50 protein-coding genes (2 of these 50 running past the window's edge) are annotated in these 56,059 nt (G+C 72.9%); 32 read left to right on the top strand and 18 right to left on the bottom strand.

The annotated features are described in order from the left end of the window. A protein-coding gene (locus AC0ZLC_RS12095; protein WP_476751915.1) for a carbohydrate kinase family protein crosses the window boundary here: on the bottom strand, positions 1-645 show its 5' portion. Its footprint begins 330 nt before the window's first position; 645 of the gene's 975 nt are visible here — the first part of the coding sequence; its start codon is at positions 643-645; its stop codon lies beyond the left edge, outside the window. A gap of 132 nt (positions 646-777) precedes the next feature. Between AC0ZLC_RS12095 and AC0ZLC_RS12090 the strand changes: the two genes are divergently transcribed. Together AC0ZLC_RS12090 and AC0ZLC_RS12085 are read left to right on the top strand one after the other, a co-directional pair. Further along, positions 778-987, top strand: coding sequence for a hypothetical protein (locus tag AC0ZLC_RS12090; protein ID WP_476751914.1), 210 nt, complete (start codon positions 778-780; stop codon positions 985-987). A 179-nt stretch (positions 988-1,166) separates the two neighbouring features. Then, positions 1,167-2,705: a hypothetical protein gene (locus tag AC0ZLC_RS12085; RefSeq protein WP_476751913.1), complete on the top strand. Its 1,539-nt coding sequence runs from the start codon at positions 1,167-1,169 to the stop codon at positions 2,703-2,705. Positions 2,706-2,885: 180 nt separating this feature from the next. On the opposite strand, the gene AC0ZLC_RS12080 is transcribed toward AC0ZLC_RS12085, so the two are convergent. Then, positions 2,886-3,242, bottom strand: coding sequence for a HesB/IscA family protein (locus AC0ZLC_RS12080; RefSeq protein WP_476751912.1), 357 nt, complete (start codon positions 3,240-3,242; stop codon positions 2,886-2,888). Between the two features lie 311 nt (positions 3,243-3,553). On the opposite strand from AC0ZLC_RS12080, the gene nadA reads away from it, so the two are divergent. Beyond that, positions 3,554-4,738 carry a quinolinate synthase NadA gene (nadA, locus tag AC0ZLC_RS12075; RefSeq protein WP_476751911.1) on the top strand — a complete coding sequence of 395 codons (1,185 nt, stop codon included), beginning with the start codon at positions 3,554-3,556 and terminating at the stop codon, positions 4,736-4,738. A gap of 249 nt (positions 4,739-4,987) precedes the next feature. Here nadA and AC0ZLC_RS12070 read toward each other — a convergent pair whose 3' ends face one another. The 4 genes from AC0ZLC_RS12070 to AC0ZLC_RS12055 form a co-directional block, all read right to left on the bottom strand. Further along, positions 4,988-5,671 (bottom strand): response regulator, encoded by a 684-nt coding sequence (locus AC0ZLC_RS12070; protein ID WP_476751910.1) that lies wholly within the window; start codon positions 5,669-5,671, stop codon positions 4,988-4,990. After that, on the bottom strand, positions 5,668-6,888 hold the full coding sequence (locus tag AC0ZLC_RS12065; RefSeq protein WP_476751909.1) for a sensor histidine kinase: 1,221 nt from the start codon (positions 6,886-6,888) through the stop codon (positions 5,668-5,670). Before AC0ZLC_RS12065 ends, AC0ZLC_RS12070 begins: the two co-directional genes overlap by 4 nt. Positions 6,889-7,153: 265 nt before the next feature. Then, complete coding sequence (gene pspAA, locus AC0ZLC_RS12060; RefSeq protein ID WP_476751908.1) at positions 7,154-7,432, bottom strand: PspA-associated protein PspAA; 279 nt, start codon at positions 7,430-7,432, stop codon at positions 7,154-7,156. Between the two features lie 44 nt (positions 7,433-7,476). Further along, the gene (locus tag AC0ZLC_RS12055) at positions 7,477-8,268 is read right to left on the bottom strand and encodes a PspA/IM30 family protein (protein WP_476751907.1); all 792 of its coding nucleotides are present in this window, start codon (positions 8,266-8,268) and stop codon (positions 7,477-7,479) included. 276 nt (positions 8,269-8,544) lie between these two features. Between AC0ZLC_RS12055 and AC0ZLC_RS12050 the strand changes: the two genes are divergently transcribed. From AC0ZLC_RS12050 to AC0ZLC_RS12040, 3 genes are all read left to right on the top strand, one after another. Beyond that, entirely contained in the window at positions 8,545-9,171 is a 627-nt protein-coding gene (locus AC0ZLC_RS12050; protein WP_476751906.1) for a DUF3043 domain-containing protein, read from the top strand. Positions 9,172-9,251: 80 nt separating this feature from the next. Beyond that, on the top strand, positions 9,252-9,956 hold the full coding sequence (locus tag AC0ZLC_RS12045; protein ID WP_476751935.1) for a class I SAM-dependent methyltransferase: 705 nt from the start codon (positions 9,252-9,254) through the stop codon (positions 9,954-9,956). A 131-nt stretch (positions 9,957-10,087) separates the two neighbouring features. Then, positions 10,088-11,161, top strand: a complete 1,074-nt coding sequence (locus AC0ZLC_RS12040; RefSeq protein ID WP_476751905.1) for a S1C family serine protease — start codon at positions 10,088-10,090, stop codon at positions 11,159-11,161. A gap of 77 nt (positions 11,162-11,238) precedes the next feature. Here the strand turns inward: AC0ZLC_RS12040 and AC0ZLC_RS12035 are convergent, their stop codons facing one another. Then, on the bottom strand, positions 11,239-11,451 hold the full coding sequence (locus AC0ZLC_RS12035; protein WP_358855860.1) for a hypothetical protein: 213 nt from the start codon (positions 11,449-11,451) through the stop codon (positions 11,239-11,241). 113 nt (positions 11,452-11,564) lie between these two features. On the opposite strand from AC0ZLC_RS12035, the gene AC0ZLC_RS12030 reads away from it, so the two are divergent. Further along, positions 11,565-12,764: a bifunctional adenosylcobinamide kinase/adenosylcobinamide-phosphate guanylyltransferase gene (locus tag AC0ZLC_RS12030; protein ID WP_476751904.1), complete on the top strand. Its 1,200-nt coding sequence runs from the start codon at positions 11,565-11,567 to the stop codon at positions 12,762-12,764. A 7-nt stretch (positions 12,765-12,771) separates the two neighbouring features. Here AC0ZLC_RS12030 and AC0ZLC_RS12025 read toward each other — a convergent pair whose 3' ends face one another. Continuing rightward, positions 12,772-13,836 (bottom strand): class I SAM-dependent methyltransferase, encoded by a 1,065-nt coding sequence (locus tag AC0ZLC_RS12025; RefSeq protein WP_476751903.1) that lies wholly within the window; start codon positions 13,834-13,836, stop codon positions 12,772-12,774. A gap of 116 nt (positions 13,837-13,952) precedes the next feature. Here AC0ZLC_RS12025 and cobT point away from each other — a divergent pair, with 116 nt between their 5' ends. After that, complete coding sequence (cobT, locus tag AC0ZLC_RS12020) at positions 13,953-15,119, top strand: nicotinate-nucleotide--dimethylbenzimidazole phosphoribosyltransferase (protein WP_476751902.1); 1,167 nt, start codon at positions 13,953-13,955, stop codon at positions 15,117-15,119. A 454-nt stretch (positions 15,120-15,573) separates the two neighbouring features. Further along, on the top strand, positions 15,574-17,370 hold the full coding sequence (locus tag AC0ZLC_RS12015; protein WP_476751901.1) for a phosphatidylglycerol lysyltransferase domain-containing protein: 1,797 nt from the start codon (positions 15,574-15,576) through the stop codon (positions 17,368-17,370). Positions 17,371-17,416: 46 nt separating this feature from the next. On the opposite strand, the gene AC0ZLC_RS12010 is transcribed toward AC0ZLC_RS12015, so the two are convergent. After that, the gene (locus AC0ZLC_RS12010) at positions 17,417-18,184 is read right to left on the bottom strand and encodes a hypothetical protein (protein WP_476751900.1); all 768 of its coding nucleotides are present in this window, start codon (positions 18,182-18,184) and stop codon (positions 17,417-17,419) included. A gap of 60 nt (positions 18,185-18,244) precedes the next feature. Between AC0ZLC_RS12010 and AC0ZLC_RS12005 the strand changes: the two genes are divergently transcribed. Continuing rightward, positions 18,245-19,027, top strand: coding sequence for an adenosylcobinamide-GDP ribazoletransferase (locus tag AC0ZLC_RS12005; RefSeq protein WP_476751899.1), 783 nt, complete (start codon positions 18,245-18,247; stop codon positions 19,025-19,027). A gap of 113 nt (positions 19,028-19,140) precedes the next feature. Here AC0ZLC_RS12005 and AC0ZLC_RS12000 read toward each other — a convergent pair whose 3' ends face one another. Further along, a complete protein-coding gene (locus AC0ZLC_RS12000) occupies positions 19,141-21,177 on the bottom strand; it encodes a hypothetical protein (RefSeq protein ID WP_476751898.1) in 2,037 nt (678 codons plus the stop codon). Between the two features lie 329 nt (positions 21,178-21,506). Here AC0ZLC_RS12000 and AC0ZLC_RS11995 point away from each other — a divergent pair, with 329 nt between their 5' ends. The 7 genes from AC0ZLC_RS11995 to AC0ZLC_RS11965 all read left to right on the top strand — a co-directional run bounded on the left by AC0ZLC_RS11995 (position 21,507) and on the right by AC0ZLC_RS11965 (position 32,165). Beyond that, positions 21,507-23,027 (top strand): leucyl aminopeptidase, encoded by a 1,521-nt coding sequence (locus AC0ZLC_RS11995; protein WP_476751897.1) that lies wholly within the window; start codon positions 21,507-21,509, stop codon positions 23,025-23,027. Positions 23,028-23,327: 300 nt separating this feature from the next. Then, complete coding sequence (lpdA, locus tag AC0ZLC_RS11990) at positions 23,328-24,716, top strand: dihydrolipoyl dehydrogenase (RefSeq protein WP_476751896.1); 1,389 nt, start codon at positions 23,328-23,330, stop codon at positions 24,714-24,716. A gap of 85 nt (positions 24,717-24,801) precedes the next feature. Next, positions 24,802-26,628 carry a 2-oxoglutarate dehydrogenase, E2 component, dihydrolipoamide succinyltransferase gene (gene sucB, locus AC0ZLC_RS11985; RefSeq protein WP_476751895.1) on the top strand — a complete coding sequence of 609 codons (1,827 nt, stop codon included), beginning with the start codon at positions 24,802-24,804 and terminating at the stop codon, positions 26,626-26,628. 225 nt (positions 26,629-26,853) lie between these two features. Then, positions 26,854-27,477 (top strand): GntR family transcriptional regulator, encoded by a 624-nt coding sequence (locus AC0ZLC_RS11980; RefSeq protein WP_476751894.1) that lies wholly within the window; start codon positions 26,854-26,856, stop codon positions 27,475-27,477. 269 nt (positions 27,478-27,746) lie between these two features. Beyond that, on the top strand, positions 27,747-30,449 hold the full coding sequence (aceE, locus tag AC0ZLC_RS11975) for a pyruvate dehydrogenase (acetyl-transferring), homodimeric type (RefSeq protein WP_476751893.1): 2,703 nt from the start codon (positions 27,747-27,749) through the stop codon (positions 30,447-30,449). An 86-nt stretch (positions 30,450-30,535) separates the two neighbouring features. Further along, a complete protein-coding gene (locus AC0ZLC_RS11970; RefSeq protein ID WP_476751892.1) occupies positions 30,536-31,507 on the top strand; it encodes a helix-turn-helix transcriptional regulator in 972 nt (323 codons plus the stop codon). Between the two features lie 139 nt (positions 31,508-31,646). Next, a complete protein-coding gene (locus AC0ZLC_RS11965) occupies positions 31,647-32,165 on the top strand; it encodes a DUF4240 domain-containing protein (RefSeq protein WP_476751934.1) in 519 nt (172 codons plus the stop codon). 28 nt (positions 32,166-32,193) lie between these two features. Here AC0ZLC_RS11965 and AC0ZLC_RS11960 read toward each other — a convergent pair whose 3' ends face one another. Both AC0ZLC_RS11960 and AC0ZLC_RS11955 read right to left on the bottom strand, forming a co-directional pair. Then, positions 32,194-32,400, bottom strand: a complete 207-nt coding sequence (locus AC0ZLC_RS11960) for a hypothetical protein (RefSeq protein WP_476751891.1) — start codon at positions 32,398-32,400, stop codon at positions 32,194-32,196. Positions 32,401-32,495: 95 nt separating this feature from the next. Further along, a complete protein-coding gene (locus AC0ZLC_RS11955) occupies positions 32,496-33,245 on the bottom strand; it encodes a peptidoglycan recognition protein family protein (RefSeq protein ID WP_476751933.1) in 750 nt (249 codons plus the stop codon). Positions 33,246-34,434: 1,189 nt separating this feature from the next. Here AC0ZLC_RS11955 and AC0ZLC_RS11950 point away from each other — a divergent pair. Continuing rightward, positions 34,435-35,619 (top strand): MarP family serine protease, encoded by a 1,185-nt coding sequence (locus AC0ZLC_RS11950; protein WP_476751890.1) that lies wholly within the window; start codon positions 34,435-34,437, stop codon positions 35,617-35,619. A 70-nt stretch (positions 35,620-35,689) separates the two neighbouring features. Here the strand turns inward: AC0ZLC_RS11950 and AC0ZLC_RS11945 are convergent, their stop codons facing one another. After that, entirely contained in the window at positions 35,690-36,178 is a 489-nt protein-coding gene (locus AC0ZLC_RS11945; protein WP_476751889.1) for an N-acetyltransferase family protein, read from the bottom strand. 71 nt (positions 36,179-36,249) lie between these two features. Here AC0ZLC_RS11945 and AC0ZLC_RS11940 point away from each other — a divergent pair, with 71 nt between their 5' ends. Further along, complete coding sequence (locus AC0ZLC_RS11940; RefSeq protein ID WP_476751888.1) at positions 36,250-37,164, top strand: TIGR01777 family oxidoreductase; 915 nt, start codon at positions 36,250-36,252, stop codon at positions 37,162-37,164. Positions 37,165-37,346: 182 nt separating this feature from the next. Continuing rightward, complete coding sequence (locus tag AC0ZLC_RS11935; protein ID WP_476751887.1) at positions 37,347-38,780, top strand: FAD-dependent oxidoreductase; 1,434 nt, start codon at positions 37,347-37,349, stop codon at positions 38,778-38,780. 7 nt (positions 38,781-38,787) lie between these two features. Here AC0ZLC_RS11935 and AC0ZLC_RS11930 read toward each other — a convergent pair whose 3' ends face one another. Further along, on the bottom strand, positions 38,788-40,227 hold the full coding sequence (locus tag AC0ZLC_RS11930; RefSeq protein WP_476751886.1) for a regulator: 1,440 nt from the start codon (positions 40,225-40,227) through the stop codon (positions 38,788-38,790). 306 nt (positions 40,228-40,533) lie between these two features. Here AC0ZLC_RS11930 and lipB point away from each other — a divergent pair, with 306 nt between their 5' ends. From lipB to AC0ZLC_RS11910, 4 genes are all read left to right on the top strand, one after another. Then, positions 40,534-41,331, top strand: coding sequence for a lipoyl(octanoyl) transferase LipB (gene lipB / locus AC0ZLC_RS11925; RefSeq protein WP_476751885.1), 798 nt, complete (start codon positions 40,534-40,536; stop codon positions 41,329-41,331). A 114-nt stretch (positions 41,332-41,445) separates the two neighbouring features. Beyond that, on the top strand, positions 41,446-42,411 hold the full coding sequence (gene lipA / locus AC0ZLC_RS11920) for a lipoyl synthase (RefSeq protein WP_476751884.1): 966 nt from the start codon (positions 41,446-41,448) through the stop codon (positions 42,409-42,411). Positions 42,412-42,689: 278 nt separating this feature from the next. Continuing rightward, complete coding sequence (locus AC0ZLC_RS11915) at positions 42,690-42,893, top strand: SCO2195 family GlnR-regulated protein (RefSeq protein ID WP_476751883.1); 204 nt, start codon at positions 42,690-42,692, stop codon at positions 42,891-42,893. 49 nt (positions 42,894-42,942) lie between these two features. Then, on the top strand, positions 42,943-43,641 hold the full coding sequence (locus tag AC0ZLC_RS11910; protein ID WP_476751882.1) for a DUF4191 domain-containing protein: 699 nt from the start codon (positions 42,943-42,945) through the stop codon (positions 43,639-43,641). A 106-nt stretch (positions 43,642-43,747) separates the two neighbouring features. Here AC0ZLC_RS11910 and AC0ZLC_RS11905 read toward each other — a convergent pair whose 3' ends face one another. Next, on the bottom strand, positions 43,748-44,215 hold the full coding sequence (locus AC0ZLC_RS11905; protein WP_476751881.1) for an RDD family protein: 468 nt from the start codon (positions 44,213-44,215) through the stop codon (positions 43,748-43,750). A gap of 210 nt (positions 44,216-44,425) precedes the next feature. Here AC0ZLC_RS11905 and glnA point away from each other — a divergent pair, with 210 nt between their 5' ends. Further along, positions 44,426-45,835 (top strand): type I glutamate--ammonia ligase, encoded by a 1,410-nt coding sequence (gene glnA, locus AC0ZLC_RS11900; protein ID WP_358851653.1) that lies wholly within the window; start codon positions 44,426-44,428, stop codon positions 45,833-45,835. A 93-nt stretch (positions 45,836-45,928) separates the two neighbouring features. Here the strand turns inward: glnA and AC0ZLC_RS11895 are convergent, their stop codons facing one another. Together AC0ZLC_RS11895 and AC0ZLC_RS11890 are read right to left on the bottom strand one after the other, a co-directional pair. Further along, entirely contained in the window at positions 45,929-46,243 is a 315-nt protein-coding gene (locus AC0ZLC_RS11895; RefSeq protein WP_476751880.1) for a hypothetical protein, read from the bottom strand. A 326-nt stretch (positions 46,244-46,569) separates the two neighbouring features. Beyond that, positions 46,570-47,910, bottom strand: a complete 1,341-nt coding sequence (locus tag AC0ZLC_RS11890) for a DUF2252 domain-containing protein (RefSeq protein WP_476751879.1) — start codon at positions 47,908-47,910, stop codon at positions 46,570-46,572. A 298-nt stretch (positions 47,911-48,208) separates the two neighbouring features. Between AC0ZLC_RS11890 and AC0ZLC_RS11885 the strand changes: the two genes are divergently transcribed. Then, a complete protein-coding gene (locus AC0ZLC_RS11885; protein WP_476751878.1) occupies positions 48,209-49,402 on the top strand; it encodes a winged helix DNA-binding domain-containing protein in 1,194 nt (397 codons plus the stop codon). A gap of 67 nt (positions 49,403-49,469) precedes the next feature. Here AC0ZLC_RS11885 and AC0ZLC_RS11880 read toward each other — a convergent pair whose 3' ends face one another. Beyond that, positions 49,470-49,778, bottom strand: a complete 309-nt coding sequence (locus AC0ZLC_RS11880; RefSeq protein ID WP_476751877.1) for a hypothetical protein — start codon at positions 49,776-49,778, stop codon at positions 49,470-49,472. Positions 49,779-49,940: 162 nt separating this feature from the next. Between AC0ZLC_RS11880 and AC0ZLC_RS11875 the strand changes: the two genes are divergently transcribed. From AC0ZLC_RS11875 to AC0ZLC_RS11850, 6 genes are all read left to right on the top strand, one after another. Then, the gene (locus AC0ZLC_RS11875) at positions 49,941-50,300 is read left to right on the top strand and encodes an ArsC/Spx/MgsR family protein (RefSeq protein WP_476751876.1); all 360 of its coding nucleotides are present in this window, start codon (positions 49,941-49,943) and stop codon (positions 50,298-50,300) included. Positions 50,301-50,422: 122 nt separating this feature from the next. After that, positions 50,423-51,112 (top strand): RlpA-like double-psi beta-barrel domain-containing protein, encoded by a 690-nt coding sequence (locus tag AC0ZLC_RS11870; protein WP_476751875.1) that lies wholly within the window; start codon positions 50,423-50,425, stop codon positions 51,110-51,112. A gap of 368 nt (positions 51,113-51,480) precedes the next feature. Further along, positions 51,481-52,509 (top strand): glutamine synthetase, encoded by a 1,029-nt coding sequence (gene glnII / locus AC0ZLC_RS11865; RefSeq protein ID WP_476751874.1) that lies wholly within the window; start codon positions 51,481-51,483, stop codon positions 52,507-52,509. A 402-nt stretch (positions 52,510-52,911) separates the two neighbouring features. Beyond that, the gene (locus AC0ZLC_RS11860; RefSeq protein ID WP_476751873.1) at positions 52,912-53,496 is read left to right on the top strand and encodes a winged helix-turn-helix domain-containing protein; all 585 of its coding nucleotides are present in this window, start codon (positions 52,912-52,914) and stop codon (positions 53,494-53,496) included. Between the two features lie 64 nt (positions 53,497-53,560). Continuing rightward, positions 53,561-54,553 carry an SDR family oxidoreductase gene (locus tag AC0ZLC_RS11855; protein ID WP_476751872.1) on the top strand — a complete coding sequence of 331 codons (993 nt, stop codon included), beginning with the start codon at positions 53,561-53,563 and terminating at the stop codon, positions 54,551-54,553. Positions 54,554-54,812: 259 nt separating this feature from the next. Further along, positions 54,813-56,059, top strand: partial view of a DUF1996 domain-containing protein gene (locus tag AC0ZLC_RS11850; RefSeq protein ID WP_476751871.1) — the 5' portion only. The gene runs 331 nt beyond the window's last position; the window shows 1,247 of its 1,578 coding nt (coding positions 1-1,247); the start codon lies at positions 54,813-54,815; its stop codon lies beyond the right edge, outside the window.

Raw genomic sequence — 56,059 nt, 5'->3', positions numbered from 1 at the left:
GCCGAGGATCTCCTCGTCCGTCCAGCCGGTCTTGGACTCGATGAGCCCCTTCTCGTACTCGTTCGAGAAGAGGTACGTGGCTCCGTCGAGCAGTATCCGGATCTCGTCGCCGTTCATCCGGGCGATCTGCTGCGAGAAGTCGGCGGCGAAGGGGATCGCGCGGGAGCGGCACTCCTCCGTGTGGCGCAGCATCGCCTCGGGGTCGTCCGCGCCGATCAGGACGAGGTCGAGGCCGCCGACGCGGTCCGCCACCGACTTGAGCTCGATGAGGCGGGCCTCGCTCATCGCGCCGGTGTAGAAGGAGCCGATCTGGTTGTGGTCGGCGTCGGTGGTGCAGACGAAGCGCGCGGTGTGCAGCACCTCGGAGATGCGGACGGACCCGGTGTCGACGCCGTGGCGGTCCAGCCAGGCCCGGTACTCGTGGAAGTCGGAGCCGGCCGCGCCCACCAGGATCGGTGAGGTGCCCAGCTGACCCATGCCGAAGGCGATGTTCGCGCCCACTCCGCCCCGGCGCACGTCGAGGTTGTCGACCAGGAAGGAGAGGGAGACCGTGTGCAGCTGGTCCGCGACGAGCTGGTCGGCGAAGCGGCCGGGGAAGGTCATGAGGTGGTCGGTGGCGATGGAGCCGGTGACTGCGATACGCACGGCGAGGACACGCTCCTGCGGGAGGGAGGGGATGACGCTTCACGCTACCGGCTGGACCGGCAGTGCTGAAGCGGGCGAAACTACCCGATAGTAGATCTTTCTTCGTGACCTCCGGGTGCATACGGTGCCGGTATGACGAACCTCAAGGTCCACGGTTCCGCTTCGCTCGACCCCGAGGGCGACCTGGCGTCGCTGCGCGGCGACTGCGCCCGGATGGTCCGGCACTGGGCGGCACCCGACCACGCCACCCCCCGGCCCGTCTCCCCGTTGCTCATCCACGGCGTCACCGTCCCCTCCTCCTCCGCCCGGCTGCTGGACGCGATGTCCGACTACGGCGACTGACGGGAAACGGCCGGACCGGGCCTGGAGCCGGCCCCGGCGCCGCCCGCGGGGAACCGCACGCTCCGCCGCTGCGTCTCATCGCCGTCCCCCGCGGAGGGGACGGGGTATACGACTCCTGAGGATCCGACTTTGACAGGGTCGGGTCACAGGGACAGCAGCGGAGCCGAAGGAGCGATGCGGTGAGCACCGAGCGACGCGACAACGACGCGAGCGAACCGGCCGAGGGCGCCGCCGGGACGGCCGGGCAGCGCCGCCGGCACACCCCGGTGGCCGTCGTCTCGGTCGCGGCCGCGGTGCTGCTGGTCGGCGGCGGCGGGGCGTACGTCGCCACGACCGCGGCAGGCAGCGGTGACGACCGGGGCGGTTCGGCCGCCCCCGGCGGCGACGGCACTCCCCCGCCGCTGGCCCTCGACGGCTACACCGAGGGCGGCACGGGCGGCACCGGGGACACCAACGGCATCGCGCCCGGTGAGCCCAACCCCTACGGCGTGACCTACCACGCGGACGGCGAACTGCCCGCCGGCCCGGACTCCGCGCCCGTCTACCGGGCGAAGGGCGAGGTCACGGAGGGCGAGGTGGCCCGGCTGGCCGGTGCCCTCGGCCTGAAGGGCACCCCGAGGCTCGCGGGCGGGACCTGGAAGGTGGGACCGGACAAGGACGGCTCCGGGCCGAGCCTCCAGGTGAACAGGCGGGCGCCGGGCACCTGGACGTTCAGCCGGTACGCGCCCGGCACGGACAACTGCAAGAGCGGCACGGCGTGCGGGAGCGCCCCGGGCACCAAGGACGGTGACGCGGTGAGCGAGGCCGCCGCGAGGAAGGCCGCGACGCCCGTGCTGAAGGCCGTCGGGCAGGACGACGCGAAGCTGGACGCGCGCCAGCTCATGGGCGCCGTCCGGGTGGTGAACGCGGACCCGCGGATCGGTGACCTGCCCACGTACGGGTGGACCACCGGCATCCAGGTGGGCGGGGACAGCCAGGTGGTGGGTGGCAGCGGGCAGCTGAAGGCTCCGGTCGAGGGGGACACGTACCCCGTGATCGGGGCGGAGCGGACGCTGGACCTGATGAACGGGTCGGCGGCGGGCGGCGGCCGCAAGGGCATCGGGGGCTGCGCGAGCCCGGTACCGCTGAAGGACCGCGACGAGGCGCCGTGCGAGGGATCGACCGCCACGCCGGCGCGGGAGTCCGTGGCCGTGGAGAAGGCGGTCTTCGGGCTCGCGGCGCACTTCGTGGACGGACGGCAGACGCTGGTGCCGTCCTGGCTGTTCGACGTGCGGGCCAAGGGGGCGGACGACGGGTTCACCGTGACGCATCCGGCCGTCGACCCGCGGTACCTGACCTCGCCCGAGCCCGCCGGTACCCCGACCGAGCAGCCGAGTCCGCGGCCGAGCGGACCGGGCGACGAGCCGACCTCGCAGCCGGCCCCGCGGGACGTGCGCGTGCAGGGCTACACCGCCGACGGCAAGGACCTGACCGTGAGCTTCACGGGCGGGGTGTGCGCCGACTACTCGGCCGACGCCAAGGAGGGCAAGGGCAGGGTGACGGTCACCGTGACCGAGAAACCGCATCCCGGCAAGGCCTGCATCCTGATCGCCAAGGTCTACCGGCAGACGGTGCACCTGGACGCGCCGCTCGGCGGCCGCGAGGTCGTGGGGACGGACGGCAAGGAGGTCCGGGAGGGCAAGGTGACCTCTCCGGAGGGCTCGGCGAAGCCCCGGTGACGGCCCACGCCTCGGATGACGGCCGGGCACCGGTGACGGCCGGGCACCGGTGACGGCCGCGCGGGCCGCTCCGGACACACGAAGGCGGCGTCCCTGTCGAGCGGGGACGCCGCCTTCGTCATGTCTCCTCGGCGCGCGGCCGTGCCGTACACACCGACCGCGCTCGGCCGGGGAGCCGGTCTAGTTGAAGGAGTCGCCGCAGGCGCAGGAACCCGTCGCGTTCGGGTTGTCGATCGTGAACCCCTGCTTCTCGATCGTGTCCACGAAGTCGATGGAGGCGCCGCCCAGGTACGGGGCGCTCATGCGGTCGGTGACGACCTTGACCCCGTCGAAGTCCTTGACGACGTCGCCGTCGAGGGAGCGCTCGTCGAAGAAGAGCTGGTAGCGCAGGCCGGAGCAGCCGCCGGGCTGAACGGCGACGCGCAGCGCCAGGTCCTCACGGCCTTCCTGGTCGAGCAGGGCCTTGACCTTGGCCGCGGCGGCGTCGGACAGGATGATGCCGTCGCTCACGGTGGTGGTCTCGTCCGATACGGACATCTGCTTCTCTCCCGGGTTGTACGGAGACTGCTTGCCGACGGTTGCAACCGGCGGGGCCGCGGATTCATTCCGGGCCGAAGCGTGTCTTCTCGCTTCTGTCCTCTTCATGCTCGCATATGCACCGGAGCACGGACAGCGGCTGTGGACAACCCCTGCCGGGATTCACGTCACATCGACGCTATGGGCATCGTCAACGTGACGTGAAGCGGTTATCATAGATAGCGTCATTTCGACGAGAAGGCTTGTCCCACATGTCCCGCCGGGCCGCTCGAAACGGTCCGGCGAGCCGCAGAACAGAAAGGGTGCGTGTGGTGACCACCGCCCAGCCCCAGGAACTCGACGTACAGCCGACGCCTCTCGCCCTGCTGCTGCTCGGCCGGGAGGCCGACCCGCGCAGCGAGCGCGGTGTCGAGTGCCCGGGCGACCTGCCCTCACCCTCCGACCCTGACCTGGTGGAGCGTGCCCGCGCGGCCAAGGAGAAGCTCGGGGACAAGGTCTTCGTGCTCGGCCACCACTACCAGCGCGACGAGGTCATCCAGTTCGCGGACGTGACCGGCGACTCCTTCAAGCTGGCCCGCGACGCGGCCGCGCGCCCCGAGGCCGAGTACATCGTCTTCTGCGGCGTGCACTTCATGGCCGAGTCCGCGGACATCCTGACCTCCGACGACCAGAAGGTGGTCCTGCCCGACCTCGCCGCCGGCTGCTCCATGGCCGACATGGCGACGGCCGAGCAGGTCGCCGAGTGCTGGGACGTGCTGACCGAGGCCGGCATAGCCGAGCAGGTCGTGCCCGTCTCGTACATGAACTCGTCCGCCGACATCAAGGCGTTCACCGGCAAGCACGGCGGCACGATCTGCACGTCGTCCAACGCCAGGAAGGCGCTGGACTGGGCCTTCGAGCAGGGCGAGAAGGTGCTGTTCCTGCCCGACCAGCACCTGGGCCGCAACACGGCCGTCCGTGACATGGGGATGTCCCTCGACGACTGCGTCCTCTACAACCCGCACAAGCCGAACGGCGGCCTGACCGTCGAGCAGCTGCGCGACGCGAAGATGATCCTGTGGCGCGGTCACTGCTCCGTCCACGGCCGCTTCTCGCTGGAGTCGGTGGAGGACGTACGGGCCCGGATCCCCGGCGTGAACGTCCTGGTCCACCCGGAGTGCAGGCACGAGGTGGTGGCCGCCGCCGACTACGTGGGCTCCACGGAGTACATCATCAAGGCGCTGGAGGCGGCCCCGGCCGGCTCGAAGTGGGCGATCGGCACGGAGCTGAACCTGGTCCGGCGTCTGGCGAACCGTTTCGCTCCCGAGGGCAAGGAGATCGTCTTCCTCGACAAGACGGTCTGCTTCTGCTCGACCATGAACCGCATCGACCTCCCCCACCTGGTCTGGACCCTGGAGTCGCTGGCCGAGGGCAACCTCGTCAACCGCATCGAGGTGGACAAGGAGACCGAGACGTTCGCGAAGCTGGCGCTGGAGCGGATGCTGGCGCTGCCGTAGCGCTCCCGCCGCACCTACACAGACGGGGCGCCCCTCCGCGAAGGAGGGGCGCCCCGCGCGTGTGCGGTGGCCGGCCCGGGTCAGACCCGGGCGGGCTCCGGGCCTCGGTGCCGGCCGGTGCCGGGGACCGCGCCGGGACACCCCGGGGTACCCGTGGCGACCAGCAGAGCGATCGCGCCGGCCGCCGCGAACGGGATGGAGACAGCTCCGTGCGGCGCCTACCGCGGGCGCACTACACCGCGGTGCAGCTCAGTCCGCCCGCGGACGGACCAGTCCCGACTCGTACGCGATCACGACCAGCTGCGCCCGGTCACGCGCGCCCAGCTTCGCCATGGCGCGGTTGACGTGCGTCTTCACGGTGAGCGGGCTGACCGACAGCCGCTCGGCGATCTCGTCGTTGGAGTGCCCGCCGGCCACCTGGACCAGCACCTCGCGCTCGCGCCCGGTGAGCGTGCCGAGCCGCTCGGAGCGGGCCGGGTCCCGTCCGTCGTCCGCCGGGTCGCCCTGCGCGAGGAACTGGGCGATCAGCCCCTTGGTGGCCGCCGGCGACAGCAGCGCCTCGCCGCCCGCCGCGATCCGGATGGCGCTGAGCAGTTCCTCGGGCTCGGAGCCCTTGCCGAGGAACCCGGAGGCGCCCGCCCGCAGCGACTGCACCACGTACTCGTCGACCTCGAAGGTCGTCAGCATCACCACGCGGACGTGCGCGAGCCCGGGGTCGGCGCTGATCAGCCGGGTGGCGGCCAGTCCGTCGGTGCCCGGCATACGGATGTCCATGAGCACCACGTCGGCGCGTTCCTCCCGCGCCAGCCGCACCGCCTGCGCACCGTCGGACGCCTCCCCCACGACCTCCATGTCGGGCTCGGAGTCGACCAGGACGCGGAAGGCGCTGCGCAGCAGTGCCTGGTCGTCGGCGAGCAGGACGCGGATGGTCATGCGGGGCCCCCCGTGACGGACGTGCGGTTCTTGACCGGAAGGATCGCATGGACCCGGAAACCGCCGCCGTAGCGGGGACCTGCGCTGCAGGTCCCGCCCAGCGCGGTGACGCGCTCGCGCATGCCGAGGAGACCGTGGCCGCCGCCGTCCTGGGGCCCCTCCTGGTGCCCCGGGCCGTTGTCGAGCACGGTCACCTCGACGTTCGAGCCCACGCGGACGACGCTGACCTCGGCCTTCGCCTCGGGGCCCGCGTGCTTTTGCACGTTGGTGAGGGCTTCCTGGATCACCCGGTACGCCGCGAGGCCGACGGCGGCTGGCAGGCTGGTGCCGTGGTCGGCGCGGGCGACCTCGACGGGCAGCCCGGCGTTGCGGAAGGTGTCGGCCAGCTCGTCGAGGCGGTCCAGGCCGGGGGCCGGTTCGGTCGGGGCCTCCGGATCGCCGCTCTGCCGCAGCAGCCCGACCGTGGCCCGCAGTTCGTTGAGCGCCGAGCGGCTGGCCTCCCGGACGTGGGCGAGCGCCTCCTTCGCCTGGTCGGGCCGCTTGTCCATGACGTGTGCGGCGACGCCCGCCTGCACGTTGACGAGGGCGATGTGGTGGGCGACCACGTCGTGCAGATCGCGGGCGATGCGCAGCCGCTCCTCGGCGACGCGCCTGCGCGCCTCCTCCTCGCGGGTGCGTTCGGCGCGCTCGGCCCGCTCCCGGATGGCGTGCACGAAGGCGCGCCGGCTGCGTACGGCGTCACCGGCGGCGGCGGCCATGCCGGTCCAGGCGAAGATGCCGAGGTTCTCCTGCGCGTACCAGGGCAGCGGGCCCGCGAGCATGGCGGACGCCGTCAGGACGGTCATGGTGAGCAGGCCCACGCGCCAGGTGGTGGGGCGGTCGGTCGCCGACGCCACCGTGAAGAGGGCGACCACGGCGGACATCGCCACGGGGGCGCGGGGGTCGCCGGTCACCAGCTCCACGAGGGAGACGGCACCCGTCGCGGCGAGGACCGTCATCGGGGCACGGCGGCGGAAGACGAGGGCTGCCGCGCCGAGCACCATCAGCGCGACGCTGAGGGCGCCTGCGGTGCGGGCACCCCAGGTCGCGCCGTGCTCGCCATGCGGATCGACGTAGGAACCGGCCAGCATGCAGGCCAGGACCCCGGCGGCCAGGGCCGCGTCCAGGGCGAGGGGGTGTGCTCGGAGTCTGCACCGGGCGCGATCGAGGGTGCTCACCCCGCAAAGGTACGGGGCCCCTGCCAGGGGCGGAACGGCACTGCCGGCTGTCCGGCTGTCCGGCTGTCCGGCTGTCCGGCTGTCCGGCTGTCCGGCTGTCCGGCTGTCCGGCTGTCCGGGGAGCGTCGCCCTTCGCGCGTACGGCACCCGGCGTCGTCCCCGGGGGCGAGGCGGGTCGGCGGACTCACCACGGCCGCGTCCTGCTCGACGGTCACCGGCGGCGCCTGCGGCGGGCGGGCGGGGCGTGTGTCCGTGGGGCGGGGGCTCAGCCGGGGATCAGGCCGTCGTCGCTCAGCATCGTGCGCACCTCGTCGAGGGACGCGTCGGGCGAGGGGAGGATCAGGCCGGACGGCTCCAGGGAGTCGTCGGGCAGGGGCGTGCCCAGGCCGCGGACCGCCTCCAGGAGGGCGGCCAGCGTGCGCCGGAAGCCCTCCTGGTCGCCGCGCTCCATCTCGGCGAGCAGCTCGTCGTCCAGTCTGTTCAGTTCGGTGAGGTGGCCGTCGGCCAGCGCCACCTGCCCCTCCCCCATGATCCGTACGATCATGTCGCCCTCCTCAGGCGTGGGACCCGGCGGATGCCGGTGCGTTCCTACTGCTTGTCGAAGCGCGGAGTGTCCTGCGGCTGCTGCTGGGAGCCGGACCGGCCGGAGCCGCCCTCGATCGCCTGCTGCGACGGCCCGCCCGCCAGCTCCGCCTTCATACGCTGCAGTTCCAGCTCTACATCCGTACCACCGGAGAGCCGGTCCAGCTCGCTCTGGATGTCGTCCTTGGCGAGCCCGGACTGGTCGTCGAGGGCTCCGGAGGCGAGCAGTTCGTCGATCGCGCCGGCCCGCGCCTGGAGCTGCGCCGTCTTGTCCTCGGCCCGCTGGATGGCCATGCCGACGTCGCCCATCTCCTCGGAGATGCCCGAGAAGGCCTCCCCGATGCGGGTCTGCGCCTGGGCCGCGGTGTACGTGGCCTTGATGGTCTCCTTCTTCGTACGGAAGGCGTCCACCTTGGCCTGCAGCCGCTGGGCCGCGAGGGTGAGTTTCTCCTCCTCGCCCTGGAGGGTCTGGTGCTGGGTCTCCAGGTCGGTCACCTGCTGCTGGAGGGCGGCCCGGCGGGAGAGCGCCTCGCGGGCCAGGTCCTCGCGGCCGAGGGCGAGCGCCTTGCGGCCCTGGTCCTCCAGCTTGGAGGACTGTGACTGCAGCTGGTTGAGCTGGAGTTCCAGGCGCTTGCGCGAGGTCGCCACGTCGGCGACGCCGCGGCGCACCTTCTGCAGCAGCTCCAGCTGTTTCTGGTACGAGTAATCGAGGGTTTCGCGCGGGTCCTCGGCCCGGTCAAGGGCCTTGTTCGCCTTCGCGCGGAAGATCATCCCCATACGCTTCATGACACCGCTCATGGGCTTCGCGCGCCCCCTTCTGACGGACTACGGCTCCAGCACCTGCGACAGAACCCACAGTACGGGCCCTGCATCCATTACCGCACTGTTCGGGGACGGATGCGCTCATCCCCAAGGACGACTGCGTACGGCCCCGCTCCGGCGCAGGGAGTAGGTGTCTCTCGGGGTCCCCCAGGGGTCCTGTGGGACCTCCGGGGCCGAACCGCACGCAACGTCCCCCTTGTCCCAGTACAGACGTCCGGTGTTGCCGGATCGTTCCCCGGTCCGCTGCGGTCCATGCCCCGGCACCCCGTACCCTTGGGTTTTGTGTTCCGTAGCCGTGCCAACCAAGAGAAGGCCCCCGCCGTCAAGGCGCAGGTGACCGACTCCAAGCAGCCCCGTGACCCGCAGGCCCCCAAGGGTCGCCCCACGCCCAAGCGCAGTGAGGCCCAGACCCAGCGCCGCAGCGTCGCCAACACGCCGACGTCGCGGAAGGAGGCGGCCAAGCGGCAGCGTGACGAGCGCCGGGCCCAGCTGGAGAAGCAGCGCCAGGCGCTGGCCAGCGGCGACGAGCGTTTCCTGCCCGTCCGCGACAAGGGTCCGGTGCGCAAGTTCGCGCGGGACTTCGTGGACTCGCGCTTCTGCGTCGCCGAGTTCTTCCTGCCGATGGCCGTCGTCATCCTCGTACTGAGCATGGTGCGGGTGGGCTCGCTGCAGAACATCGCGCTGCTGCTGTGGCTCGTGGTGATCGCGATGATCCTGGTCGACTCGATCGGCATCGCGATCCGCCTGAAGAAGCAGCTGAACGCGCGCTTCCCCGACGCGCCCAAGAAGGGCGCCGTCCCGTACGCGCTGATGCGCACGCTGCAGATGCGTCGACTCCGGCTGCCCAAGCCGCAGGTCAAGCGCGGAGAGCGGCCCTGAGCGCGACGTCTTTCTCCGGGGGTGCGGCGAACGCCTGGCTGAGCAAGCTGGGCGGGCTGCGTGATGTCGTGCGGCAGGAGCTGGTCGCCCGGCAGCTCGACGAGCAGATAGCCGGCCGGTTCCCGGTCGGGCAGCGGCTGCGCGTCCTGGACGTCGGCATGGGCCAGGGCACGCAGGCCCTGCGGCTGGCCCGCGCCGGGCACCAGGTCACCGGCCTGGAGAAGGACGCGCGGATGCTGGCCGTCGCCCGCGAGGCGCTGGCGGCGGAACCCGAGGGCATCCAGGGACGGGTCCGGCTCATCGAGGGCGACGGGCGGGACACGGGGGTCCATTTCCTGCCCGGCAGCTTCGACGTGGTGCTGTGCCACGGGGTGCTGATGTACGTCGAGGAGCCGGACGCGCTGCTCGCGGGGATGGCCCGGATGCTGGCGCCCGGCGGACTCCTCTCGCTTCTCGTGCGGAACGCGGACGCGCTGGCCATGCGGCCGGGGCTGGCCGGAAACTGGCCGGGTGCGCTGGGGGCGTTCGACACGGTCGCGTACCGGAACCGGCTCGGGCTCGACGTCCGCGCCGACCGGCTCGCCACCCTGACGTCGACCCTCCTGGGCATCGGGGCGCCGCTGCACGCCTGGTACGGGGTGCGGGTCTTCACGGACCTGGCCGCGGACGGGGCCGCGGTTCCTTCGGACGTGGACGTCCTGCTGGCCGCCGAGGAGCGGGCCGGGCGCACGGATCCCTACCGCCAGGTGGCGGCGCTGCTGCATCTGTGCGGAGTGCGCGGCTGAGAGGCCAGCCCCCGCGGACGTGAGGCGCCGGGACACCGCAAGATCCCCCGTGCGGACGTACGGGCCACGGACACCGCCTGTTCGGGTGTGCAGCGGAGGCCGGACCGGCGCCCGGACGGAACACTTCGGGCATGGACGCTTCCCGTGCCCGCACCCGTCCGCGGCTGTTCGCGGCCGCCGTCGTCTGTTCCGCGGCACTGCTCGCGGGCTGTGCCGCGGCCGGCCCGTCGGTCACCAGGGCCGGTGCGACGACGACCCGGGCCGCCGCCGTCCCCAGGGCGGCCGGTGACCTCCAGGACGCCTACCAGAGGGTCATCAGGGACGTCCTGCCGTCGGTGGTGCAGATCCAGGCACGCGACGATCTCGGCTCGGGGGTCGTGTACGACGGCCGGGGGCACATCGTCACCAACGCGCACGTGGTGGGGAACGAGAAGACGTTCCGGGTGACGACGGCCAACAGCGAGGACGTGCTGACGGCCCGGCTCGTCCACGCGTACCCGGAGCAGGATCTGGCCGTCGTCAAACTGGACAGGGTGCCGGGCGGTCTGAAGGCGGCGCCGCTGGGCGACTCGTCGAAGGTGGCGGTCGGGCAGATCGTCCTCGCGATGGGCTCGCCGCTCGGGCTGTCGTCCAGTGTGACGCAGGGTATCGTCTCGGCGACCGGGCGCACCGTCAGCGAGGGCAGCCCGGGCGGCGGGACCGGCGCGACGATCGCGAACATGGTGCAGACCTCGGCCGCGATCAACCCCGGCAACAGCGGCGGCGCGCTGGTGGACCTGGACGGCAGGGTCATCGGCATCCCGACGCTGGCCGCGACGGACCCCGGCCTCGGGAACGGCGCGGCGCCGGGGATCGGCTTCGCGATCCCGGCGTCGATGGTGCGGACGGTCGCCGACCAGATCATCGCGGACGGCAGGGTCACCGACTCGGGCCGGGCCGCGCTCGGCCTCACCGGCCGCACGGTCGTCGACGCCGGTTACCGGGCCACGGGTGTCGCCGTGGCCGAGGTGCGGAAGGGCGGGGCGGCCGACAGGGCCGGCATCGAGCCGGGCGACATCATCACCCGGTTCGGGGACACGGAAATCGGGACGATCACCTCGCTGACCGAGGCTCTGGCGGCCGAGCAGCCCGGCGAGCGGATCAGGGTGACGTACACGCGGAACGGCGGCGAGAGGACGGCCGACGTGACGCTGGGCGAGCAGTGAGCCGCCCGGGCGGCCTCGCGCGAGCCCTCGCCGTGCGGAGTGCTGCCGGGGGGTGTGCCCCCGGCAGCACCGTGGAGCTACGCCTCCTCGGCCTGCAGGCTCATCGGACCGTAGATCTCCGTGGTGTCCTCGAACAGCCGCACCTGGTCGGCACCTCCGTCCGCGAGGTCCTTCCAGTGCTCACCGATCCAGGACTCGGCGTCCCCCTGCGTGGTGAACTCCTCCGGCACGACCGAGGGCGCGACCTCCGCCCCGTCCGCCTTCTCGAACCGCCACGTCCATGCCGCCATGTACGCCTCCCAGGTATGAGCACACTGCACAGCAGGGGCCGGACAAGATCCCGCCCCTGCCCGAAGCCTAGCCGGACGCGCAAGACCTGCACCGACAGGCGAAAATCAGCTCCGTGGAACTGACTCTGCTCGGCACCGGTGCCCCGGCGGGCCTCCCCCGCCCCGACTGTCCCTGCGCCGCGTGCGCCACCGCGCTCGGCGCCGACGCGCGGGCGGCGACCGCGCTGCTCGTCGACGGGACGCTGCTGCTCGACCTCACCCCGGGGGCCGCGTTCGCCGCCGCCCGCGCCGGACGCTCGCTGGGCGGCGTACTCCAGGTGCTGCTCTCGCATCCGCACAACGGCCCCGCCGTCGAGGTCCCGGCGGGCGTGCCGCAGCCCGGGCGGGTGCCCGACGGGCGGGAGCTGGCGCTGCTCACCGGGCACCGGGTGCGGGCCGTGCCGATGGACGCGCCCGGCACCGGATACGCGGTGACGGGCCCCGACGGGCAGCGGCTGCTGTATCTGCCGCCGGGGGCGGCGCCCGCCGGGCTCGACGAGAACGGCGGGGCCTACGACCTGGTCGCCGCCGACGTCGTGGGCCGGCCTGACGCGCTGGCGAGGCTGCGGGCGGCCGGGGCGGTGGGGCCGGCGAGCGACGTCGTCGCCGTGCACCTCGATCACGACGTGCCGCCGGGCCCCGAACTGCGCCGCCGGCTGGCCGCCGCCGGGGCCCGGGCGGTGCCGGACGGTACGACACTGACCGTCGGCGGGTACGAGGACGTACCGGACGTGCCGCGCCGCACCCTCGTGCTGGGCGGCGCCCGCTCCGGCAAGTCCGTCGAGGCCGAGCGCCGGATGGAGGCCTTCCCGGAGGTGCTGTACGTGGCGACGGGCGGCACCCGCGCCGGGGACGGCGAGTGGGCGTCCCGGGTGCACACCCACCGGGAGCGCCGGCCGGGCTCCTGGCGGACCGCCGAGACCTGCGACCTGGTGCCCCTGCTGGCCGAGGACGGTCCCCCGCTGCTCATCGACTGCTTGTCCCTGTGGCTGACGGACGCGATGGACGCGGTCGGCGCCTGGGACGACGCGGAGTGGACGAGCGGCGGCGAACGCGCCCTGCGCAAGCGGGTCGCGGAGCTTACGGACGCGGTGCGCCGCACCCGCCGGACCCTCGTCGCCGTCTCCAACGAGGTCGGGTCCGGCATCGTCCCGGCGACGGCGTCCGGCCGCCGCTACCGCGACGAGCTGGGGCGGCTGAACTCCGCGTTCGCGGCGGAGTGCGAGCACGTGCTGCTGGTCGTGGCGGGGCAGGCGCTGCCGCTGCGGGCCTGACGGCGGCTCATGCCCCGCGGCGGGCGATGATCCGGTACGCGTTCGAGAAGCGGGTGCGGCTGAACAGCGGGGCCAGGGCGTGGTCCAGGACCGAGGCCGCGAGGAGCAGGGGGACGGTGGCCCTCGTCAGGACCGTGCGGACGGCACGCTGGACTTCGGTGGGGGGCTTGGCCCGCCAGGGGGCGTCGACGTCGGGCAGCAGACGCGCGAGGGCCAGTGCGAGGGCGCCCGTCAGGTCGTAGGGGATGTGGGGTTCCCGGCGGTCGGTGGCGACGATCTCGCAGCCGAGGGACTCCAGCTCGGCGAGCAGGTTCGGCAGCGGCATCAGATGCAGGTGCTGCGGCTGCCCGGAGTTGACCCACCAGCGGCCGAGCAGCATGCCGAACACGCAGGCGGGATCGGGTACTTCGATCAGAAGGTGGCCGCCGGGGCGCAGGGCGGCCAGCGCCGCGCGCAGTTCACCGCGCGGGTCGGGGGTGTGCTCCAGATGGTGGAACATGCTCACCACGTCGTAACGGCCCCGCACCCGCTCGGCGATCCCGGGGTCGGTGAGCCGGCCCAGGTGGGCCTCCTCGACGCGTCCGGCCGCGTACGCCCTCTCGATGCGCGTGGTGGCGTCGATGCCGTCGAAGGCGGTGTAGGGGTGGACCTCCTTCGCCGTCTGTGCGAAGTGCCCGTGCCCGGTGCCTACGTCCAGCCAGCTCTCCGGCTCCGGGAAGCGCAGCATCGTGCGGGCGGCGGCACGGTGGCGCCGGCGGCTGCCGCGCAGGGCGAGGATGCGTTCCGCGTAACCGTCGTGGCCCTCGCGGAAGTCGAGGTGGTAGAAGGCCAGACCCTCGGCGGTGAGCCGGGGGTTCTGGAAGGCGTGGGCGCAGCTCCGGCATTCGTCGACGACGAAGGTGCCGGGCTGGTGCCGGCGCGGATTGGGTGTGCGCAGCCGGGTGCGCAGCCGTGTCGAGCCGCACCAGGGGCAGTCCTCGCGGCGCGGTTCGTGGAAGCGGTCGGTGCCCTGGGCGAGTTCGCTGAGGTATGCGGCGCGGCGCAGGGCGCTCGTGCGTGGAGTGGGGGTCATGAGCGGCTCCTGGACCCGGGTGGCAATTCGATGCAAACCGGAACGTAGGGGATCCCGATCATGGGTGCAATGACGTGACTCCGCCGTGTTCGATCGCGGCCGGTACTGTTCGGCGAATGAGCTCGCTTAATCTCGACGACTTCACCGATCTCATCGAGCGCCCCGACGGGGGTGTGCGCCGTGACGCGGAGGCGCGAAGGGAGCGGCAGGGCGTGCCGCCGGGCTCGCTCGGCCGCCTCGACGATCTGGGCGAGTGGCTGGCGGCGGCGCAGTCCGCGGTGCCGGTGCGGCCGGTCGAGCGGCCTCGCGCGGTGCTGTTCGCCGGCGACCACGGGATCGCCGGACTCGGTGTGTCGGCGCGGCCCGCGGGCACCGCCGAGCTGCTGGTGCGCGCGCTCCTGGAGGGCGGCAGCCCCGCCGCGATCCTGGCGCGGCGGCTCGGCGTGCCGGTGCGGGTGGTCGACATGGCCCTGGACTGCGACCCGGACGGGCTGCCGGACGAGGTGGTACGGCACCGGGTGCGGCGCGGGTCGGGGCGGATCGACGTCGAGGACGCGCTGAGCCCCGACGAGGCCGAGGCGGCGTTCCGCGCGGGGGTCGCCGTCGCGGACGAGGAGGCGGACTCCGGTACGGATCTCGTCGTCCTCGGCGATGTGAGCGTCGGCGGGACGACCGCGGCGGCGGTGCTCGTCGCCGCGCTGTGCGGGACGGACGCGTCGGTGGTCACCGGGCGGGGCGGACGGCCGATCGACGACCTCGCGTGGATGCGCAAGTGCGCGGCGGTGCGGGACGCGTTGCGCCGGGCGCGGCCCGTGCTCGGGGACCAGCTCCAGCTGCTCGCCGCGGTCGGCGGGGCCGACCTCGCCGCGATGACCGGTTTCCTGCTGCAGTGCGCGGTGCGCAAGACGCCGGTGATCCTCGACGGGGTGGTCTCCGCCGCCTGCGCCCTGGTCGGGCAGCGGGTCGCCTTCCGGGCGCCGGACTGGTGGCTGGCCGGGCAGAGCAGCGGGGAGCCGGCGCAGGCGAAGGCGCTCGACCGGATGGCGCTCGAGCCCCTTCTCGACCACGGGGTCACCGTGGGTGAGGGGGCCGGGGGGTTGCTGGCGCTGCCGCTGGTGCAGGCCGCGGCGGCGTTGGCGGCGGAGTTGCCGGAGGTCTCCGGGGCGGGGCCGGAGGTCTCCGGGACCGGCGACGCCGGGGGGCTCGACGGGGTCGGGTCACTCCCCGGGGGCGGAGAGGGCCCCGGGGTGGCCGAGGGGGCCGGGTCCTCCCCGGCGGGGTGACGGCTGAGGGTTCGCCCCGGGGGCGGGGCGACGGTTGAGACCCCGGGGGCGGGGTGACCGCTGAGGGTTCGCCCCGGGGGGCGGGGGTCGGCGGTGCCGCGGCTGCGGGTTGTACAGGGCTGGGCGCGCAGTTCCTCGCGCCCCCGACGGGGCTCCACGCCCGGCGCTGCGACCCGCGGGTTGGGCAGGCTGGGTGCGCGGTTCCTCGCGCCCCTGACGGGGCTCAGCGGGTGCTGCGGCTGCGGGTCGTACGGGGCTGGGCGCGCAGTTCCTCGCGCCCCTGACGGGCGGCGCTGTGACCTGCGGGTTCGGTGGGGCTGGGTGCGTGGTTCCTCGCGCGCCTGGGGGGTACGGCCGGCTGCCGTGGGGCCTGGGGCGGGTCAGGTCCCGCGGAGGTGTCGAGCGTGTCGTGGCGGGCATTTTCTTGGCGGTTCGGGACTTATCATCCCCCGTCATGGGAGATGTCCGAATTGCCACTGAGCGGGAACGCGGCCCGGCCCGGCAGGGCGAGCGAGTCCCCCGGTCCGCCGGCGCCCCACGCAGGGCCGCGGCGTTCGCCGTGTGGTATCTGCGGGGCGTCGCGTTCGTCAACTTCCTGAGCGCCGGGTGGGTCTCCCTCGGGCAGGACGTGCGGCGCCACAACACGGAGAACTACTTCACGCCGTATCTGCTGACGGCGGGCTTCGCGTCCGGTGTCTTCACGACGTTCCTCGCCCTCACCATGCGGCGCCGCAAACGGGCCGCGTGGATCCTGAACCTCGTGCTCAGCGGGTCGTTCCTGGGGCTGTTCGCCCTCGCGATGGTCTTCCCGGAGGTCCACCGGTACCCGCAGAACTGGGTCTCGCTCGGTCTGACCACCGCCTTCGTGACGTCGCTCGTCGTCGGCCGGCGGGAGTTCTACGCGAAGGGCGACCGCTCGAACCCGAGGCTCGCCGCGGCCGTCGCGACCGGCGGCCTGCTGATCACCTCGCTGCTCGCCGCACTGCTCGTCACGGTCACCAACCGGGCGCCGGACGCGCGGAGTTCGACGTTCGCGGACCGCTGGCGCTACGGCACCGTGCGGCTCGTGTCCGTCGCCGCCGACGACGCGCACTTCCCCGGCATCACGACGCCCGGCTGGGTCGACGTCACCGTCAACGGGTGCAGCACCCTGCTGGTCCTCGCCGTCCTCTACGCCGCCTTCCGCTCCCGCCGGGCCGTCGACCCGCTCACCGAGGACGACGAGAAGCAGCTGCGCGCCCTGCTGGAGAGGAACGGCGACCGCGACTCCCTGGGCTACTTCGCCCTGCGCCGCGAGAAGAGCGTCGTGTGGTCGCCGACCGGCAAGGCCGCGGTGGCGTACCGCGTGGTGGGCGGGGTGTCGCTGGCGAGCGGGGACCCCGTCGGCGATCCGGAGGCCTGGCCCGGCGCCATCGGGCCCTGGCTGGCCGAGGCCCGCGCGCACGGCTGGATCCCGGCGGTGATGGGCGCGAGCGAGGAGGCGGGCACGATCTACGCGCGGCACGGCCTCGACGCGCTCGAACTGGGCGACGAAGCCCTCGTGGACATCGCCGAGTTCACGCTCGAAGGACGCGCGATGCGCACCGTCCGGCAGGCCTTCAACCGGGCCGGGCGAGCCGGGTACCGGGTCCGCATCCGGCGCCACGAGGACATCCCGGCCGACGAGATGACGTACCTCCTGGAGCGGGCGGACGACTGGCGGGACGGCGCCACCGAGCGCGGTTTCTCGATGGCGCTCGGCAGGCTCGGCGATCCCGAGGACGGGCGGTGCGTGATGCTCGAATGCACCGATCGCGACGGCGGATTGCGCGCGCTGCTGTCCTTCGTCCCCTGGGGTCCGCACGGGTTGTCGCTGGACCTGATGCGGCGCGACCGGGACGCGGACAACGGGCTGATGGAGTTCATGGTGATCGAACTCCTGCGCCGCGCCGGGGAGATCGGGATCACTCAGGTCTCGCTCAACTTCGCGATGTTCAGGTCCGTCTTCGAGCGCGGCTCACGGCTCGGCGCGGGACCGGTGCTGCGGCTGTGGCGTTCGCTGCTCAGCTTCTTCTCCCGCTGGTGGCAGATCGAGTCGCTGTACCGCGCGAACGCCAAGTACCGGCCGATCTGGGAGCCCCGGTTCCTGCTCTTCGAGAAGAGCGCGGACCTGCCGCGCATCGGGATCGCCGCGGCGCGCGCCGAGGGGTTCCTGGAGGCGCCGGGTCTGCCGAAGTGGCTGCACCGCAGGCATTTGGAGACCCACCGCTGAGGGCGGGCGGCAGCGGGCCACCGCCGTCCCGGCGGGGAGCGGGTCATCAGCGTTCCGGCAGGGAGCGGACCGGTTCCGGGTCGTCTGGCTTGCCGCCGATCAGGTCCTGGAGCTTGCGCCGGGGCGTGGCCCAGCGGCGGTCGTGGTGGTAGGCGCGCAGTCTCGCCCTGGCCCGGGCGCGGGGCCGCCGGCGGTAGAAGCGCCTGGCCCATGGTGAGCCGGGGCGGGCCAGCCGGATCGCTCCGACCAGGGCGACGAGCGGGACGATCACCCCGAAGAGCGCCGTGCGCCCCTTGCCCTTGCTCAGGGCGAGCAGCGCGAAGAGGAAGTTCACGGCGACGCTCAGGACGACGCCGCCGCGGTCGCGCAGTTCCTGCTGGCTGAGGTCGTTGACCCCGAACGGCAGGAAGCCGCCGAGGACCAGGCCGACCAGGGCCGCCGTGACCACCACGACCTCGACGCTCTTGCGTCCGGCCTCGGTCCAGTAGACGTCGTCGAGGTGCAGGATCAGCGCGAACTCGTCGAGCACCAGGCCCGCCCCGATCCCGAAGACCACGGCGAACGCGCAGGCGCCGAAGCCGTGCCGGGCGCTGGCCACCGCGCCGAAGCCGCCGATCACGGTCAGCACGACACCGGGTACGACGTGGTGGATGTGCAGCTCACCGGCCTTCACGTTGCCGAACGGACCCTTGCCCGCGCGGATCATCCGGACGACGACACGCGTGACGACGAAGGTCAGGACGAAGGAGGTGAGCGCCAGCAGCAGCGGCAGCTTGCCCGGCTCGACGATGTTGCGGTACACCCAATGACCCATATGCGAACTTTATCCACGACCGCCGTCACCGCTCCTCCTGTCGGCGGATAGCCTGCGCCGGTGTCCAGGACCCCGCTCGCCGACAGCCTCCGTTTCGCCTTCGGCACCCTGACGGTGCTGCCCGTCGCGGTGACCCGCTGGGACCGCGACGCCGCACGTGGCGGCATGCTGTGCGCGCCGGTCGCCGGTCTCGTGGTGGGGCTCGGTGCCGCCGCGGCCGGAGTGCTGCTGCTGGCGCTCGGGGCGGGGCCCCTGACGGCCGCCGTGGCCACCGCCGCGGTACCGGCCGCGCTCACCCGGGGACTGCACCTCGACGGGCTCGCCGACACGGCGGACGGGCTGGGCAGCGGGAAGGCGGCGGAGGACGCGCTGCGGATCATGAAGCAGTCGGACATCGGGCCGTTCGGGGTGATCACCCTGGTGTTCACGCTGTTCGCCCAGGTGGCCGCACTGGCCCAGGCTTACGGCGGCTCGTGGACCCGGGGCGCGTGCGCGGCGGTCGTCTCGGCGGTCGCCGCCCGGCTCGCGCTCACGCTGGCCGCCCGCAACGGGGTGCCGCCGGCCCGGCCCGAGGGGCTCGGCGCGGCCGTCGCGGGCGTGGTGCCGGTGCGGGACGCGCTGCCGGTGGCCGTGCTGGTGCTGGCCGCGGCGGCGGGTGCGGGCGCGCCGTCCGGGCCGTACGGCGTGGTGCGCGGCGCGGTCGCGGTCCTCGTCGCCTGCGCCGCCGCCGAACTGCTGCTGCGCCGCTGCGTCCGCCGGTTCGGGGGTGTCACCGGCGATGTGTTCGGAGGGGTCGCGGAGACCGCGGCGACGACCGCGCTGGTCGTGCTGTCCCTGCACTGACCGGTCGCGGGCGCGGTCACCGCGTGGAGGGGGGCAGGTCAGTGCCCCCGGGGCCGCGCAGTGCACCCCGGCCGACCGGGCCGGGGTGCACGCCGTACCTACGTACCGCCGAGCTAGGGCAGGGTGAGCCGGAGCGCGGTCTGCAGCGTGTCGGGTGCGGTCCAGGCCGAGCGCCTGCCCGCGTACGGCGTCCCGAACACGCTGGTGCCGAGCAGCATCTGCTTCCTGGTGCCTTCGGGCGCGGTCACCGGGATCTGGGTCCCGGACGGGGCGCTGACGGTGACGGCCCTGCCGACGCGGTACGCGGTGACCCGGCCGTTCGCGACGGCCGTCCGCCAGTCGGCGCGGCGCTTGAGCTCGGTGCCGATCGCGCTCTGCCGGGGGTTCTCCAGCGGGGCGTTGTCGGCGTAGAGCGCCCGGTAGCCGGCCAGCACCTTGTCCAGGACCGGGTACAGCAGCCGGTCCTCGGCGAGGTTGGACTGGTGCGCGTAGTGCGGTCGCGGGTCGTTGCCGACGGCGTGCCCGAGGGCGGTGCGCGCCTCCTGCGGGACGATGTACGACAGATAGCCGGTGGCCGTGTCGAGGGGCTCGGACATGCAGGTGGAGGTGGGGTTGTCCTCGCAGACGCCGCTGCCGCCGTCGGCCCTGGACGTGTAGATCCAGTTGTACTCGTCGGCCATCTCGGCCTTGGTGCCCACGTTGTAGTACACGTTCATCGGGTAGCGGGGCACGGTCAGCGCGCTGCCCACGGAACGCTGGTCCGGCTCGCGGGAGTTGTCCGAGCCGGTCCACCTGATGCCGTTGTCGGAGAGCGCGCCGGCCAGGTTCGGGTTGTCGGCGGGCTGCTGCGGCAGCGACTTGAGACCGGAGTGCTCACCGGTCACCAGCTCGGTGCGGTCGACCGGCAGGCCCTTGGCGAGGGCCCAGCCGTAGTTGTCGCGGATCTGCGCCGAGATGTCGGAGCGGCTCGTGTACCGGGTGGAGTCGTCCGCGTTCCTGGCGCAGCTCCACGGCACCGTAGAGGTGTCCTGCACGCAGCCGAGGAAGGCGTGGGTGTAGGTGTGGTTGACCCAGCGGTACTTGGCCCTGTCGGCGAGCAGCCGGTCGGCCAGGGCGTCCGTGCCGCCGTTCTCGCTCTTCCACTCCTCGCCCGACCCGGCGTTGTAGACCATGTCGAGGGTGAAGTCGCTGGTCTGCTGCCACTGCGCGGCGTAGGCGGCGTCGGCCGCCGTCATCCGGACCGGGGCGGTGGTCTCCTCGCCGCCACCGCCCACGCAGTCGAGGTCGCCGGGCGTGCAGTTGCGTTCCGTGTCCCAGCGGGCGTCGGGTGCGAAGACGTCGTCGACGTGCACCGCGAAGTAGTTGCGGCTGCGCCCGAGGTGGATGCCCTGGGTCAGCCATTCGACGATGCCCCGGGCGAGGACCCGGAACTGCTGCTGGTACTGGTTGTAGGCGAAGGTCACCACGAGTTCCCGGCGGCCGTCGTGGGCGTACTCGCCGAGCAGGGCCGCGCGGCCCGTTCCCCCGGGCACGGCGGTGTCGACGTAGGTGGTGAAACCCTCCCGCGGCTTCGCCAGGAAGCCGTAGCTCTCCAGCGCGGTGGCGGAGTTGTCCTCGAAGGTGAGCGGGCCTTCGAGGTAGCCGAAGGGGCCCGACCGGCCCGCCGTGGTGACGGCCGCCTCCTGGCCGTCGAGGCTCCCGGAGTAGCCGCCCTCGCTGGTGTACTCGAGCCCGACCTCCGGATGGGCCCAGGTGTAGGCGTCCACCTGCGGGATGCCGTACGTCTTCTCGTACGCCTCCAGGGCGCTCCGCTCGGCCGAAGAGGTGCCGAAAGGCGCCTCGTCGGGCAGCACCACGCCCTGGTACCTGGCCCGCGGCGTGCCGCCGACCGTGTCGCTCAGGAACGCCGCGTCGATCGTCGGGCGGCCCGGGTCGTTCAGGTCCACCGTGGTGTACGGGACGCCGGTGCTCCGCAGCTCGGCGGTGATCGCCCCGACGGGGCTCTCGCCGTTGTCCACGACGAGGACCTTCAGGTCGACGCGCGGTTCGGGCGCCGCCGAGGCACCGGGCACCCCCAGGCCCGTCACCAGCAGACCGGCGGCCGCCAGGGCGGCCGCCGTGTTTCTCCAACCGAGCGCACTGCGCGCCATGTGGGTCCCTCCCCCAGAAAAGATCCCCTTGTGGCTGTTCCGAGGAGGATCCGTGGAAATGATGCAAAGCGGCGGGTCGGCCGCTCACCGGAACCCGACGAGTGTGACCCGGGTCACGGGGTACGACGGCGATAAGCGGCCATGACACCACTCAGGAGTGAACGTTCGAAGGAATGAGCGAACCCCCGCTCACGCGTAGGCTCGTCACCGGTATCACCCGGCCCGGTCCGAGGCGCCGCCCCCCGCCGATCTAGGGTCTGGTGCACAGGCCCGGTCGACCCACCCCCGCTCGACCGTCCACATTTCAACGGAAGCGAGAATTCACCACCGTGACTGCTCTCACTCTCAGCACCGCCGCGGCGTCCGGTCTCCGGGCCGACGCCATCGTGGTCGGTGTCGCGAAGGGCGCCCGGGGCCCGGTCGTCGCACCGGGCGCCGAAGCCGTGGACAAGGCGTACGACGGCAGGCTCGCCGACGTCCTGGAGACCCTGGGCGCCTCGGGCGCCGAGGGCGAGGTGACGAAGCTGCCCGCGCCGTCCGGTTTCAAGGCCCCCGTGGTGGTCGCGGTCGGCCTCGGCGCCCTCCAGGAGAAGGGCGAGGCCTACGACGCCGAGTCCCTGCGCCGGGCCGCCGGCGTCGCCGCCCGCGCGCTGGCCGGCACCAAGAAGGCCGCCTTCGCGCTGCCCGTCACGGACCCGGCCGACGCCGGCGCCGTGGGCGAGGGCGCGCTCCTCGGCGCGTACACCTTCGACGCGTACAAGGAGAACGGCTCCGCCGCCAAGGGCGGCAAGGCGCCGCTGGCCGAGGTCGTGCTGCTCGGCGGCAAGCCCCGCGACAAGGTGTACAAGGCCGCCGTCGAGCGCGCCGTCGCCGTCACGCAGGAGCTCAACCGCGCCCGCGACCTGATCAACACCCCGCCGAACGACCTGACCCCGGAGGCCTTCGCCGCCGTCGCGCAGGCCGCGGCCAAGGAGCACGGCATCAAGGTGCAGGTGCTCGACGAGAAGGCGCTCGCCAAGGGCGGCTACGGCGGCATCCTCGGCGTCGGCGCGGGCTCCGCGGCCGCTCCCCGCCTGGTCAAGCTGTCGTACACCAGCTCCAAGGCGAAGAAGCACCTCGCCCTGGTCGGCAAGGGCATCACCTACGACTCGGGCGGCATCTCCCTGAAGCCGCCGGGCCACAACGAGACGATGAAGTGCGACATGAGCGGGGCAGCGGCGGTCTTCGCCGCCGTCGTCGCCGCCGCCCGTCTCGGGCTCGAGGTCAACGTCACCGGCTGGCTGGCGCTCGCCGAAAACATGCCCTCGGGCTCGGCGACCCGTCCCGGCGACGTGCTGCACATGTACAGCGGCAAGACCGTCGAGGTCCTCAACACGGACGCCGAGGGCCGACTGGTCCTCGCCGACGCGCTGTGGAAGGCGTCCGAGGAGAAGCCGGACGCGATCGTCGACGTGGCGACCCTGACCGGCGCCATGGTGCTGGCCCTCGGCAACCGCACCTTCGGCGTGATGGCCAACGACGAAGCGTTCCGCACCGCGATCGTCGAGGCCGCGGAGGAGGTCGGCGAGGCGTCCTGGCCGATGCCGCTCCCGTCCCACCTGCGCAAGGGCATGGACTCCCCCACCGCCGACATCGCCAACATGGGCGAGCGCATGGGCGGCGGTCTGGTGGCCGGCCTGTTCCTGAAGGAGTTCGTGGGCGAGGGCATCACCTGGGCGCACCTCGACATCGCCGGCCCGGCCTTCAACGAGCAGGGCCCCTTCGGCTACACCCCGAAGGGCGGCACCGGCTCCGCGGTCCGCACGCTGGTCCGGCTCGCCGAGCTGACGGCGGCGGGCGACCTGGGCTGACCCCCGCGACGGCGTCGCGCCCCGGGCCTCCCGGCCCGGGGCGCGGCCGTTCGTTCGCATGGACGTACGGCGGTTGCGCTCTCGACGAAATCCGTACCCTCGTACGCGCTCGCACCGCCCGCACGTGACGGAACAGACGTCTCACACCCCGGCCCGGCGTCCCGTCTCCGTCCGACAAGTGCGAAGATGGGTCCTCGGCAGGACAGGGCCCCCACCACAGGGCCGAAGAAGCGGCCGGACACCAGCCGCCGCCCGGTCACTGACGACCGGCGTACGGCGCACATGCATGGAGGACGTGACGTGGCGAACGACGCCAGCACCGTTTTCGACCTAGTGATCCTCGGCGGCGGTAGCGGCGGTTACGCCGCGGCCCTGCGCGGGGCGCAGCTGGGCCTGGACGTCGCCCTGATCGAGAAGGGCAAGGTCGGCGGCACCTGCCTGCACAACGGCTGCATCCCCACCAAGGCTCTGCTGCACGCCGGTGAGATCGCCGACCAGGCACGCGAGAGCGAGCAGTTCGGTGTGAAGGCCACCTTCGAGGGCATCGACATGGCGGCCGTCCACAAGTACAAGGACGACGTGATCTCGGGCCTCTACAAGGGTCTGCAGGGCCTCATCGCCTCCCGCAAGGTGACGTACATCGAGGGCGAGGGGCGGCTCTCCTCCCCCACCTCCGTCGACGTCAACGGCCAGCGCGTCCAGGGCCGCCACGTGCTGCTCGCGACCGGCTCCGTGCCGAAGTCGCTGCCGGGCCTCGAGATCGACGGCAACCGCATCATCTCCTCGGACCACGCGCTGGTCCTGGACCGCGTCCCGCAGTCGGCGATCGTGCTGGGCGGCGGCGTCATCGGCGTCGAGTTCGCCTCGGCGTGGAAGTCCTTCGGCAGCGAGGTGACGGTGATCGAGGGTCTCAAGCACCTCGTCCCGGTCGAGGACGAGAACTCCTCCAAGCTTCTCGAGCGCGCGTTCCGCAAGCGCGGCATCAAGTTCAACCTGGGCACCTTCTTCTCGAAGGCCGAGTACACCGAGAACGGCGTCAAGGTCACCCTGGCCGACGGCAAGGAGTTCGAGGCCGAGGTCCTCCTCGTCGCCGTCGGACGCGGCCCGGTCTCGCAGGGCCTCGGCTACGAGGAGCAGGGCGTCGCGATGGACCGCGGCTACGTCCTGGTCGACGAGTACATGCGCACGAACGTGCCGACCATCTCCGCCGTCGGTGACCTGGTCCCGACCCTCCAGCTCGCGCACGTCGGCTTCGCCGAGGGCATCCTGGTGGCGGAGCGTCTGGCCGGTCTGAAGACCGTTCCGATCGACTACGACGGCGTGCCCCGGGTGACGTACTGCCACCCCGAGGTCGCCTCCGTTGGCATCACCGAGGCCAAGGCCAAGGAGATCTACGGTGCGGACAAGGTCGTCGCCCTGAAGTACAACCTCGCGGGCAACGGCAAGAGCAAGATCCTGAAGACCGCGGGCGAGATCAAGCTCGTCCAGGTCAAGGACGGTGCCGTGGTCGGCGTCCACATGGTCGGCGACCGTATGGGCGAGCAGGTCGGCGAGGCCCAGCTGATCTACAACTGGGAGGCGCTGCCCGCCGAGGTCGCCCAGCTCATCCACGCCCACCCGACGCAGAACGAGGCGCTCGGCGAGGCCCACCTGGCACTCGCGGGCAAGCCGCTGCACTCCCACGACTGATCAGCCGCACCGGCTGACCCGTCACTGTCGCACCAGGGCGCGACGACCACAGACTTCCGCACATTCGTAAGGAGCAACAGAAACCATGCCGGTTTCCGTAACCCTTCCGGCGCTCGGCGAGAGCGTCACCGAGGGCACCGTCACCCGCTGGCTGAAGGCCGAGGGCGAACGCGTCGAGGCCGACGAGCCGCTGCTGGAGGTGTCGACCGACAAGGTCGACACCGAGATCCCCTCCCCCGCCGCCGGTGTCCTTTCCTCCATCAAGGTCGCCGAGGACGAGACGGTCGAGGTCGGCGCCGAGCTGGCCGTCATCGACGACGGCACGGGCGCGCCCGCCGCCGAGTCCGCTCCGGCCGCCGAGCCCGCCCCCGAGCCCGAGGCCGCTCCCGAGCCGGCCCCGCAGACCACCCCGTCCACCGAGCAGGCGGCTCCCGCGCCGGCCCCGACCGCCGAGGCCAGCTCCGGCGACAGCAGCGCCGAGGGCACCGACGTCGTCCTGCCCGCGCTGGGCGAGTCGGTCACCGAGGGCACCGTCACCCGCTGGCTGAAGGAGGTCGGCGAGGAGGTCTCCGAGGACGAGCCCCTGCTCGAGGTCTCCACGGACAAGGTCGACACCGAGATCCCGTCGCCCGCCTCCGGCGTGCTGCTGGAGATCGTGGTCGGCGAGGACGAGACCGCCGAGGTCGGTGCCAGGCTCGCCGTCATCGGTGCGCCCGGTGCCACCCCGGCGGCCGCTCCCGCCGAGGCCCCGGCCGCTCCGGCCGCCGAGCCCGCTCCGGCTCCCGAGCCCGAGCCCGAGCCCGAGCCGGCTCCCGCAGCCGCCGCTCCGGCTCCGGCCGCTCCGGCTCCGGCTCCGGCCGCTCCGCAGGCTCCGGCCGCTCCCGCGCCGCAGCAGCAGACGACCCCCGCGCCCGACCCGGCGCCGGCCGCTCCGGCCCCGGCTCCCGCCGCCCAGGCCCCGGCGCCCGCCGCGACCTCCGGTGACGACGGCGCGTACGTGACCCCGCTGGTGCGCAAGCTCGCCGCCGAGAACAGCGTCGACCTGTCCTCCGTCAAGGGCACCGGCGTCGGCGGCCGCATCCGCAAGCAGGACGTCATCGCCGCCGCCGAGGCCGCGAAGGCCGCCGCCCCGGCTCCGGCCGCGGCCGCCGCCCCCGCGGGCAGGAAGGCTCCGGCGCTGGAGGCCTCCCCGCTGCGCGGCCAGACCGTCAAGATGCCCCGCATCCGCAAGGTCATCGGCGACAACATGGTCAAGGCCCTGCACGAGCAGGCGCAGCTGTCCTCGGTCGTCGAGGTCGACGTCACCCGTCTGATGCGCCTGCGCAACCAGGCCAAGGACTCCTTCGCGGCCCGCGAGGGCGTCAAGCTCTCCCCGATGCCGTTCTTTGTGAAGGCGGCGGCCCAGGCGCTGAAGGCCCACCCGGCCGTCAACGCCCGGATCAACGTCGACGAGGGCACGATCACCTACTTCGACACCGAGAGCATCGGTATCGCGGTGGACTCCGAGAAGGGCCTGATGACCCCGGTCATCAAGCACGCGGGCGACCTGAACATCGCCGGTATCGCCAAGGCCACCGCCGACCTGGCGGGCAAGGTCCGGGCGAACAAGATCACCCCGGACGAGCTGTCCGGCGCGACCTTCACGATCAGCAACACCGGCTCGCGCGGTGCGCTGTTCGACACGATCATCGTGCCGCCGAACCAGGTCGCGATCCTGGGCATCGGCGCGACGGTCAAGCGTCCGGCCGTCATCGAGACCGCCGAGGGCACCGTCATCGGCATCCGCGACATGACGTACCTGACGCTCTCCTACGACCACCGTCTGGTGGACGGTGCCGACGCGGCCCGTTACCTGACCGCGGTCAAGGCGATCCTGGAGGCGGGCGAGTTCGAGGTCGAGCTCGGCCTGTAGTCCGCGTCCGCTGTACGGCGCCCCCGTCCGGAGTCTCTCCGGGCGGGGGCGCCGTGTTCCCTCCCCGCGGCGCGACGCGGGCTCGTCCTGCCGGGTCCGGTGACAGCGTGTAAGTCTCGTCTCACCTGCGCGAAAGCGCCCCCGTGGGCCTCTCCCCGGCAGCGGCACGGCCTTATTGTCTAGACGTCAACGCCCTCGGGGCCCGCGCGTTCCAAAGGAGCTCTCATGACCGCGCCCGTCGTCCACTCGCTGCGCGAACAGATCCGCGAGCACATCGTGGAGGGGATCGTGAGCGGGCGCTGGCAGCCGGGCGAGCGGATCGTGGAGCGGCGGATCGCGACCGAGCTGGAGGTCAGCCAGACGCCGGTCCGGGAGGCGCTGCGCGAGCTGGAGTCCCTGCGGCTGATCGAGTCGGCGCCCAACAAGGGCGTACGGGTGCGGAACCTGACCGCCGCCGACCTTGAGGAGAGCTACCCCGTCCGGGCCGGTCTGGAGGCCATCGCGGCCGAGCTGGCGGCCGAGCGGCTGGCCGAGGACTGCTCGGCGCTGGAGCCGCACGTCGGCGCGCTCTACGAGGCGGACCGCAACGCGGACGGGACGGCCCAGGTGCGGCACACCGTGGGGTTCCACCGCGAGCTGGTGCGGGCCGCGGACAACTCCGTGCTCCTGCACACCTGGGAGGGCCTCGGCATCGAGGTGTTCACGGCGCTGTCGATCCGCTGGCTCGGCACCGTCCAGCAGTCGTACGCGGAGGAGCACGAGGCCCTCGTGGACGCCTTCCGCCGCCGGGACCCGCTGATCGCGGACCTGGTCAAGGCGCATGTCCTGGGCTGCGCGCCGCGTCCCTGACGGATGTGCGTCTCTCTGCTCAGACGTGCTCCGACCTGCGGGAACCCTCGATTTTTGAGGCACCCCGTGCCTGCGCTGAAGGCACCGGGTGCCGACTTTGTCGATCTGAAAGGTTTTCTCCGCCCACCCTTTGATCGATCATCGATCAGGGAGTTACAGTCACCGACGGGCTTCCACCGAGGCCCCACGCCCTGTCCTGCCAAAGACCTAGGGCACCCCCGAACCCCTTGCCGATGAGGGAACCCCCTTCGACTGAGGAAGGCGGCGTAATGACCGACCCCACCGCAATCCAGCCGAGCGAGCTCGACCAGCTCCCGGACCGCGACCCGGAGGAAACCGCCGAATGGCAGGCCTCCCTGGACGCCGTCACCGAAGCCGCCGGGCCGCACCGTGCCGCGTACCTGATGCGCCGCACGCTGGAGCGCGCCGAGGGCAACGGCCTCGCGCTGCCCAAGCTGCTCGAGACCGACTACGTCAACACCATCCCCACCTCCGCCGAGCCCGCCGTGGACGGCGACGAGGAGATGGAGCGCCGGATCACCGCGTGGAACCGCTGGAACGCGGCCGCGATGGTGACGCGCGGCGCGAAGCACGGCGTGGGCGGGCACATCGCCACCTTCGCCTCGGCCGCCTGGCTCTACGAGACGGGCTTCAACCACTTCTTCAAGGGCAAGGAGGGTGACGGCTCCGGCGACCAGCTCTACATCCAGGGCCACGCCTCCCCCGGCATCTACGCCCGCGCCTTCCTCGACGGCCGGCTGACCGAGCACCACCTCGACCGCTTCCGCCAGGAGTCGGCCGGCGACGGACTGCCGTCGTACCCGCACCCGCGGCGCCTGCCCTGGCTGTGGGAGTTCCCCACCGTCTCCATGGGCCTCGGCCCGCTCTCCGCGATCTACCAGGCACGCTTCAACCGCTACCTGACCAACCGCGGCATCAAGGACGTCTCGCAGTCCCACGTGTGGGCGTTCCTCGGCGACGGCGAGATGGACGAGCCCGAGTCGACGGCGGCACTGGCACTGGCCAGCCGCGAGGGCCTGGACAACCTGACCTTCGTCATCAACTGCAACCTCCAGCGCCTCGACGGCCCCGTCCGCGCCAACTTCAAGATCGTTCAGGAGCTGGAGGCCCAGTTCCGCGGCGCCGGCTGGAACGTCGTGAAGTCGCTGTGGGGCAACGCCTGGGACGAGCTGTTCCGGCTCGACACCACGGGCGCCCTCGTCCGCCGGCTGCGCGAGGTGCCCGACGCGCAGGTGCAGACGTACCAGACCCGCGACGCCGCCTACATCCGCCGGGACTTCTTCGGCACCGACCCGGCCCTCGTCGCGATGGCCGAGCTGCTGTCCGACGACAAGATCCTCGAGTGCTTCCACCTCTCGCGCGGCGGTCACGAGTCGCGCAAGGTGTACGCCGCGTACCGGGCGGCCCTGTCCCACAAGGGCGCGCCGACGGTGATCCTGGCCCAGACGGTCAAGGGCCACACCCTCGGTCCGGGCTTCGCGTCGAAGAACGCCAACCACCAGATGAAGAAGCTGTCCACGGACGAGTTCAAGCAGATGCGCGACCTGCTCGAACTGCCCATCTCCGACAGCCAGTTCGTCGACGGTGTGGTGCCCTACGGCCACCCCGGCGCCGACTCGCCCGAGGTCCGCTACCTCCAGGAGCGCCGCGCGGCCCTCGGCGGTCCGGCCCCGGCCCGCCGCACGCACGCGCTCGCGCCGCTGCCGGCCCCTGCCGACAAGGTCTTCACGTCCTTCGACAAGGGCTCCGGCTCGCAGAACGTGGCGACCACCATGGCGTTCGTCCGCCTGGTCAAGGACCTCGTCCGCGACAAGGAGACCGGCAGACGCTGGGTGCCGATCGTCCCCGACGAGGCGCGCACCTTCGGCATGGAGAGCCTCTTCCCCTCCCTCGGCATCTACTCGCCGAAGGGGCAGACGTACGAGCCGGTCGACCGCGACCAGCTGATGTACTACAAGGAGGCCACCAACGGCCAGATCCTCAACGAGGGGATCACCGAGGCCGGCTCCATGGCGGACTTCATCGCCGCGTCGACCGCGTACTCCACGCACGGCGAAGCGATGATCCCCTTCTACATCTTCTACTCGATGTTCGGCTGGCAGCGCACGGCCGACCAGATGTGGCAGCTCGGCGACCAGCTCGGCCGCGGTTTCCTGGTCGGCGCCACCGCCGGCCGCACGACGCTGACCGGAGAGGGTCTCCAGCACGCGGACGGCCACTCCCCCGTCATCGCGGCGACGAACCCGGCGGCGCTGACGTACGACCCGGCGTTCGCGTACGAGGTCGCGGTGATCGTGAAGGACGGCCTGCGCCGGATGTACGGCGAGGCGGCCCCGGGCGAGGACCAGAACGTCTTCTACTACCTGACGGTCTACAACGAGCCGCTGCCGCAGCCCGCGAAGCCGTCCGGCCTCGGCATCGACGAGGGCATCGTCAAGGGCCTGTACCGCTTCAACACGGCCGAGTCGGCGGGCCTCGCGCCCGCCGCCGACGCCGCGCGCATCCAGCTCCTCGGCTCCGGTACGGCCATCCACTGGGCGCTGAAGGCCCAGCGGCTGCTCGCCGAGGACTGGGGCGTGGCCGCCGACGTGTGGTCCGCGACCTCCTGGACCGAGCTGCGGCGCGACGCGCTGGAGGCCGACGCGGCCCTGCTGCGCGGCGAGGAGCGGGTGCCGTACGTCCGTCAGGCGCTGCACGGCGCCGAGGGCCCGGTACTGGCGGTCAGCGACTACATGCGCCAGGTCCCGGACCAGATCGCCCAGTGGGTCGAGCAGGACTACTCCTCGCTCGGCGCCGACGGCTTCGGCCTCTCCGACACCCGTGAGGCGGCCCGCCGCCACTTCGGTGTCGACGCCGAGTCGATCGTCGTCGCCGCCCTGGCCCAGCTCGCCCGCCGCGGCGAGGTCAAGGCCTCCGCGGTGAAGGAGGCGCGGGAGCGCTACGGCCTGTAACGGCCGTCGGCGGGACACCGTTCGGTGAAGGGGTACGGCGGCCGCCGTACCCCTTCGCTGTCGGTGCCGCCCGGCATCATGAGGTCATGCGTGCTGCCCGCCTGATCAAGATGGTGCTGCTGCTCCAGTCCCGGCCGTCGATGACCGCCGCGGAGCTGGCGCGGGAGCTGGAGGTGTCCGAGCGGACCGTCACCCGCGACGCGCAGGCGCTGTCGGAGGCCGGCGTCCCGGTGTACGCGGACCGGGGGCGAACCGGCGGGTACCGGCTGGTCGGGGGGTACCGGACGCGGCTGACGGGGCTGGCGCGGACCGAGGCCGAGGCCCTGTTCCTGTCCGGGGTGCCGGGGGCACTGCGGGAGATGGGCCTCGACGACGCGGCCTCGGCGGCCCGCCTGAAGGTGTCCGCCGCGCTGCTGCCCTCGCTGCGGGACGCCTCGCGGACGGCGGGGCAGCGCTTCCATCTCGACGCACCCGCCTGGTTCAGCGAGCCGGAGACCCCCCGGCTGCTGCCCGCCGTCGCGGACGCGGTGTGGGACGACCGCCGGATCGACGCGCGCTACCGGCGCGGCGAGGAGGAGGCGGAGCGGTCCCTGGAGCCGTACGGGCTCGTCCTGAAGGCGGGCCTGTGGTACCTGTGCGCGCGGGAGGCGGAGTCGGGGTCCTTCCGGGTCTACCGCATCGACAGGTTCACCGCGGTCACCCCGGGCGATGAGCGCTTCGTCCGGGACGACGGCTTCGATCTGCCCGGGTTCTGGGAGGAGCGGGCCGCCCAGTTCGCGCGGTCCATCCTGCGCGCGGAGGTCGTCGTACGGCTCTCGGCCCAGGGGGTGCGGCGGCTGCCGTACGTCCTCGATCCGGTGACCGCGAAGGAGGCGCTGGGCGCGGCGGGCGAGCCCGACCGGGACGGGTGGGTGAGCGTCTGTCTGCCGGTCGAGTCCGAGGAGGTCGCGCACACGCAGCTCATGACGCTGGGGCCGGAGGCGGAGGTGCTGGCCCCCGCCGGGCTGCGGGCGCGCTTCTCTGCGGACGCGCGGCGGCTCGCGGCGCTCTACGGCTGACCGGCCGTCACGGGGCGCGGGGCCCGGCGCCGTCGGCAGGACCGCCGGGCCGGCGGTCCTACCGCGGGCATGTGCGCGCATAACAATCTGCGGCACTCCGCGTGCGTCCCTCCCGTCCAGGGCCGATGCTTGACCCGTGATGGACGAGACGGAGTTCTGGGAGCTGGTGGACGCCACCCGCGAGGCCGCCGAGGGTGACCCCGAGGAGCAGGCCGACCTGCTGGTCGAGCGGCTCCTGCGACTGGATCCGGAATCGGTCCTGGACTTCGCCCGGCACTTCGAGTCCCGCTACAACCGCGCCTACCGCTGGGAGCTGTGGGGCGCCGCCTGGATGCTGCTCGACGGGGCGAGCGACGACGCCTTCGACTTCTTCCGGTGCTGGCTCATCGGCCAGGGCCGCGAGGTCTTCGAGGGCGCGGTGCACGACCCGGACTCGCTCGCCGACCTCCTGGAGGACTTCGACGAGGAGGTCGACGGGGACGGTGAGGAGCTGGGGTACGCGGCGGACGAGGCGTACGAGCAGCTCACCGGCGTCGTGGCTCCCGACCTCGGGATCCCGCCGGCGCCCGCCGAGCCCGAGGGCACGCCGATCGACTTCGAGAACGACGGCCTGCTCGCCGAGCGGTACCCGCGGCTGTGGGAGCGGTTCAAGGACTGAGAGCCCCGCGGCGGGTACGAGACGGCCGTCAGCGGGCGGCCGGGAGCAACGGGGGCTCGGTCCGGTGCCCTTCGGGCGCCGTGTGCAGGGGCGGTGCCGCGTTCGCGCGGTCCAGGGCGGACGCCGTGGCCGCCGCCGGTCCGATCACGACCGTCAGCACCGCGCACGCCACCGTCCACGGGCTGCGCAGGACGCCGCTCCACCGGCCGGTTCCCCGCGGACCACTGCTGCTCATCTTCCCCGCCTCCGGTCGGCTGCCTGTCGATACGCAGAGGCTAGGGAGCGGGGGTCTGAGGGGTCCCTGGACCGCCTGTGGGGCCGCTGTGGGTTTCAGCGCCCCTGGAGCCGGGCGGCCAGTTCGCGCATGGCCGGCAGCCGGGCGGTCAGCGCCGCCCCCGGGCAACTGGTCATGAAGCCCGCGTTGTGGCCGGCCAGCGCGGGCAGGGAAGCGGTGGTGCCCGCGCGGTAGCGGCTGAGGTCGTTGCTGGACCGGAGCCGGACCCTGGTGCGCGGATCGATGTTCCCGAGGCCGAGCTTCCACGCGGCGAGCGCGGCGATCGCGTCGGTCATCGCCCGCGGCACCGGCGTACCCGCCGTGAAGGTGCCGATGGCCGCGATCCCCACGGTGCGGTGGTTGAAGCCCTGGGTGTGGGCGCCGGTGACGGGCCGGTCGACGCCGCCGGCCCGGCCCTCGTAGATCGTGCCGCAGCGGTCGACGAGGAAGTTGTAGCCGATGTCGTCCCACTGACGGGCGCCGGTCTGGCCCGCGTACAGGTAGCGGATGATGCGGGGCGTGTCCGCGCAGTCGTAACCGTTCGGCGAGTCGGTGTGGTGCACGAAGACCGCGGCGACGCGGTCGTCGTAGCGCGGGGGTGGCTGGCCGGGCGCGCGGGCGTCGATCCACCGCGAGCGCGGCACGACGGGCGGGCGCGGGGCCTTGTGCTCCACGGCGGGCCGCGCGGCGACGGGCCGGTCGGCGCCGGATCCCCCGCCGCCCAGGCCCACCGTGCACAGCACCAGCGCCAGCACGACGCAGATCCCCGGCAGGAAGAGCAGGGCCACGCGAACCGGGGTGGGCAGCCGCGACGTGTCGAAGCGACGCGGGGGTTCCGGCGGCGGGTTGTCCGCGGGGGCGGGTTCTCGCGCGGGGGCGGGCTCTCGCGCGGGGGCGTTGTCCGGGGGTGCGGGTCCCTGGGCGGGGGTGCCGGTTCGGGGTGGACCACCGAAAAGTCGTTCGCCGTCCGGCGGATACGTGCCTGCCGAGGCCGGCAGGCCTTCCGGCGGGGGCGCGCTGTCCGAGGCGGACGTGCTGTCCAGGACGGGCGCACCGTCCGGGTCGGGCGCGGGCGCACCGTCCCGGGTTGGCGTGCGGGTGTCGGCCGGTACCGGCGGGCGTGCGCCCGCCAGTGGGCCGTCCGGGGGCGGCGTGGGGGCGCCGTCCCGAGACGGCATGGGGGCTTCGCCCGGGGCGCCGTCCCGGGGAGGGGCAGGCACGACGGCCCCATTGTCGGCGGGGAGGCCACCTCCGCCGGGGGGCGTCCCCGGCATGGGCCCGGGCGTGGGCGGGCGGGAGCCGGACGGGGGGCTCTCGGCGCGGGGTGGGATGGGAACTGCGGCCCCGTTGTCGGCGGGGAGGCCACCGCCGCCGGGGGGCGTCCCCGGCATGGGCCCGGGCGTGGGCGGGCGGGAGCCGGACGGGGGGCTCTCGGCGCGGGGTGGGATGGGAGCTGCGGCCCCGTTGTCGGCGGGGAGGCCACCGCCGCCGGGGGGCCTCCCCGGCAGCCCGGGCGTGGGCGGGCGGGAGCCGGACGGGGGGCTCTCGGCGCGGGGTGGGGTGGGAACTGCGGCCCCGTTGTCGGCGGGGAGGCCGCCGCCGGGGGGCGTCCCCGGCATGGGCCCGGGCGTGGGCGGGCGGGAGCCGGACGGGGGGCTTTCGGCGCGGGGGAGGCGCAGGCGGCGTACCGCGGCCCGCAGGCGCGCCGCTCGTGGCTCCCGCGCCTCGGCGGTCCGCGCGTGCCGCGCGGTCCGTCGCCGCGCGGCGCCGGGTATTCGTGTCCCCCGCGCTCCGGGGAAGACACGCATGTGTCCCACCCTCGCCCAGGTCCGGACCATCCGCGACGTGGGCTGTGCCACCCGGTGGAACCATCGTCCCGGTCCGGGGCGTTTCTACAGGTCCACGCACGTGTGCCGGTTTCGGGCCGTACGCGCGCGTGCCTGATCACTGGGCCCGCCCCGCACGTACTGAGGGGCCCGAGAGAAAGGCGGCTCCGTGGACCTGCTCGACTTGCTGCTGTTGCTGGTGATCCTCGCCTACGCGGCGTCCGGCTACCGGCGCGGCCTCGTCGCCGGCTGTGTCTCGCTGGCCGGTTTCGTGGGCGGCGCCGTCATCGGGGTGTGGCTCCTGCCGTGGGTGATGGGCCTGGCCACGCCGGGGACCCCGGCGGCCACGGTGACGGCCGTGCTGACGGTGCTGATGCCCGCCGTGATCGGCCACGAGCTGGCGGGACGGCTGGCGCTGAAGCTGCGCCGCGAGCTGGAGGGCGGCCCGCTGCGGGTGGCCGACGGGGTCGGCGGAGCCGCCGCGAACACGCTCGCGGTGCTCCTGGTGGCCTGGGTCGCCGCGAGCGTCCTCGGCGCTTCCTCGTCCACCGTGGTCACCCAGTCGATACGCGGGTCCGCGCTGCTGGGCGCCGTGCAGGACGCGATGCCGCAGGCCACGCCCGCCTGGTTCTCGCGGGCGACCTCGGCGCTGACGGAGGCGGGCTTCCCACAGGTCTTCAACCCGTTCGAGAACGAGCCCGCGGCCGGTGTCGCCAAGCCCTCCGGTGACAGCGTCACGGCGAGCGCGGCGAACGCGGCCAAGCGCAGCACGGTGAAGATCGAGGGCGCCTCGGGCGACCAGGGCCGCGAGGGCAGCGGCTTCGTGTACGCCGCGCAGCACGTGATGACCAACGCCCACGTGGTGGCGGGCATCGACCGGCCGACCGTGCGGGTGGGCGGCGTGGGCCGCGCGTACGAGGCGAGGGTGGTGCTCTTCGACCCGGAGAAGGACGTCGCCGTCCTGTACGTGCCGGGGCTGCACGCGCCCGTCCTGCGCTTCGACGACAGCGCGCAGCGGGGCGACTCGGCGGTCGTCGCCGGCTATCCGCAGGACGGCGGCCTGAACCTCCAGGCGGCGACGGTCGCGAGCCGCATCGACGCGACGGGCCGGAACATCTACAACACGGACACGGTGACCCGCGAGATCTACTCCATCCGCTCCACCGTCCGCCCCGGCAACTCGGGCGGCCCGCTGCTCACCACGGACGGGAAGGTCTTCGGTGTCGTCTTCGCCCGCTCGACCTCGGACAGCGAGACGGGGTACGTGCTGACGGTGGACGAGATAGCGGGCGACGCCGGGCGCGCGGCGAGGGCCACGGCACCGGTGGACACCGGCGGCCTGGTCACCTCGTAGCCGCGTCGCGCGAGGCCGCCGCCGGTGAGCCGGGGCCCCCGGCACGACGCCGGCCGTGCGCGCCCGTGGTTCAGAGTTGACGTCCCATCATGACGTCGTCCACGTAGGCGCCCTCGATCAGGAACTCCCCGGGCAGGACGCCCTCCACCGCGAACCCCTCCGACTCGTACAGCTTCCGGGCGGGGGTGTTGTGGCCGAGGACGCGGAGCGTGATGCGCCGGGCCCCCTGGCGCCGGGCCTCGTCCCCGGCGGCCCGCAGCAGGGCCCGGCCCACTCCGGCTCCGCGCGCCTCCTCGGCGACGACGAGTCCCTGGATCTGGCGGACATGGGCGTTGCAGGCGAGGGGGGTCGGGAATCCCAGCCGGAGGTAGCCGACGACCTGGCCGGCGAGCTCGGCGACCAGATGGTCACGCGGCCCTGACCGCTCGCTGAAGAAGGGCTCGTACGGCGGCCGGGGACGCGGCTGGACGGCGTGCACCGGGGACCAGGTGACACGGTCGAGCAGGCCGAGTGCCTCCTCGTCGTCAGGAGTGGCGTGACGTATGTGCGGTACCGGCATGCCGGTCACTGTACGACGCGGGCGCGGCGGTCCGGCCGGGTTTTCCCGGAGGCACCCGGCAGGATGGATCCATGAACTCACCGCTTGCCCCCGGCTCCCGCATCGCGATCGCCGGTGCGTCCGGCCTGATCGGCTCGGCACTGGCGCGCTCCCTCGCCGCGGACGGCCACGAGGTGGTGCGGATCGTGCGCCGGGCTCCCCGGACGAAGGACGAGGTGCGGTGGGATCCCAGGGTCCGGCGGGTCGACACTGCGGGGCTCGCCGGGTGCGCCGCGGTGGTCAACCTCGCGGGTGCCGGGATCGCCTCGCGGCGCTGGACGGAGGACTACCGGCGGGAGATCCGCGACAGCCGCGTGCTCGGCACGGCCGCGCTCGCCGAGGCGGTGGCCTCCCTGGACACACCGCCGCGCGTCCTCGTCAACGGCAGCGCGATCGGCATCTACGGCGACACCGGCGACCGGGCGGTGGACGAGAGCGCGCCGCCCGGTGACGGTTTCCTGCCGTCCGTGTGCGTGGAGTGGGAGGGGGCGGCGGCAGCGGCGCGGGAGGCGGGCATCCGTACCGTGTTCGCCCGTACCGGGCTGGTGGTGGCCCGGGAGGGCGGGGCCTGGGGGAAGCTGTTTCCGGTCTTCAAGGCCGGGCTCGGGGGGCGGATGGGGGACGGGCGCCAGTACTGGAGCTACATCTCCCTGCACGACGAGGTGGCCGCGCTGCGGCATCTGATCGACACGGAGTCGCTGTCCGGGCCGGTCAATCTGACGGCGCCCGAGCCGCTCACCAACGCCGAGGTGACGGCGGCGATGGGGCGGGTGCTGCGGCGGCCCACGGTGTTCGCCGTGCCGGCATCGGTGTTGCGGGCCGCGCTCGGGGGGATGGCCGGTGACGTGCTGGGCAGCCAGCGGGTCCGGCCGGCCAGGCTGCTCGACTCCGGTTTCGTCTTCGCGTTCCCGTCGATCGACGCGGCCCTGCGGTCCGCTCTGCGCTGAACCAGCCGTCTCCGCGCGCCATTCCGTCCCGGCCCGGGAACGCCGGGGCCGGTCCCCGACCCCGGGGGGGTGCGGGAGTGCTCCCCCTTGCGACCGTGCGAGGGCTCCGTGCGCCCTTGCCTCGCGGGGCGGTCGACCTAACCTCGACCGGAACTCGGGTATTCCGGGCCCCTGTCGGGGGCATGACGTCCCCACAGCCGCGCGACCTCCAGGAGGAGCACGTGCTAGAGCCGGGACGCGAAGCGCAGATCTCGCAGGACGTGGACGTCGTGATCGTGGGGGCCGGGGTCGCGGGACTCGCGGCGGCCCACCACCTCACCGGGGCGGGCCTCACCACCGCCGTTCTGGAGGCCGCCCCGCGCGTGGGGGGCCGCATGTCGACGGAGAAGGTGGACGGGTTCCGGCTGGACAGACTGGGCCGGCTGCTGTCCACCTCGTATCCCGAACTGCGCCGCACCCCGGGCCTGGACGCGCTGGCCCTGCGGTCGTTCTCACCGGGCGTCCTGCTCCACAGCGACGGCCGGCACCACCGGGCGTACGCCCCCCTCCACCCCCGGAGCGCGAGAGGCGCACTCACCGCGGTACGCGCCCTGGCGAGCGCCCCCAGGCTGCCGGGATCGGCAGTCCGTCCGGGCGGTCACTCCGGCCCAGGATGCCGCCCGGCGGGCCCGCTGGGCCGGCCCCTCGACCAGGCCCGTCTGGGGGCCGCGCTGGCGCGGCTGGCCGCCACCCCGCCGGGCGGCATCCTGGGCCGTCCGGAACTCCCCGCCGCGCAGGCGCTGTCGGCGCGCGGCTTCCCGGCCCGCACCGTCGACGGCTTCCTCCGGCCCCTGCTGGCCGCCCTGTTGTGCGATCCGGACCTCACGACCTCCAGCCGCTGCGCGGACCTCGCGCTGCACTCCTTCGCCACGGGGCGGCTGTGCGTCCCCGAGGGCGGTTGCGACACCCTGCCCGGACTCCTCGCGGCCGCCCTGCCCCCCGGCACCGTCCGTACCGGTGTGCACGTCACCGCGGTCTCCACCACGTCGGTGACCACCCGGGACCACGGCGTGCTCCCCTGCCGTTCCCTGGTGCTGGCGACCGGCGCCCGCGCCGCGGCCGCTCTCCTGCCCGGGCTGCGGGTCCCCGCCTTCCATCCCGTCACCGTCGTCCACCACACGGCCGACGAGCCGCCGCTCGGCGACCCGGCGCTGCTCCTGGACGCCGACCGGAGCGGTCCGGTGACACACACCGCGGTGATCAGCCAGGTCGACCCCACCCGGGCACCGGCGGGCCGCGCCCTCGTCTCCTCGACGGTGCTGGGCACTCCACCGGCCGCCGCCGCCCTGGACGCGACGGTCCGCGCCCAACTGGCCCGCCTCTACGGGACGTCGACCCGCCGCTGGGAACTCCTCGCGGTCCACCACGACCCCGAGGCGGTCCCCGCGATGCCCCCGCCGCACGACCTGTGCCGCCCGGTGCGCCTGTTGGCGGGCCTGTACGTGTGCGGCGACCACCGCGGCACCAGCACCGTCCAGGGCGCGCTGCACTCGGGCCGCCGGGCCGCCCGGGCCCTGCTGAAGGACCTGGGCGTCCGTCCGGCTCCCGCCGACAGACCCCTGGAGACGGCCGCGTGAGCACGGCTCACCCGAGGGCGGACACCCGGTCCCGGTAACCCCGCACGGGAGCGGCGTCCCGGTAGGGCTCGAGACGGCGTTCGAAGTCGCGCACGTACTCCACCGCCCGCACCGAACGCATCTCCGCCGCCTGGCCCGCGGCCTCGGCCCCCAGCTGACAGGCCTGGTCGAGCTCGCCGAGCGCCAGCCGTGCGGTGGCCAGCACCACGCGGCAGAACAGCCGGCTGCGCGCGTAGCCGGGCGCCCGCAGCCTGAGCGAGCGCTCCGCGTGCTGGGCCGCGGCCCGGTACTGCTGGAGATCCCGGTGGCAGTGCCCGAACTCGTCGGCGAGCTGCGCCTCGTCGAAGAACCGGGCCCAGTGCGGGACCTCGTCGGCGGGCCGGGCCGCCTCAAGGGCCCGCTCGGCCCGCACGAGGGAGGCCGTGCAGGCGCGCACCTCCCCCAGCACGCCGTGTCCGCGCGCCTCGACGGAGTGCAGCATCGCCTGCATCACCGGCGGGGCGCAGGAGCCGACGCCCTGCTGCGCCACCCGCGCCAGCTGGACGGCCTCGCGCCCGTGCCCCAGGTAGACCGCCTGCCGGCTCATGGTCACCAGCACGTACGACCCGTAGGCCCGGTCGCCCGCCGCCTGGGCCAGGCGCAGCGCCTGGACGAAGTACCGCTGGGCGAGCCCGTGTGCGGCGATGTCGTACGAGGTCCAGCCGGCGAGGCGGGTGAGGTCGGCGGCGGCCGCGAAGAGGCGGCGGCCGGTCTGCTCGCCGTAGGTGCCGCGGAGCATCGGTTCGGCCTCGTGCTCCAGGTAGCGCACGAGGGCCTGGCGGGCGTGGCCGCCGCCGTACGCGTGATCGAGCGACCGGAACAACTCGCCGACCGAGCGCAGGGCGGCGATGTCACCGCCGGTGACCCGCAGGCCGGGTCCGCGCTCGGACCGGGCGCGCTGGCGGGGCACCGCGGGGCGGCCCTGCGCGGGGACCCCCAGGGCCGCCGGCTCACCGCGGCCGACACGTTCGTCGGCGCGGCCGATGAGCCAGTCCCGGCTCGGGACGACCAGTCCCGCCGGGGTGAAGGCGATCTTGCGGAGCTCGGCGTGGCTGCCGGAGTCCTTGCGCCACAGGCCGCTGACGATGTCGACGGCCTCCTCGGGGCTCGCGGCGAACTCCAGGCCGGCGTACACCGGGGCGCACGCGTCCAGCCCCAGGTCCTGGGCGGTGAGCCGGCGGCCGAGGCGACGGGTGAAGACCTCGGCAATGAGTGCCGGTGTGGTGCCCCGGGGCTGCTGTCCGCGCAGCCAGCGGGTCACGGATGTCTTGTCGTATCTGAGATCGAGGCCGTGTTCGAGGCCGAGCTGGTCCACCCGGCGGGCGAGACCTGCGTTGGAGAACCCCGCTTCTGCGATGAGCGCGGCGAGCTGTCGGTTGGGAGTGCGCTGCGCGGGTCGTTCGGTCATGGTGCGGTGCGGTCTCCTGCCTTCCGGGCGTCAAGTGCCCGGATTGCCTGTGAGCAGCCCTTATGGCCTCGTGACGGCGCGAATGTAGCGGTCCGTAAACACCCGATCGCACATTTCCACGTTCATTCATCCGATCGTGTGAGGATTGTCCGCGGGGCTGACGTCCGTCGGCCGGACGTACAGTGGCGTAGGCGTGCTTCGTGCCTTACGGGCCCCGCCCCGCCGGTCGTGCGGGTGGATCCCGGGGGCCGGTCGGCGGCGCGCCGTCAGTCCGTGCCTGTGGGAGCTTCTAGAAAGGCGCTTGCCGTGAGTGAACTGCGGTTCGTCCGGATGGGATTCGGTGCGGAGGCCGTCGAGTACCAGGCGGCCTGGGACGAGCAGCGCCGGGTGCACGCCGCCCGCTTCCTGGACGAGGTCCCCGACACCTGTCTGCTCCTGGAGCACCCGCCCGTGTACACGGCCGGGCGGCGCACGGCCGACAGCGAGCGCCCCCTCGACGGCACGCCGGTCGTCGACGTGGACCGCGGCGGCAAGATCACCTGGCACGGTCCGGGCCAGCTCGTGGGCTACCCCATCCAGAAGCTCCCGCGCCCGGTGGACGTGGTGGCGCACCTGCGCCGGCTCGAGGAGGCGATGATCCGCGTGTGCGCGGAGTTCGGCGTCGGGACCAGCCGGGTCGAGGGCCGCGCGGGCGTCTGGGTCCTCGGCGACCCGGTGGAGCAGCGCCCCTCCCCCGGCGGCCTCTCCCTCGACCTCGACCCGCGGCTGACGGACGACGAGTTCGACCCCCGCCTCGACGGCCCGGAGTACGCGCCCTCCAACGCCGGCCAGCGGCGCGAGGACCGCAAGATCTGCGCCGTCGGCATCCGGGTCGCCAAGGGCGTCACGATGCACGGCTTCGCCCTGAACGTGAACCCGGACACCTCGTCCTTCGACAGGATCATCCCGTGCGGCATCCGCGACGCGGGCGTGACCTCGCTCGCGTACGAACTGGGCCGCGACCTCACCATCGCCGACGTCCTGCCGGTCGCCGAGAGGCATCTGCGGGACGTCCTTCAGAACGCGGAGCTCAGGCCGCGCGAGGTGGAGCGGACCCCGGCGTAGCCGCCCGCCCCGGGAATGCACCCCCGGACCCGAAGGTTGCCCAGACGCAGGGCCGAAAACAGCACGGGCGTACCCTGGTGTACGCCGACGAATCGAAGTTGTAGGGAGCCGGACGTGTCCGCAGTCGCACCCGACGGACGCAAGATGCTGCGCCTGGAGGTCCGGAACAGCCAGACCCCCATCGAGCGCAAGCCCGAGTGGATCAAGACCCGGGCGAAAATGGGTCCCGAGTACAACGCGCTGCAGAAGCTCGTGAAGAGCGAGGGCCTGCACACGGTCTGCCAGGAGGCGGGCTGTCCCAACATCTACGAGTGCTGGGAGGACCGCGAGGCCACCTTCCTCATCGGCGGCGACCAGTGCACCCGGCGCTGCGACTTCTGCCAGATCGACACCGGCAAGCCCGAGGCGCTGGACCGCGACGAGCCGCGCCGCGTCGGCGAGTCCGTCGTCACGATGGACCTGAACTACGCGACCATCACCGGCGTCGCCCGCGACGACCTGGCGGACGGCGGCGCCTGGCTGTACGCCGAGACGGTCCGCCAGATCCACGCCCAGACCGCGGAGCGCGAGGCCGGCCGCACCAAGGTCGAGCTGCTCGCCCCCGACTTCAACGCCGAGCCGGACCAGCTCGCCGAGGTCTTCTCCTCGCGCCCCGAGGTCTTCGCGCACAACGTGGAGACGGTCCCCCGCATCTTCAAGCGCATCCGCCCCGGCTTCCGCTACGAGCGCTCGCTGAAGGTCATCACCGAGGCCCGCGACTACGGCCTGGTCACCAAGTCGAACCTGATCCTCGGCATGGGCGAGACCCGCGAGGAGGTCAGCGAAGCCCTCCGCCAACTGCACGAGGCCGGCTGCGAGCTGATCACCATCACGCAGTACCTGCGCCCGTCCGTGCGGCACCACCCCGTGGAGCGCTGGGTCAAGCCCCACGAGTTCGTCGAGCTGAAGGACGAGGCGGAGCAGATCGGCTTCTCCGGCGTCATGTCGGGCCCGCTGGTCCGCTCCTCGTACCGCGCCGGCCGGCTCTACCAGATGGCCGTCGAGAAGCGCGGCGCGTACATCGCCTCGCAGGCGGTCTGACCGGCGTACGGGCAGGGGCGGTGGCACGGGGTGCCATCTGTGCGTGTGAGTCCCCGCACAGGCAACGACCGCCCGGCAGCGGCCGGTTCGACGCGGTTGTGACCGTCCTCGCAGCTTGCGGGCTCTCGTCGGGCCGCGTCGGCGTCCCACCCCTCCGCGTCCAGGCTTCATGGGCGTTTGACCGGCCGGTCACGCCCTGGTAACACCATTCAGTGACCCTGGTCTCGTACCACGTACAGCCTCCGCCCGAGCCGCCATCCCGAGGGGGGACCTCCATCATGCAGGCCGCGCCCGTACGCGCCACCGCGATTCCCACGTTCACCGATGCACTGCGTGCCGTCGAGTCGCTGCTCATGAGCGGCGGACAGCGCACCGCGCGCCGCAACGCCTGGACCTCCGTGCAGGAGGACCGCCGCCGTGCCAAGGACCGGGTCGAGGCGCAGCGCGTCCTCGAAGAGGCCGTGGGCCTGCGCCTGTCGTAGCGGCGGCACCGCCGTCGTCGGCGCTCCCAGGGCCACGTAGACTCGTGGCATGGCGAGGAAGGAAACCGCAGCGGACGCTGCGAACCCCGGGCGACTCAAGCAGATCGCCCTGACCTACAAGATGACCCGCAAGGCCGACTCCAAGATCGGTCTTGTGCTCGCGGCTGTCGGAATCGTCACCCTCGGTGTCTTCCTCGCGATCGGCTTCTTGATCGGACACCCGGTCTATCTCGGTATTTTCGGTCTCCTGATCGCCTTCCTCGCGTCGGCGATCGTCTTCGGACGCCGGGCCGAGCGTGCCGCCTTCGGGCAGATGGAAGGACAGCCGGGCGCCGCGGCGGCCGTGCTGGACAACATCGGCCGGGGCTGGACGACGACCCCGGCCGTGGCGATGAACCGCAGCCAGGACGTGGTGCACCGGGCCGTCGGCAAGGCGGGCATCGTGCTGGTGGCCGAGGGCAACCCGAACCGGGTGAAGAGCCTGCTGGCCGCCGAGAAGCGGAAGATGGCGCGGATCGTCTCGGACGTTCCGGTGCACGACGTGCTCGTGGGCAGCGGCGAGGGCCAGGTGGAGCTCAAGCGGCTCCGCACGACCATGCTGAAGCTGCCGCGCGTGCTCACCGGCCCGCAGGTCACGAGGACCAACGACCGGCTGCGCGCGATGGGCGACCTGATGAGCAACATGCCGCTGCCCAAGGGGCCGATGCCCAAGGGCATGCGGATGCCGCGCGGCGGAAAGACCCGCTGACCCCTCCCACGTCGAAGGGGGCGCCCGGATCACTCCGGGCGCCCCCTTCTCTGCGTCTCCCTCGCCGCGCCCAGCACGCGCTGTCGCGCCGCACCCGCGCGGTCCCTCAGCTGCGGACCTCGACCGTGCGGGCGAGCCGGTCGTGCAGGCCCCTGCCGTCGCGGTCCCAGATCAGGGCGGGGACGGCCACGCACAGCAGCGCCGTCCGCAGCAGGGCGCGCAGCGGGTTCGGCCGGCCGCCGCGCTCGGGGACGACGCGCAGCCCGAAGAGGCGCTTGCCCGGGGTGAAGCCGACGGTGCCGACGGTCACGACGCCCAGCACGAAGAAGACGAGCAGCGCCCAGTTCCCCGTCGACCGGTCGTAGCCGTGGGTGAGCAGCCCGTATGCGATCAGCAGGCACAGGGCCCAGTCGACGGCGAGGGCGCCGATCCGGCGGCCCGGGCGGGCGATCGAGCCCGGTCCCTCCTGCGGCAGACCGAGCTGCTCACCCCGGTATCCGAAGTCGGCGCCGGCTTCCTCCGCGGCCGCGCGGGGGCCGGAGAGCCACGATCCGATTGCTTGCCTGTTGTCCACCCGTCCACGGTACTGCGACCGGGTATGTGCCCGGCCGGTCGGGGTATGCGTAGGCTGCTGTGAAACCCGGGCCGGTTAACTTCCACGAAACAAACGGGTCACGCTTGGGAAATCCCCCGTCCCTATGGTCGGGTCCAGCGTGTGCCACCGCACTGGCCGCACAAACGAACTACCACCCCGGTCCCAGTGGGCGGGAGTAGGAGGAGCTGGATGTTCCAGAACGCCGACGAGGCCAAGAAGTACATCGCGGACGAGGACGTCAAGTTCGTAGACGTCCGTTTCTGCGACCTGCCGGGCGTGATGCAGCACTTCACGATCCCGGCCAAGGCCTTCGACCCGGCCGAGGAGCTCGCCTTCGACGGCTCCTCGATCCGCGGCTTCCAGGCCATCCACGAGTCCGACATGGCGCTCCGCGCCGACCTGACCACCGCGCGCGTCGACCCCTTCCGCCGCGACAAGACGGTCAACATCAACTTCTTCATCCACGACCCGATCACGGGCGAGCAGTACTCCCGTGACCCGCGCAACGTGGCGAAGAAGGCCGAGGCCTACCTCGCCTCCACGGGCATCGCCGACACGGCCTACTTCGGCCCCGAGGCCGAGTTCTACGTCTTCGACAGCGTGCGCTTCAAGACCGCGGAGAACGAGTCCTTCTACCACATCGACTCCGAGGCGGGCGCCTGGAACACCGGTGCGGTCGAGGACAACCGCGGCTACAAGGTCCGCTACAAGGGCGGCTACTTCCCGGCCCCGCCGGTCGACCACTTCGCCGACCTGCGCGCCGAGATCTCCCTCGAGCTGGAGGCGTCGGGCCTCCAGGTCGAGCGTCAGCACCACGAGGTGGGCACCGCCGGCCAGGCCGAGATCAACTACAAGTTCAACACGCTGCTCGCCGCGGCCGACGACCTCCAGCTCTTCAAGTACATCGTGAAGAACGTCGCCTGGCGCAACGGCAAGACCGCGACCTTCATGCCGAAGCCGATCTTCGGCGACAACGGCTCGGGCATGCACGTCCACCAGTCGCTGTGGGCCAACGGCGACCCGCTGTTCTACGACGAGGCCGGTTACGCGGGCCTGTCGGACACCGCGCGCTTCTACATCGGCGGCATCCTCAAGCACGCCCCGTCGCTGCTCGCCTTCACCAACCCGACGGTGAACTCGTACCACCGTCTGGTCCCGGGCTTCGAGGCGCCGGTCAACATGGTGTACTCGCAGCGCAACCGCTCCGCCGCGATGCGTATCCCGATCACGGGCTCGAACCCGAAGGCCAAGCGCGTCGAGTTCCGTGCCCCGGACTCCTCCGGCAACCCGTACCTCGCCTTCTCGGCGCTGCTGCTCGCCGGCCTCGACGGCATCAAGAACAAGATCGAGCCGGCCGAGCCGATCGACAAGGACCTCTACGAGCTGGCTCCCGAGGAGCACGCGAACGTGGCGCAGGTCCCGACCTCGCTCCCGGCCGTCCTCGACGCCCTCGAGCGCGACCACGAGTTCCTCCTCCAGGGCGACGTCTTCACGTCGGACCTGATCGAGACGTGGATCGACTACAAGCGCACGAACGAGATCGCGCCGCTCCAGCTGCGTCCGCACCCGCACGAGTTCGAGCTGTACTTCGACGTGTAAACCGTCGCGCAACACGACGGAGCCCCGTCACCGCCTTGGAGCGGTGACGGGGCTCCGTCGTGTTGCGGCCCGCCGGGGGCGGGGCCGAGCGCGTCAGACAGGGCCCTGGTTGCCCTTCCTGCGTTCCTGGCGGCGCGCCTCGCGCGGGCGTTCGCGGCGGTAGCGGCGCTCCCACCTGGCCTGCTGGTCCCGGCGCTCGCGGTAGGCGCGGTAGCTCGAGTCCACCCGGCCCGCGGACCCTGCGGATCCGCCGGGAGCGGACGGGGCGCCCGCGGCGGACGCGCCCGCCCCGGCGCGTCCGTACCGGACGTACAGGAAGAGCAGGGCGACCGCGGCCAGCCACAGGACGTGGTGGGAGAAGCCTAGGACGACAAGGACCGAGGTCGCCGAAATGATCAAGGTGCCCATGACGGGACTCCTTGGGGCGTGGGCGGACTGAATCTCTGCGGGTGCTTCGAGCGGGTGCTTCGACAGGGCGCCTGGGGCGGGCGGCCGTCCGTCGGTGCGTAGACAGTAACCCCGAGTCCGCCGCCCGATGCCTGTCCGGCGGGAAGCGGTGCCCAACGGCTCCGGAACGCTCGCCCAGCGTAGGGACCCGGTCCCGGCCCGTGCATCCCATTTCCCGGCCCGTCACCCGGATGGCAGCTCCCGCACGGGTGCGGCGGGACACCGCCGCGCGGCGGCCGGGCGCCGGGCTCGGACGCCGCGGGGCCCGGCCGGCCGGTGCCGGTGTCTCAGACCCCGGGGGCGGCTCTGACCACCCCGGCGGCCACGGCCGCGCACAGCGTCCCGTGGTCCAGGGCGTTCTGGTCGGCGTAGCGGAGGGCGAAGTCCGCGACGGCGCGTTCGAAGGTGTCGGCGCCGCCGAGGTAGGCGGCGATGGCGATGCGGTCGCCGGAGCGGGCGTGGGCGCGGGCCAGGGCCGTGCCGCACAGCCGCGCGTAGCCGAGGAGTTCGTCCGGGCTCATGCCCGCGACGTCCGCGGTGCCCTTCGTGTCACGCAGCTGACGCCAGTAGTACGGCCGTCCCTGGGGCCCCGTCATCCAGCCGAGGAAGATGTCGCTCGCGGCCTGGAGCAGCCGCTGGCCGGCGACGACGCGGTGACCGGCGTGGTCGTAGGGGCCGCTCGGCAGGTGTTCCTCGAGGACGGACCGGCCGGCCTCCTTGATCTGCAGGAACAGCGGGTCGTCCGCGTCGCGCCCGGCGAGCAGCACCACGAAGCAGCGGGTGCCGACGCTGCCGACGCCGACGACCTTGCGGGCGGCGTCCACGAAGCGGTAGCGGTCCAGGAGCAGCCGCCGCTCCTCGGAGAGCGTGGAGCGGTAGTCGCTGAAGATCTTGCGTAGCGCCCCCATGTCGGGCGGCCCGGCGCGCTCCAGCAGGGGCGGGTCCTGGACGATGCGGGGTCGGCCGTCGACGGTCTCGGTGAGTCTGCCGAGCGACTGAAGGCTCGTCCGGCGCCGGGCGCGCACGAGGCTGGACTCGGCGCGTCTGCGGTGGTGTGCGGAGCGGACCAGCGGGACCAGCCGGCCGGCGTCGATGCGTTCGTACCAGACGGCCAGTTCGCCCCGTCCCGCGAGGTGCCGCATGGCGTGGCGGTACTCGGCGCCCGCCGCACGTGCCGCGCGGCGGGCCCGTGCCTCGCTGTGCCCGTTCTCGCGGGCGGTCACGGCGATGCTGGCGGCGAGTCGCTTGACGTCCCACTCGAAGGGCCCGGGGAAGGTCTCGTCGAAGTCCTTCAGGTCGAAGAGCAGCGCGCGTTCCGGAGAGGTGAACACACCGAAGTTGAGCAGGTGCGCGTCGCCGCAGAGCTGGACGGTCAGGCCGGTGTGCGGCCGGGTGGCGAGGTCCGCGGCCATCACGGCGGCCCCGCCGCGCAGGAACGCGAAGGGGGACGCGCTCATCCGCCCGTACCGGATCGGCAGGAGTTCCTGGAGCCGGTCCCGGCACTGGCGTTCCAGTACGGCGACGGGGTCGGGGCGGTCGACCGCGGCCAGCCAGTCGGCGTGCGCGGAGCGCGGGACGCGTTTGCGGACCGCCCTGCCCTTCTCGGCGCGGTCGGCGGGCGCGGTCATGAGGCGGGGTGCGCGGTCGCGGGCGGCCCGACGGGCCTTCGTCCACTCTGAGGGGCCATCGCCGTTCCGCCTTTCCCCGCTCCTGCCCGCGCTGCTTTCCCCCGTTCGCCCCAGTGAAGGCCGCCGCCCGGGACGTGCGCATGCCGGGTACGGCAGTCGGGTGACGTGTCCCGGGGTCCTGTCGTCGGACTCCAGGCGGACGGGAGTCCGACGACGGGGCCCGGGGCGGCCGGGTGTCCGACAGGATGGGGAGGTGCCGGGAACCGGCACCCGGGGCGGCGGAACGGACGGAGGCGACGTGGGAGCGCAGCGGCGGCACATCGGGGTGGCGGAGCGGCGGGCCCGGCTGGCACTGCGGCACCGGCTGGCGGGTGCGGCGGGTGCGGCCGGCCCGGAGGAGATCGCGGGCTCGCTCGTCGCGCTGCACGGCACCGATCCGGCGACGGTGTACCTGTCGGTGGGGGCCCGGCTGACCGACTCCGCAAGGACCGTCCGCGAGGTGGAGCGGGCGCTGTACGAGGACCGCACGCTGGTGCGCATGCACGGGATGCGGCACACGGTGTTCGTGTTCCCCGCCGGGCTGGCGGCCGTGGTGCACGCCTCGACGGGGCTCGCCGTCGCCGCGAAGGCGCGGGCCGGACTGGTCGCCGACGTGGTGACCGGCAGCGGCGGGCGGCTGACCGAGGAGTGGCTGGCCGAGGTGGAGGCGTCCGCGCTCGCCGCGCTGGCCCGGCGCGGCGAGGCCACGGTCAATGAACTCGTCCGGGACGAACCGCGGTTGAGGGAGCAATTCACCTACGGGGCGGGCCGGAGCTACGAGAGTCAGCAGACCGTGTCGTCGCGGCTGATGCGGGTTCTCGGTACCGAGGCGCGGGTCGTGCGCGGGCGCCCGCTCGGCGCGTGGACGTCGAGCCAGTTCCGCTGGGCGGTCGCTACGCCGCACCCCGGACCGGCACCCGCCGAGGCCCGGGCCGAGCTCTTGCGGTGCTGGCTCCGGGCGTGCGGTCCCGCCTCGGAGGCCGATCTGAAGTGGTGGACGGGCTGGAAGGTCACCGACGTGCGCCGGGCGCTCGCCGCGGCCGGGGCGGCGGCCGTGTCGCTCGACGGCGGGGTCACGGGGTACGTGGCGGACGGGGACGAGGGGCCGGTGGCCGGGCCCGGCGAGCCGTGGGCCGCACTGCTGCCCGGGCTCGACCCGACGGCCATGGGGTGGCAGGAGCGGGACTGGTTCCTGGCGCCGGAACTGCGCCCCGCACTCTTCGACCGGAGCGGGAACGTGGGGCCGACGGTGTGGTGGAACGGGCGGGTCGTCGGGGGCTGGGCCCAACGGCCCGACGGGGAGGTCGTGTGGCGGGTGCTGGATGCCGCAGGGCTCGGCCGGGAGGGCCACGACGCCGTCGCCGCCCAGGCCGCCCGGCTGTCCGCGTGGCTGGGCGCCACCCGGGTCACTCCGCGGTTCCGGACGCCGCTGGAACGCGAGCTGGCGGCGTAGTGAGGTGCCGCCGCGCCGCCCTTGCCCGTCCCGGGGCTCCGCCGGTGCGGGCGGAGCCCCGGGGAGGTCAGCGGGCGTACCGCATCAGTGCCCGGACCATGTGGCACGTGGTGTCCGACGGGGGGTGGACGCCGATGAGCTGCGCGGTGCTGCGGATCGTCTCGTTGCGGGCCTGGTCCGGCACGTGGACACCGGAGTCGAGCAGGGCGATCGCGAGGCGCATCGCCTTGAGCCGGCGGTTGTGGGTGACGTACCAGTCGCGGGGCCGCCCGGGCGGGAGCGGGCGCTTGGCCACGGGCTCGTACGGCAGGCCGGGCGGGACCTCCCTGCGGGCGGTGGAACGGGGGGACTTCGGCTTCAGTGCGGCAGCGGGCACGGGCATCCTCCTGTCGCGGTCAGGGCCTCGCCGGAACCTCCGGCGCACCCTCGAACACTGCTTCCATTCTACCGCCCGGCACTGACAAAAGCCCCTGGCCACAGGGGTTTTGACGGGGGCTGTGGCGCAGGTGGGAGGGGGTGTTCCGGGTACCGTGTGGGCATGGAGATCTGGATCAACCCCGCCTGTTCGAAGTGCCGCAGCGCCGTCGGCCTGCTCGACGCGGAGGGCGCCGACTACACCGTGCGCCGCTACCTGGAGGACGTGCCCACCGAGGACGAGATCAGGGACGTACTGGAGCGTCTCGGACTCGAACCGTGGGACATCACCCGCACCCAGGAGGCCGCCGCCAGGGAACTCGGCCTCAAGGAGTGGGCGCGGGACGCCGGTTCGCGGGACCTGTGGACCAAGGCGCTGTCGGAGCACCCCGAGCTGATCCAGCGGCCCATCATCACGGCGGACGACGGAACCGCCGTGGTGGGCCGCACGGAGGAGGCGGTACGGGACGCCCTGTCCCGCTGACCGTCCGTCACCGACCCGCTTTTGTGGCCCACGTCACCCCGGCGGTCTCCGTGACCATTGAGTGACCTCGTTCGGTATCTCGTACATAGCGGCGTACGTTCCCCCGCATCCAGGAGGCGCGCATGTCGCGTAGGAGAACGCTCGGCACCAAGAAGAGGCTCGCGCTGCTGGTCAGCGCGGCCGCCGTGGCCGGAGGCGGGGCCTTCGCCCTCGCGGCCACGTCGAACGCGTCGCCGGTCCAAAGCGCCAAGGACTCGGCGGTCTGCCAGGGACTGGCCACCGCGGTCGGCAACAACCAGCGGTTCATCGACGCCCAGCGGGCCGCTCCCGACGCCCAGTCGAAGGCCCGGATCGCCAACCGCGAGGACGTCATCAAGGAGATCGGGCGCCAGCAGAAGGCGTCCGGCTGCGAGGTCGGGGAGTCGGCTCAGGACTCCCAGGCCGGCCAGCCGGAGACCGGCGCGCCCGCCGGGACGGCTCCCGAGGAGACCGCACCCGGTGACGGGGCGGGCACCGGGGACGCGGGCCAGGACGCGGGAGGCGAGGAGGCGGGCGGTGCCGCCGGCGAGCAGGTGTGCGCCGGTTCGACCGTCACGCTCTCCGGCGAGAGCGGCGCCCCGGCGGCGTCCAGCAACGAGTTCCCGGCCGGGACCAGGCTGAAGGTGACCAACCTGGACAACGACAAGTCCACGACGGTCGAGGTGACCTCGGTCTCGGGCAGCTGCGTCCTGCTCAACAACGCGGCGTTCGAAGAGGTCAGGGAGCCCGGAAAGTTCCTGATCCGCCGGGCCCGCATCGAGAAGGTCGGCTGACGGCCCTCTGCCGTCGTCGTACGCGGGAACACCGCCGAGGGTCCCGCTTCTCCCGCACGGGAGGGGCGGGGCCCTCGCCCGGTGCGGGGCCCCTGCCGTGCGCGCCCGCAAACGCATCGCATACGAGCCGCCGCCCCGGCGGACGGGTCCGTACGGCCCTGGCCCACCTTCCCCTCGCCCACCCCCACGGTGCTCCCTCACCGCGTGACCCCGGGCACACGAGTCCCAGGTAACACGGGGTTCACCTGCGGGCAATGACCGGGAAATCGCCTGTTGACAGGCTGCCGGACATCCCAGCGGCGCCCCAGTGCCGCAGCGCCGCAGCACCCGCACGTGCGCGTGCAGACCCACCCCGAAGGATGTGGCCCGTGACCTTCAAGGCTGAGTACATCTGGATCGACGGCACCGAGCCGACGGCCAAGCTCCGTTCCAAGACGAAGATCCTGGCCGACGACGCCAAGGGTGCCGAGCTGCCGATCTGGGGCTTCGACGGGTCGAGCACCAACCAGGCCGAGGGCCACGCCTCGGACCGCGTACTCAAGCCGGTCGCCACGTACCCGGACCCGATCCGCGGCGGCGACGACGTCCTCGTCATGTGCGAGGTCCTCGACATCGACATGACGCCGCACGAGTCCAACACCCGTGCCGCGCTCGCCGAGGTCGCGGAGCGGCACGCCGCGCAGGAGCCGATCTTCGGCATCGAGCAGGAGTACACCTTCTTCAAGGGCTCGCGTCCGCTCGGCTTCCCCGAGGGCGGCTTCCCGGCCGCGCAGGGCGGCTACTACTGCGGCGTCGGCTCGGACGAGATCTTCGGCCGTGACGTCGTCGAGGCACACCTCGACAACTGTCTGAAGGCGGGTCTGGGCATCTCCGGCATCAACGCCGAGGTCATGCCCGGCCAGTGGGAGTTCCAGGTCGGGCCGCTCGCGCCGCTGGAGGTCTCCGACCAGCTGTGGGTCGCGCGCTGGCTGCTCTACCGCACCGCCGAGGATTTCGGCGTCTCCGCGACGCTGGACCCGAAGCCGGTCAAGGGCGACTGGAACGGCGCCGGCGCGCACACCAACTTCTCCACCAAGGCGATGCGCGAGGGCTACGACGCGATCATCACCGCGTGCGAGTCGCTGGGCGAGGGCTCGAAGCCGCTCGACCACGTCAAGAACTACGGCGCCGGCATCGACGACCGGCTGACGGGTCTGCACGAGACCGCCCCGTGGAACGAGTACAGCTACGGCGTCTCCAACCGCGGTGCCTCGGTCCGCATCCCGTGGCAGGTCGAGAAGGACGGCAAGGGCTACATCGAGGACCGCCGTCCGAACGCGAACGTCGACCCGTACGTGGTGACGCGGCTGCTCGTCGACACCTGCTGCACCGCTCTGGAGAAGGCCGGCCAGGTCTGACCCCCCGCCTCCCGTGCAGGGGCGCCCGCCGGACCGGCGGGCGCCCCTGCCGCGTTCCCCGCCGGGCGCGGGAGTCAGGATCGCGCCGAGGCCCGTATCACGTGCCGAGAAGGTCCCTACCGGAGCTGCTCAGGGCCGCGCTCATCTGCTTCAATGGACCCATGGCCAGCTTCCAGAAGTGCACCGCGACGGGTCGCCACGACCTCGAGCCCTTCTGGCCCTCCCGTCAGCACCACGACTTCGACCGGGAGTGTTGTCGCGCGATGAACGCGCGGGCCCTCTAAAGCCGTCCACCCCGGCCTTCGGCCAGCGCGCACGACGTACGTCCGCCGACTCCCCCGCGAAGACCTCGCGGCCGTCGGCACCACACGACGACTCCTCGCGCGAAAGAGCTGACCTCTCATGGCGAACACCCGTACCTTCTCCACCGCCGGCACCCTCACCGCCTCCGCCCCGACCGCCGCACGGCACCGGCTGCGCGCCGTCGACCGGGACGAGGTGGTCGACGTCGCGGACTTCCTCCCGCCGGGAGCCACCTGGCTGCCGGCTCCCCAGCACACCCTGCCGACGCTGCCGGGCCGGCCGCCGATGGTCGGCTACCTGGTCCTCGTCCCGGCCGACCAGCAGCCGCTGCTGCCGGTCGCCGTGCCGGACGCACCCGATGATGCGAGGGCCCTCGGCGAGGACGCCGGCGAACCGCTCGTCCGGATCGACTCCGTGCAGCGCACCGCGCGGGTCGACGGCCGGACGCTCGACCTGACGTACCTGGAGTTCGAACTGCTCGCCCACCTGGTCGCGCACCCCCACCGGGTGCACACCCGCGACCAGTTGGTCACCACGGTGTGGGGCTACGGGCATGTGGGCGACGGCCGTACCGTCGACGTCCACGTCGCCCGGCTGCGGCGCAAGCTCGGCGCGGAGCACCGCAAGGCGATCCAGACGGTGCGGCGGGTCGGGTACAAGTACGCCCCGCCGGCCGGACGCTGACCTCGGATCTCCTGTCAGCAGATTCCCGTTCCGTCCGGGCCGCCCCTTGGGCAGAGTCACCGGCATGAGACTTCTGATGCTGGGCGGTACGGAGTTCGTGGGGCGCGCCGTCGTGGAGGCGGCGCTCGCCGCCGGCTGGGACGTGACCGTCTTCCACCGCGGGCGGCGGGCCGCCCCCGCGGGCGTGCGGACGCTGCACGGCGACCGCACCGCTCCCGGCGGACTCGCGGCGCTCACCGAGGGCGAGTGGGACGTCGTCGTCGACACCTGGTCGGCGGCGCCGCGGGCGGTGCGGGACACGGCGCGGCTGCTGGCAGGCCGGGCCGGGCGGTACGTGTACGTGTCGAGTTGCTCGGTGTACGCGTGGCCTGCCACCGCCGGGTACACCGAGGACGCTCCCCTCGTCGGGGGCGCGTCGGCCGGCGCGGAACAGAGCGACTACGCACGCGACAAGCGGGGCGGAGAGCTGGCCGTGCTGGAGAGCTTCGGTGCCGGCCGCTCGGTGCTGGTGCGCTGCGGGCTGATCCTCGGGCCGTACGAGAACATCGGGCGGCTGCCGTGGTGGCTGAACCGGATCGCGCGCGGAGGTCCCGTGCTCGCGCCCGGCCCTCGCGACCTGCCGCTCCAGTACGTCGATGTCCGCGACCTCGCCGAGTGGACCGTCGGGGCGGCGGAAGGTGAGGTGAGCGGGGCGTACAACCTGGTGGGGCCGCCGGGGCACACGACGACGCGCGGGCTCCTCGACGCGTGCGCCCGGGTCACCGGCGGGCGGGCGGAGCTGCGGTGGACCGAGCCCGGGGCGATCCTCGCGGCGGGGATCGAGCCGTGGACGCACCTGCCCGTGTGGGTGCCGCCGGGCAGCGGGCTGCACGACGCGCTGCACGGGGCGGACGTGTCGCGTGCCCTCGGTGCGGGACTGCGGGTGCGGTCCGTCGAGGAGACGGTCGCCGACACGTGGAGCTGGCTGCGGAGCATCGGAGGCGTGCCCCCGCAGCGGTCCGACCGGCCGGTGGTGGGACTCGACCCGGCCGTGGAGGCGAAGGTGCTCGGCATGTGACTCCGGGCGTGCCCTCCCGGATCAGTGCGGGCCGCGCACGACGCCGTACCCGACCGCACTGACTATGGTTCAAACCTGATCCGGGAGATCAACTCCCTTGATTCAACGGCGTTCTGGCCCCTTGTGCCGGAAATGGCCTCATGCGTTTCCAAGTTCTTCCGCGGTTCCTGAACACCCCACACGCCTCACGCGTATGGATGGGAGCCGCTTCACTCCTGTCGGGCGCCTCGCTGCCCCGCAAGGAAGTCAGAGGAGTTCCATGGGACGCAACACGCGAAAACGCCGTTCACCGCTCGCCGTCCGCGCCATAGCCGCATCGGCGGCTCTGGCGATCGGCGGCGGCGGTCTGGTCTGGGCGAATTTCTACGCTTCCGCGCACGAGGAGAACTCGGCGCAGAACAGCACCAAGGCCGCCGCCGCCCAGGTGGCCACCATCAAGTGCCCGGACGTGGGTCAGCAGTTGACCACTGTCCCGTACCGGGCACGATCCGGCGTCGACAGGGAGCTGGCGGCCCTCGACAAGCAGATCACCGAGGCCTACGCCCGGCTCGCCGCCACGCGCGACGCCGCGACGAAGGACACCGCCTTCGTCCAGAACGCCATCCTCGGCCCGCTGAAGGACAAGCGGACCGCGACGATCGAACGGATCAAGATCGGATTCAAGCGGGTCGGCAGCACCGCGCCCAGCTCGCTGGACGCACTCGCGCCGTGCACCGGCGTCCCCGCGGCTCCGCCGCAGACCACCGACGGCCAGGCCGGCAACGGTCAGGCGGGCAATGGTCAGGCGGGCAATGGTCAGGCGGGCAATGGTCAGGGCCAGAACGGCGGCGGCCAGAACCAGGGCACCGGCGGCCAGGGCCAGAACGGCGGCGGCCAGGGCCAGGGCAACGGGGGTCAGGCCGGGAACGGCGGGCAGGCCGGCAACGGTCCGGTCGCGGCCGACTTCGTCGACATCACGAAGGTGCGGCCCAACGTGGCCCGCAAGGCACGGACCCGCGCAGCCGGCTCGTCCGGCACCTTCACCAGCTCCTGCGGTGTGAACGCCAACAAGAAGTTCAACACCGACAACGTGATCGTGGCGCCCGGTGTCACCAACGGCGCTCACCACCTGCACGACTACGTCGGCAACCAGTCGAACGACGCGTTCGCCAACAACGACACGTTCGCCGCGGCCCAGACCAGCTGCGCGAACCAGGGCGACAAGTCCTCGTACTACTGGCCGGTGGTGCGGATCCAGGACGGTACGCAGGACTTCGACCAGAACAACGACGGCGGCGGCAAGGAGGGCAACGTCGGCAAGGTCCTGCAGACCAAGCAGGCGTCCATCAAGTTCGTCGGCAACCCGCGCAGCAAGGTCGTCGCGATGCCGAAGTTCCTGCGGATCATCACCGGTGACGCGAAGACCACGACCAACGGTCTCGCGAACGCCAACGCCCACTGGAGCTGCACCGGCTTCGAGAACAAGGTCCAGCTGACGGCGCAGTACCCGATCTGCCCCCAGGGCAG

The organism is Streptomyces sp. GLSS-08 (assembly GCF_056387915.1).
Note: the sequence above shows the minus strand (reverse complement) of the source record. Positions and strands in the feature narration are given on the sequence as shown.

Excerpts from the sequence above, each read along its gene's own strand:
- AC0ZLC_RS11970 (WP_476751892.1), top strand. The coding sequence starts at position 30,536 with ATGCGTGCTGCCCGCCTGATCAAGATGGTGCTGCTGCTCCAGTCCCGG.
- AC0ZLC_RS11875 (WP_476751876.1), top strand. The coding sequence starts at position 49,941 with ATGGAGATCTGGATCAACCCCGCCTGTTCGAAGTGCCGCAGCGCCGTC.
- AC0ZLC_RS12010 (WP_476751900.1), bottom strand. The coding sequence starts at position 18,184 with ATGGGTCATTGGGTGTACCGCAACATCGTCGAGCCGGGCAAGCTGCCG.
- AC0ZLC_RS12035 (WP_358855860.1), bottom strand. The coding sequence starts at position 11,451 with ATGGCGGCATGGACGTGGCGGTTCGAGAAGGCGGACGGGGCGGAGGTC.
- AC0ZLC_RS11890 (WP_476751879.1), bottom strand. The coding sequence starts at position 47,910 with ATGACCGCGCCCGCCGACCGCGCCGAGAAGGGCAGGGCGGTCCGCAAA.
- AC0ZLC_RS11915 (WP_476751883.1), top strand. The coding sequence starts at position 42,690 with ATGCAGGCCGCGCCCGTACGCGCCACCGCGATTCCCACGTTCACCGAT.
- cobT (WP_476751902.1), top strand. The coding sequence starts at position 13,953 with ATGAGCTCGCTTAATCTCGACGACTTCACCGATCTCATCGAGCGCCCC.
- AC0ZLC_RS12025 (WP_476751903.1), bottom strand. The coding sequence starts at position 13,836 with ATGACCCCCACTCCACGCACGAGCGCCCTGCGCCGCGCCGCATACCTC.
- AC0ZLC_RS12055 (WP_476751907.1), bottom strand. The coding sequence starts at position 8,268 with ATGAGCGGTGTCATGAAGCGTATGGGGATGATCTTCCGCGCGAAGGCG.
- AC0ZLC_RS11895 (WP_476751880.1), bottom strand. The coding sequence starts at position 46,243 with ATGGGCACCTTGATCATTTCGGCGACCTCGGTCCTTGTCGTCCTAGGC.
- AC0ZLC_RS11940 (WP_476751888.1), top strand. The coding sequence starts at position 36,250 with ATGAACTCACCGCTTGCCCCCGGCTCCCGCATCGCGATCGCCGGTGCG.
- sucB (WP_476751895.1), top strand. The coding sequence starts at position 24,802 with ATGCCGGTTTCCGTAACCCTTCCGGCGCTCGGCGAGAGCGTCACCGAG.
- AC0ZLC_RS11980 (WP_476751894.1), top strand. The coding sequence starts at position 26,854 with ATGACCGCGCCCGTCGTCCACTCGCTGCGCGAACAGATCCGCGAGCAC.
- AC0ZLC_RS11945 (WP_476751889.1), bottom strand. The coding sequence starts at position 36,178 with ATGCCGGTACCGCACATACGTCACGCCACTCCTGACGACGAGGAGGCA.
- AC0ZLC_RS11960 (WP_476751891.1), bottom strand. The coding sequence starts at position 32,400 with ATGAGCAGCAGTGGTCCGCGGGGAACCGGCCGGTGGAGCGGCGTCCTG.
- AC0ZLC_RS12015 (WP_476751901.1), top strand. The coding sequence starts at position 15,574 with ATGGGAGATGTCCGAATTGCCACTGAGCGGGAACGCGGCCCGGCCCGG.
- AC0ZLC_RS12070 (WP_476751910.1), bottom strand. The coding sequence starts at position 5,671 with ATGACCATCCGCGTCCTGCTCGCCGACGACCAGGCACTGCTGCGCAGC.
- pspAA (WP_476751908.1), bottom strand. The coding sequence starts at position 7,432 with ATGATCGTACGGATCATGGGGGAGGGGCAGGTGGCGCTGGCCGACGGC.
- AC0ZLC_RS11860 (WP_476751873.1), top strand. The coding sequence starts at position 52,912 with ATGGCGAACACCCGTACCTTCTCCACCGCCGGCACCCTCACCGCCTCC.
- AC0ZLC_RS11935 (WP_476751887.1), top strand. The coding sequence starts at position 37,347 with ATGACGTCCCCACAGCCGCGCGACCTCCAGGAGGAGCACGTGCTAGAG.
- AC0ZLC_RS12050 (WP_476751906.1), top strand. The coding sequence starts at position 8,545 with ATGCCCCGGCACCCCGTACCCTTGGGTTTTGTGTTCCGTAGCCGTGCC.
- AC0ZLC_RS11870 (WP_476751875.1), top strand. The coding sequence starts at position 50,423 with ATGTCGCGTAGGAGAACGCTCGGCACCAAGAAGAGGCTCGCGCTGCTG.
- AC0ZLC_RS11855 (WP_476751872.1), top strand. The coding sequence starts at position 53,561 with ATGAGACTTCTGATGCTGGGCGGTACGGAGTTCGTGGGGCGCGCCGTC.
- AC0ZLC_RS12040 (WP_476751905.1), top strand. The coding sequence starts at position 10,088 with ATGGACGCTTCCCGTGCCCGCACCCGTCCGCGGCTGTTCGCGGCCGCC.
- AC0ZLC_RS11910 (WP_476751882.1), top strand. The coding sequence starts at position 42,943 with ATGGCGAGGAAGGAAACCGCAGCGGACGCTGCGAACCCCGGGCGACTC.
- AC0ZLC_RS12080 (WP_476751912.1), bottom strand. The coding sequence starts at position 3,242 with ATGTCCGTATCGGACGAGACCACCACCGTGAGCGACGGCATCATCCTG.
- AC0ZLC_RS11965 (WP_476751934.1), top strand. The coding sequence starts at position 31,647 with ATGGACGAGACGGAGTTCTGGGAGCTGGTGGACGCCACCCGCGAGGCC.
- AC0ZLC_RS12090 (WP_476751914.1), top strand. The coding sequence starts at position 778 with ATGACGAACCTCAAGGTCCACGGTTCCGCTTCGCTCGACCCCGAGGGC.
- AC0ZLC_RS11930 (WP_476751886.1), bottom strand. The coding sequence starts at position 40,227 with ATGACCGAACGACCCGCGCAGCGCACTCCCAACCGACAGCTCGCCGCG.
- aceE (WP_476751893.1), top strand. The coding sequence starts at position 27,747 with ATGACCGACCCCACCGCAATCCAGCCGAGCGAGCTCGACCAGCTCCCG.
- glnA (WP_358851653.1), top strand. The coding sequence starts at position 44,426 with ATGTTCCAGAACGCCGACGAGGCCAAGAAGTACATCGCGGACGAGGAC.
- AC0ZLC_RS12000 (WP_476751898.1), bottom strand. The coding sequence starts at position 21,177 with ATGGCGCGCAGTGCGCTCGGTTGGAGAAACACGGCGGCCGCCCTGGCG.